Source organism: Sphingobacterium sp. xlx-130 (assembly GCF_011007405.1).
In the GTDB taxonomy this organism is placed as follows: domain Bacteria; phylum Bacteroidota; class Bacteroidia; order Sphingobacteriales; family Sphingobacteriaceae; genus Sphingobacterium; species Sphingobacterium luzhongxinii.
This window is the reverse complement of record NZ_WFKN01000005.1, coordinates 461,371-519,041: the sequence shown is the minus strand read 5'-3', so window position 1 is coordinate 519,041 and position 57,671 is coordinate 461,371. Positions and strand designations below refer to the sequence as shown.

Below are 57,671 nucleotides of genomic sequence, written 5' to 3'. Positions count from 1 at the left end.
TGTCCCTCCACTCAAGGACACGATATGAACCTCTGGAAACTTACGTTGTAAATCTTCAAAAGTAGCCACAGGTAATGGAGAACCTGTAGATCCTATTACTTTTGGACTATAATCCTTTACTTCCAATCCCTCTAAAGAACTAAAGTAGACGGCACCTGCACCTAAATGATCTACCTTGGCACGCTTCAAAAAAGTCCAAAAAGTAAGGTGCTTATTATGATTGATAATGCCATCAAATAGACACAGCGTAGCGCCGCACAATAGAGAAGATAATGCATAGTTCCACATCATCCATCCTGTCGTTGTATACCAGAGAAAATTTTCGCCAACCTGTACATTTTGATGCAAAACCAGAGCTTTAAAATGCTCTAACAAATTTCCACCTGTACTATGGGTAATAGCCTTAGGCTTTCCTGTCGTTCCAGAGGAATACAATATCCATATGGGATGTGAAAACGGAACACGTGTAAAGGTTAACTTCTTAGGGACATATCCAAATATAATTTTCTTCCAATCTTCTTCATACACTTGGACAATTGCAGAAAGATCCACCAGATCAGTCTTTAACCTTTCAAGTGTGTCTAATTTAGAAAATATCCTTTCGTTGTATTGATAGGACGTCTCTATAAAGAGTACTTTAGGCTTTATTTGTGTAAATCGTTCGGAAATGCTAACATCTCCAAAATCAGGAGAACAACAAGACCATATAGCTCCTAATGAGTTGACTGCTAAAAATATAGCAATTGTTTCAATGGTATTATTTAAAACGGCTGCAACACGATCTCCTCTTTTTACATCCTTTTCAACGAGAAATTGTTGAATGCGACTTACCATCTCTGTCAATTCCAGCCAGGATATTTCTTCATATCCTATCGACTCGCTGGCGAATTTCAATGCTGGCCGTTCTGTAGTCGTCTGTTTGAAAATATGCTCCGAATAACTTAGTTCTATTCCCTCAAACCACTGTGTATCAATAAAATCATCTGATTTAGAATCCCAAGATATGCTTTGATTATACGTTCCAGAATAAGATATCTCAAAATAGGAGAGTACACTGGTCCAAAATTCATCAAGATTATCAATAGACCATTGGTGTAAATCATGATAAGAAGAAAATTTCCTTCCCTTTTTAGATTCTAAAAATTGTTGATAATTAAAAAGTCCAGACTTTTGTATATACTCGGACGGCGGTGTCCATAAAGCTTTGCTCATAATGTTTATTTTCGGCTATTACAATTGCAAAATTAGCAATTTAAGCCACAAAATTAGCAAGAATTATATATATATCGTAATCTGGACTTTCAATTTACTTATTTCATAAGGCTTGCCTATTTATTAAAAGCATTCCATCCTTGTGCTTTAATTTCGTGCTCATGTCCCGACTTAGATATCATCGCACATCCTGCAGAAACCTCTGTTATATAGCCGATTACAGAAATATCCAATTGTCCTTTTATTTTATCATAATCAGATTGTGGTACCGTAAATAAAAGTTCATAATCTTCTCCTCCGCTTAGTGCACATACAGTAGGATCCAATCCAAATTCCCGAGCAGTCTCATAAGTCATTGGATCAATAGGTATTTTATCTTCATAAAGCCTACAACCTACATTTGAAGCTTTGCAAACATGAAGAATTTCAGAAGCTAACCCATCGGAAACATCAATCATTGCATGAGGTTTCACGTGCAACGCATCCAATAGCTGAACAACATCTTTTCGCGCCTCAGGTTTCAACTGCCGCTCGACAATATAGTCCTTTCCTTCTAAATCGGGTTGAATATTAGGGTTCTCCAAATAAATTTTCTTTTCGCGCTCCAATAACTGTAATCCGACATAGGCCCCGCCGAGATCCCCAGAGACACATAGCAAATCTCCCTCTTTTGCACCGGATCGGTACGCGATGTCTCCCTCATCGACATAACCAATACTGGTTACAGAAATAACCAATCCTTGTGCCGAAGCAGAAGTATCACCGCCGATTAAATCAACATTAAACTTTTTACAGGCAATTAAAGCTCCCTCGTAGATTTCTTCAACAGCTTCTAATGGAAATTTGGATGAAAGACCAATTGAAAAAGTAATTTGCGAGGCCATCCCGTTCATTGCATAAATATCGCTTAAATTGACCTGTACAGCTTTATAGCCCAGATGTTTTAAAGGAACATAACGCAAATCAAAGTGAACACCCTCCAACAAAAGATCTGTAGAAATCAAAGTCTTCTTATTAGCAAAGTCCAGTACTGCAGCATCGTCTCCGATCCCCTTAACCGTTGAAGTTTCGGTTAATTCGACAGCTTGAGTAAGATGTTCTATTAAACCAAACTCTCCTAATTCACTTATATTTGTCTTGTCTATATTATCAAACATATTTTTGACGCAATTTTCTTAATTTATTTATTACAAACCCAATTTTGCTGATATTTCCAACATACGTTCAATAGGCTTCTGAGCTCTAAAAATCACATCTTCAGGAAGGATAATCTCAGGTTGCTCATAATAGAGGCAATTGTACAACTTCTCCAATGTATTTAGTTTCATATGTGGGCAATCATTGCAGGCGCAGGCATTGTTTGGCGGAGCAGGGATAAACTTTTTATTAGGACTGGCCTTCTGCATCTGGTGCAAAATACCCGATTCCGTCGCTACAATAAAGGTTTGGCTAGCATCTTCTATGGTAAACTTTAACATTCCGGATGTAGATCCGATATAATCAGCTTCACGCAAGATATGCTCTTCACATTCGGGATGTGCAATAAATTTAGCATCTGGATATTCACCACGTAAACGTTCTATTTTCTCTTGGGAAAAGATTTCATGCACCATGCATGCACCATTCCACAATACCAGATCCCTTCCAGTCTTCTTCTTTACGTAGTCACCTAAGTTTTTATCCGGGCCAAAAATAATCTTTTGATCGATAGGCAAACTTTCAACAATCTGTACTGCATTACTCGAAGTACATACAATATCCGAAAGTGCTTTTAATTCCGCTGTACAGTTCACATAGGTAATCACCAGATGATCTGGATATTGCTCTTTAAATTTTGCAAACAAATGTGGTGGACAACTGTCGGACAGTGAGCATCCCGCTTTTAGGTCTGGCAACAATACTTTTTTACTCGGGGACAATATTTTAGCTGTCTCTGCCATAAAATGAACTCCTGCAAATACGATTACATCGGCATCTGTCTTTGCAGCCTGCTGCGATAAACCTAAACTATCACCAATATAATCTGCCAAATCTTGTATTTCAGACTCTTGATAATAATGCGCAAGAATAACAGCATTCTTTTCTTTTTTCAGTCTTTTTATTTCATCGACCAAATCAATACTCGGATCAATAGGTACATCGACAAAGCCTTTGGCTTCTAAGTCTCTCTCAAAAGTAATATTCATCTCTCTTCTTTAATATGTCAATCAATGGGACTAAATCAACATCACAAAAGTAAACAAAGAAATTCAAACGAAATCCACATTCCTTTTTTTCAATAATTAATAATCTATTTTATATAAATCGAACTTATTGTTTATTAGTCTGTGGAAAATGGGGATAAGTGACATATATTTTATTTTATTTTTGAGATAATCCTATTTTATCAACAAGTTATCAACAGATTTGTAGGTGATATACATTGATTTTCAATACTGTAATTTTTCTACTTTTATTTTTTCCATATTAAGTTGTGAATTGATTTATGTTTACAATTTGTTAATATCCTCTTCATATTTGTCTAATTATACCTGTTGATATGTGTGTATTTTATGTGGATTGTGGAGTAAAAAATAGTTTTCAAATTTAATTCACTAATTATTTACACGTTTTCCACATATTTTGTTAATTTGTTAACGTATATAGGTTATAAGTTTAAGTTTTTTATGTCGGAGAGAAAGGTTGACTTTTTAATAGTAGGCTCGGGAATTGCAGGGTTGAGTTTTGCATTGAAAGCAGCCAAGTTAGGTAAGGTACTGATAGTCACTAAGTCTAATGAGGATGAGTCCAATACAAAATACGCACAAGGCGGTGTGGCTGTGGTGACAGATAATAGTGATAGTTTTGAAAAGCATATCCAGGATACGTTAATTGCTGGTGATGGTCTTTGTGATTCAGATGTTGTGGAAAACGTGATAAAGGAAGGTCCGGCACGTATCGACGAATTAATAGCTTACGGAACTTCCTTTGATAGAGAGGATTCTGGTAGTTATGATTTAGCCAAAGAAGGAGGGCATTCTGAACACAGAATCCTTCATTATAAGGATATTACGGGGTATGAGATCGAACGAGCTTTGTTGGAAAAGGTTCACCAAGAACCCAATATTGAGATATTAACACATTATTTTGCAGTAGATCTTATTACGCAACATCATTTGGGTCAACATGTGGATAAGCGGTCTAACAATATTGTATGTTATGGTATTTATGCTTTTAACACTTATACCAACAATGTGGAAAAGTTTCTCGCGAAAGTAACATTGATGGCAACGGGGGGTGCTGGGCATGTATATTCCAGTACGACAAATCCAATAATAGCTACCGGAGATGGAATTGCTATGGTTTATCGAGCAAAAGGCAAGGTTCGTAATATGGAGTTTATCCAATTTCATCCCACTTCGTTATATAACCCGAGCGAGTATCCGGCATTTCTTATATCTGAGGCTGTAAGAGGTTTTGGTGGGGTTTTGAGAAGACAGAATGGTGATTCCTTTATGGAGGAGTATGATGATCGAGGTTCTTTGGCTCCACGTGATATAGTCGCTAGAGCGATCGATACCGAAATGAAATTGTCAGGTTTGGACTACGTCTACCTCGACATTACTCATAAAAATAAAGCCGATTTGTTATCACATTTCCCAAATATTTATGAGAAGTGTTTATCCATCGGATTGGATATGACAAATGATTTTATTCCTGTTACACCTGCTGCTCATTATCTTTGTGGAGGTATAATGGTCGATGAGTTTGGTGCTAGTTCTATAGGTAATTTGTATGCTTGCGGCGAGTGTTCATCAACAGGTCTTCATGGTGCTAATAGGTTGGCTTCCAATTCTTTATTGGAAGCGGCAGTATATGCGCATCGGATTTTTCTAAATGCTCAATTGAAATTTGAATCTATTTCCTTTATGGAGGGGATTCCAGATTGGGACGATTCTAATACAAAGTTGTTAAACGAAGATATTTTAGTGACACATAATTTACGTGAGACACAGAAATTTATGAGCGACTACGTAGGCATTGTACGATCAGATTTTCGATTGGAGCGGGCCATGCGACGTCTTGGACTATTACATGAGGAGACAGAGTCCTTTTATAAAGGTACCAAATTGTCTGTTAAACTTTGTGAGCTGAGAAATGTTATACAAGTGGCATACTTGGTTGTTAAATCGGCAATGACCCGAAAGGAGAGTAGGGGATTGCATTATACAACAGATTATCCTGAACATGCTAATGAATTAGCAGATACAATTTTATAGATATATGGCTATTATTCTTCCAGTCAAAGAAAGTTTTCCTTTTATAGGTGATCATACGTATTTAGCTCCTAATAGTACGATTGTAGGCGATGTAACAATCGGGCAAAACTGTTCCGTATGGTTTAATGCAGTGATACGCGGTGATGTTAATTATATTAAAATAGGAGATTTCTCAAATATCCAGGACAATGTAACCATACACGGTACTTATGAGCGTAATGGAACAGATATTGGATCCCATGTCAATATAGGGCACAATGCAATTGTGCATGGGTGCATCATAGACAGTCATGTATTAGTCGGCATGGGAGCGATTGTCATGGACGGAGCACATATTCAGCAAGATGTTATTATTGCTGCTGGCTCCGTGGTATTGGAGAATACAGTATGCGAATCCGGTTTTCTATATGCAGGCGTACCTGCTAAGAAAATAAAACCACTGACGGAAGAGCAACTTAATTTATTGCAGAAATTGCCGCAGAATTATGTAAAGTACGCTTCTTGGTTTCTGTAATTAGAATTAACGACTAATCGTCAAATTTAAGTACTATATTTTCGCTTTGCTCCCAATTTGCACGGATTGTAAAAGCTTTATCCAAGTACCATATCGGTTCGGCTTGCTGTTTCTTGTATACATCAGCGCCATCCCATCTTTTGTTTTTGTTTAGATCTTTTATGATCCGTAGGCTATATTTTCCCCCTTGAAATTTATTGTATGCTATTTCTTCCATATTGATCAAGATACGCGAATCATAAACTTTTTCCTTTTTCTCATCTATAAGCTGTACAATGTATTGTACGTCTTTTTCCACGCCAGCTATCTTGAATTTAATGTCACCATAATTCTCTGATTGATCCAGCGTAAACTTAATTTTGAATTCTTTATTGAAGTCTTCAAATGGACTTAAGATAGCCTTTTCTTCCAAAATAAGTTCATAGTTCTTGTTCGGTTTCCAATTGAAACGTATATGATATTGGTTTTTGAGTATACTATCCTGTTGCAGTTGGAAGTTGCGTCTAGAAGTACTATCCTCGTTTAGTATTATTTTATTTTTATCTACAGTTGCAATTGGATAGATACTTGTTAACGTGATATGTTTTATTTTGTCTACTTTATTACTGATGTTTAATAGGGGTTCTATAAATCTTTCGTATTTTTCGTTTTTGGATCGTCGGATTAACACCGTGTCTAATACAAGATTACTATCCGCAATTTGGAACTTAATAGAATCAAAATCCAGTTTATTTATAAATGCGAAAGCTGAATCTTTGTCATTTGAATAGCTAATGGAATGTGCGCTAGATTGAATTGCTGGATCTATTATAGTGATATTTGGATTATCAATAGGTTGATTGAACGTTAACAGCACTCTACCATTTTTTTCGATCTTTTTTTCAATTGTTCTGAATTTTTCTGGCTTTCCTTTCGAATATGCTATTTTTATACCTGATACGTTGCTATTCAGTACAATACTGTCTTTTATAAAGCCTATCGATTCTTCTGGATTGTTATATATTCGGTCGTTATTTTGTTCTTTTAAGGCATATATACGATAGGTATCTTCTTTAAGGTTCCGGAATGTAAAGTTTCCTGAAGAATCCACTAACGTAAAGATATTTGCTTTACGTTTTCCAAATATGCTGTCTTGACTGGTTGGAATAAGTAAGACTTTTACGTCTTTATCGATTTTTTCATCAAATACCTTTGTGAAAGCGTTAGTGACTGATCCTTTGATTTGTAAAGAGTCGAGTTCTGGCCCGGTGGCAAACACGTAATTATAGTTAAGAATAGGATTTCCTTCGTTGTAATCTACAAGGCCTTTTCCGAAATTTATTGTATAGGTCGTGTTTTTTTCTAATGAATCCGGCAATAAAATGTGCAGTGTTTTTTTTCTTATTTTATATTCTGGCTGTTTGTCGAGATCTGGAGAAATACTAAACTCTTTGAATTGGTTATTAAGCTTGATGTATTCATCAAGTGTAAGTACAATTTCGTTTGCTTTAAAGTTTGTAGAATAGTTTGTCGGCGACTCATTCAATATTTTGGGAGGGAGAGAGTCTTTTGGCCCTCCCGTTGGTCTTTGCATGTTTGCACAGCGAAAAAATGTAAGCGATATAAGAAAAGTGAAACCTAAAATTACTAATTTTTGAAATAAGCTTGTTTTTAAGCCTTTTATTGAATTTTTTTTATTCATGGACTCTTGTGTCATAATTATAGAAATATTCTCTTATATCGCTTTGTTTTAATTCTACTGTATTTTATGTAATGTGTTGATATGTAGTTATTTAGCTCATATGAACCATTAATACACTTATATCAGATGGTGAAACCCCAGATATACGTGAAGCTTGACCCAGCGTTCGTGGTTTTACTTTTAGTAATTTTTCTCTAGCCTCAATAGACAATGATGTTAATGAAGAATAATCAAAATTAGGATTTATTTCTTTATCCTCCATTTTTTTCATCTTATTTACAATTTCAATTTCTTTCTCAAAATAGCTATCATACTTTACTTTTATTTCTGCTTGCTCTACGGATTCTTTATCATATTGATCGAGGATCTGTTTGAATTCCATGTCGGCTTCGGCGAGATGATATATATTTATCTGCGGCCGTGTTAACATATTAAACATTCTAGCTTTTTGTGTAATAGGACTTGAATTTTCGCGTATTAGAATCTCATTTATAGATTCTGGTGCTACGGAGACCTGTTTCATATGTTCGACCAATTTATCCGAGTTGGAAATTTTATCTTTTACTTTTCTCAGACGATCATCAGATATTAATCCCAGTTTGTGTCCGATCGGACTGAGACGTATATCTGCATTATCTTGTCTCAAAAGCAATCGATGTTCAGCTCGTGAGGTAAACATTCTATAAGGCTCTTCAGTTCCTTTAGTTACCAAATCGTCTATCAGAACGCCGATGTAGGATTCAGAGCGTTTCATAATGAGCTCGTGTAAATCGTTTATTTTTTGGTGTGCATTGATGCCAGCAATGAGTCCTTGTGCAGCGGCTTCTTCATAGCCTGTAGTACCATTTATTTGTCCGGCGAAAAAGAGATTTTTAACCTTTAGTGTTTCTAAAGTAAGATCCAATTGCATAGGAGGGAAGTAGTCATATTCTATGGCATATCCCGGACGGTACATTTTTGCATTTTCAAATCCAGGGATAAGACGCAGTGCTTTTTGCTGTACATCCTCCGGAAGAGATGTTGAAAAACCGTTGACATAAATTTCTACTGTCTGGAATCCCTCAGGTTCTACAAATATTTGGTGACGTTCTCGTTCTGCAAATCTATTTATTTTGTCTTCTATAGAAGGACAGTATCTCGGGCCTAATCCTTTTATTCTACCGGTAAACATAGGTGATTTTTCGAAACCCGTTTTTAGTATTTCGTGAACTTTATCGTTTGTATAGGTAATCCAGCAACAACGTTGTTCTGTAGGTAACGGTACATCTGTATAGGAGAATCGCCCTTTTTCTTCGTCACCCCATTGTTCTTCCATGAGCGAATAGTTTAGACTACGACCATCTATACGTGGGGGAGTTCCTGTTTTCATTCGACCGGACTCGAAACCTAAAGATACTAATTGTTCTGTAAGTCCAGTTGCTGATTTTTCTCCGGTTCTGCCTCCACCAAATTTTTTCTCACCTATATGAATTATACCGTTTAGGAAGGTTCCGTTTGTCAAAATTACTGCATCAGCTTCTATACGAATTCCAAGCGATGTGATCACACCTTTTGCTGTTCCGTTTTCTACGATGACTTCTTTGACGGTATCCTGCCACATATCGAGATTGGGGATGGATTCGAGCTGAAGTCTCCATTCTTCTGCAAAGCGCATGCGATCATTTTGCGTTCGAGGACTCCACATAGCAGGTCCTTTGGATTTATTGAGCATCCTGAATTGAATGGTGGATTTGTCGGCTATAATTCCTGTGTATCCACCTATGGCATCTATTTCTCTTACTATTTGTCCTTTTGCTACGCCACCGATAGCGGGATTACAACTCATTTGAGCTATGACCCCCATGTTCATAGTTATTAGTAGGGTAGAAGACCCTAGGTTTGCGGCAGCCGCTGCAGCTTCACAACCAGCATGTCCGGCACCAACTACGATTACGTTATATTTATTAAACATATATGTTAATGATGTTCCACGTGAAACAGGGTTTGTTTTTACTGATGTTTCACGTGGAACAGGTTAAATGTATTCAGATAACTCAATCCAACGGTCTGATTTTTTATCAAGCTGTTGTTGTAGGTTTTCGATTTCTTTTGATATTTCCGATAGAACTTCGTGTTTTGTCGTATTGTTTAATAGCTCTGTTTTTTCCGATATGTTTTTCTCTAATAGCTCTATTTCTTTTTCTATACTATTATATTCGAGTTGTTCTTTATAACTCAGTTTTTTCTTTTCAGTGTTGTTAGAGGTTGAGGTAGGGGTTTCTTTTATTGTTTTTTCAATAAGCTTTTCTTCTTTTAGTTTTGATTCCTGCTCTATTTTGTAATCTGCATAGTTTCCGTTGTATATGGTTACATTACCTGCGCCATCGAAAATGAAAAGTTGTTCCGTTAATTTGTCTATTAAATACCTGTCATGTGATACAAGTATGAGTATACCTGAGTAGTTGGTAAGAAAGTCTTCGAGTACGTTTAAGGTGTCTATATCAAGATCGTTGGATGGTTCGTCCAGTATCAAGAAATTAGGATTAGCCATAAGTACACGCATGAGTTGAAGACGTTTCTTTTCTCCGCCACTTAATTTACTTACCAAGCCAAACTGCTTATCGGGAGGGAAGAGAAAGAGCGTTAGTAACTGAGAGGCCGTTAACGTATCTCCATTCGCCATTTTAATATATTCGGCTACGTTTTTTACAATATCAAGAACGCGATCTCCATCATTGAAGTTTAATCCACCTTGTTTATAGTAACCAAATTTTGTAGTCTCCCCGATATCGAGGACACCGCTGTCAGGAAGGATTGATCCTGTTAGCAAGTTTAGGAATGTACTTTTGCCCGTTCCATTCTTTCCTGCAAGTCCTATTCGATCTCCTTTTTTAAATACGTAAGAGAAGTTTTTAATTAGTGTGCTGTTGTGAAAAGATTTGGATACGTTAGTCAGTTCGAGTATTTTAGAACCCTGGCGAGATACCTTAACACTAAGTTCTACCTTATCATGAGCACGCGGCCCTTTGGATTTCTCTTCCAAAGCATAATATGCATCTATCCTTGATTTAGATTTAGTTCCTCGAGCTTGAGGCTGTCTGCGCATCCACTCTAGTTCCCTCTTTAATAGATTGCGCGCTTTTTCAGCTTGGATCACATCGTTGTATTCACGTTCTGCTTTCTTTTCTAGAAAGTAGGCGTAGTTTCCTTTGTAAAGATGTACTTTGGCCTTGTCTAGTTCGCGTATTTCTGTACAAATATTGTCTAAGAAGTATCTATCGTGTGATACTGTCAATACTGTTTTTTGACCCGTTGTTAATAATTTTTCCAACCATTCGATAGTCTCTATGTCCAAGTGGTTGGTAGGTTCATCTAGAATGTATACATCGGGTTCATCAATTAATAACTTAGCTAGAGAAAGTCTTTTTTTCTGTCCACCAGATAGACTATCAATATTTTGATCAAAATTTGATATCTGTAGCCTATTTAAAATTGTTTTAATATTGTATTCGTATTCCCAGGCATTAAGGGCAGTTAACTGGTCTGTTATTAAGGCCAGCTTCTTCTCGTCTACCGTAGGGGAGTCAATAAGGTCTTCATATTCTTTAATCAATTGTTGTTGTTCATTATCAGCGCTGTATATAAAGTCATTTATCGTATTTAAACCTGTGAAATTAGGTTCCTGAGGAAGGTAACCTATACGTATACCTTTTTCCTTAACTATCTTGCCTTCTTCCGGAGGGAATACTTCAGCCAGTAATTTCAATAACGTGGATTTTCCTGTTCCATTTATTCCAACTAATGCTACACGATCACCTTTTTGAAGTGCGAAATGCAACTCTTTAAAAAGCCATCTGTCGTTAAAAGAATGGCCAACTTGTTCTGTGCTAAGTATACTCACGTTTTTTATATTATATCGTTGTCTCTCTTGTCTTGAAGACTTATTCTTTTATTCTCAGCTCTTTTATATCTTAATTTAAGAGATGAGAGTACCGTTGTTTTTATAATCGCTATTTTTATTGAATAACAATAAAAATAGCCGTATAGATAATTGTATTTTTACTGTCTTAATACGAATCTGTAGAGACACAATTATCCAATTACAAAAATAAGCAAATTATTGTTTTTTACTCAGAAAAAGAGTATAGATGGGGACTTATTAACGTATGCTGTTAATTTAAACGGAATGGAGCAATAAGATTGAAGCGGGGAATATCGACTTTGAATTGCTGTCCATCAATCTCACGCACCATAATATAATGTCCTTCCATATAGCCAAGTTCACTTTTTAGATTACAGCCCGACACGTATTGATGAGATGTTCCAGGAAGTAAAATAGGCTGTTCACCAACGACTCCTTCTCCGTGTACTTGCTTGTGCTCTCCTATTGAATCAAATATTTCCCAATGTCTGCTTACTAGCTGTGCGGTGTAATCCGAACTGTTTTCTATAGTTATACGATAAGCAAACATAAAATGCATATTGTCAGGATTGGAATATTCCGATTGATAGATGCATTCTACAGATACGTTAATTCCTGCAGTTGACTGTGTAATCATATTTTCAAAATTAGGAACTATGTTTTAAAAATCATAATTCTATTAGGAGTTGATAATAAATAGTTTAAACTTATTAGATTGTTTTGACGATTGTACTTTAGGGTATAATTTTTGAGTATGTTATTGATCTATATACGTAATGATTGAAAATATGAACCGAACAAAAATTATTTTAACAGCTTTGTTGGGAATAGGCATTTTGTACTCATGTGGCAATAGTGATAAACAACGGGAAGCGGTTGATGACAAAGGAGCATTGGAACAGGTTTCAGAATCTGCGGGAGCTTTAAAGAACCTTAATAAACTCGAAGATTACAGTAAAGAACTCGAATCGCAGATGAATACCTTGAAAGCGGAAACACCTGTTTCTAACGATGTGTTAAAGAGTGTACTACCGGAGACATTTCATGGATTAAAGCGAACTTCGTTAAAGGTGGGGGAAATGAGTGTATTGAATTTTGCTAGTGCCAAAGCGGAATATAAAAATGAAGATGGGTCTAAACGGATTAACGTTGATATTATGGATGGAGCAGGTGAGGGGGCATCGAGTATTGTATCTTTGGTATTCATGGGATTACATGCGGATAAAGAGGAAATAACCGAAACTGGTTTTGAAAAGACAATGGATATCGATGGTATGCGTGTAGCTGTAAAGGAAGACACATATGAGGGGATAAAAGATTCTGAAATAAAGTGGGTTTATAACAAGCGGTTTGTCGTGGAATTGGAAGGTGATGGTTATTCACTGGATGAGCTTATTGCTATTTTCAAAAAAATGGATCTTTCCACACTTAAATAATAGAAAAAGGGGAACTATTTGAGGTTCCCCTTTTTCTATTACTGTTTAGCCTTCCTGTTTTTTCTAAATCGACGCCAGGTAAATATTCCGCCTGTTATTAGAAGGAGGATAGGCCATATGCCTACCAAACCGATAATTATATGCTCAATTAATTCCCACCCGAAATCCAAGGCTTCTTTTACTTTCATCCAAAAACCACTATCGCTGTGTGGCATAAGAGTGTCAGAGTTATATATGTTTACTTGGATAGTACTATAACTTATCTGATCTTTTACTGCACGTAGCGTACTTTCTGTACTTTCAATTTCTTCTTGTAGCTGTCGTATCTGCTCTTCTATTTCAAGAAGATCTTTCACACTTTTTGCGGTCGCCACCATCTTTTGATACCGTTCCAGATATGTCCTTTTGCTTTTTAAGCGAGATTCTAGATCATAGTATTGCAGTGATACGTCTTGTGCCTGGATTGATTTTTCAGTTATTTTGTCTTTCCCTTTTTCGATTTCTTCTAGGAAATTAACAAATTGAAGAGAAGGAATTCGTATTGTCAAGTTATAGTTGGTGTAGGTAGACCCAGAAGACGTGGTTTCTTTCTCATAATAGCCTCCAGCCTTCTTTACTAGGACATCAAAGTTAGTTTTGCTTTTCTTTAAGTCTTTAGATTCTACCGAGATATTTCCTGTACGGATAATTTTCTTTTCTAATGCTGTTTTTTCGGGTTCAGTTTTGTTTGATTGAAGATCGCTCTCGCTTTGCAGAGCTGCTGACGCGTCGTTGGCCATTTCCGCTGTCTTGGCGTCAAGGGGAGCTGAGATTTCTTTGTTACCTTGTCCACAACTCCAAAAAAGAGTTAGACCTAAGAGCAAGCTGCTAAATAATGTTATATTCATTTTTCAAAACATTTAGAATTTTTTTATAAAAGTAAAACCCTTTTTAATTACTGCTTACAAACAGCAAGTCCTATCTTGTTTTTTGAAGATGTAATAACAAGTATTATTCCATAAAAAAAGCGCTTATTAAAGCGCTTTTTTTATTTTGTTGCCTCTCTTACTTTTGGAGCAATCTTGGTTCCGAATATTTCGATTGCCTTCATCATATCTTTATGATCAGGACTTCCTAGATCCATATGGGCAGAAAAGCGTGTGAGACCAAAAGTTTCCCAAACGGCTAATATTTTTTCGATAGATTCATTTGCATCTCCTACAATAAGATGGCCATGATTAGACCTACCAAAGTCATATTGAGTTCTTTGGTACGATGGCCAACCTCTAGTAGCTCCGATACGGTTCATTTGAGCAGCATATATCGGAAAATATTTTTCTGCCACATCTTTACTGCTATCTCCAAAGAAAGCATGCATATGTACGCCAACCTGAAATTTAGACATATCATGCCCATTATCTTCATACGCCTGTTTATACATTTCAAATAGAGGGTTGAATTGTTCCCATGCACCGCCGATAATAGCAAACATGACTGGCAGTCCTAATTTACCGGCTCGGATTACTGACGAAGTAGTGCCTCCAACGGCTATCCATATCGGGAGTCCATCCTTGGTTGCTCTAGGGTGTATTTCTTGATTGATTAATGATTTTCTGAATTTTCCAGTCCAGTTTATCGTATCATTTTTCTTAAGCTTTAACAATAACTCTAGTTTTTCTTCAAAAAGAGCGCTGTAGTCTTTCAAATCGTAACCAAATAACGGAAAAGACTCAATGAAAGATCCTCGACCTGCCATGATTTCAGCACGGCCGCCCGAGATCAAGTCTACCGTAGCGAAGTCTTGATACAATTTTACGGGGTCTGCCGAGCTCAATACAGAGACTGCCGAACCGAGCTTTATCTTTTTTGTAACTGTTGCTGCTGCGGCTAGAATGATTTCCGGTGAAGCCACGGCATAATCTGAACGGTGATGTTCGCCCATTCCAAAGAAATCAAGCCCTACTTCGTCCATTAATTTTATCTCTTCTATGATTTCTTGAAGACGTTGTTGTGTAGACTGTATTTGTCCAGTTTGAGGATCGATCTGTAGATCACCAAACATTCCTATTCCTAATTCTAACATACTTTGTTGATGTATAACGTAAAACTAAAAGTCAAGATTATCAATCTAATCCAGATACCCCGACCATATTAATTATACAAAGATAGGGAGCGTGTGGATTGTAAAAATTAAGGTAGTTTAAGAAAACTAGCCATGTATATATTCTTTGGTACCATATGATTGTATCAGTTCCCCTTCAAAGTCTAACCATTCCTTCCAGCGCTTTTCGACATCGACATCTTTTGTATACTTGCGAGCGAAATTTAGAAATGTTGTATAATGATTGGCTTCAGAAACCATAAGGTCGTGATAAAATTTGGCTAACTCTTGGTCTGCAATGTTTTGAGAAAGTACACGAAAGCGTTCGCAGCTACGGGCTTCTATCATCGCCGCAAAAAGCAATCGATCGATAAAAGCTTGGTTTCTGGAGCCATCTTTTTTAGAAAACTTCATTAATTGGCCAACATAGTCGTCTTTTCGTTCTCTTCCTAATGTATAGCCACGGGCTTTAATAATCTCGATTACCATTTTGAAATGCTCCATTTCCTCAAGAGCGATGTCTGTTAATTCGTGAACGAGATCTTCAAATTCTGGGTTTTGGGTAATCAGCATGATAGCGTTGGAAGCGGCCTTTTGCTCGCACCAAGCATGGTCCGTCAAAATTTCCTCTAAATTGGATTCCGCCACATTGGCCCAGCGCGGATCCGTTAATAGTTTTAATCCTAACATTGTTATTCTAGATTTGTTTACTTACAAACTTAGATAATTTATACTAGATGACCTCTTACTTTCACTCTTATGCAGTATTAAATCCATGTGCTTTTAATACATCTTCCGGTACTCCCGTCCACACACCAGGTCTATTACCCTGATATCCTAAATCCGCTATTCCTTCTTTGGTCGTGTAAAAACCTGAAGCTGTAAGGTTTCGCATTCTCGAAAAAAAACTGACCCCTTGAGCGACGTCGGGTTTAGCTTTGGAAGGGTAAGCTATTTCATCAACAATAGCAATCTGTTGGTTGTCTTCGCAATGTATAAATACCTTTTTATACTTTTTCTGCGCACGGATATCCAGCCATTTGAGACCTCCTCGCATTGGAATTTTGTGTTCAGGAATATCTTTGACAATAAATTCAATAAATGCAGGAACGCCTACCTCCGAAGCGGAAGGGGATATTTCATCTTTAGGAATGATAATATCTACTAGGCATGTGATCGTAGCCATCTCATGCTCGTTGAAGAAAGTTTCTTCCTCAAGTCTTTTCGTTCTATCGTATTCAAAATCCTGTACACCGGGTAATTTATCGGTCTGATCTGTTGCTGTGTTCGCCGATTTTTCCTTAGAGTTGCAGGAGTTCTGGGTGAGAACGGCCGTTCCGGCAGCCAAAATTCCGAGGGCTTTTAATGAATCTCTTCTATTCATCTTTTCTTAGGTATTTAGTTTATTTCGTTCTTCCAATATATATTCTGCGGTACGCATAGACAGTGCTAATATTGTCCACGTCAGGTTTTTGTCGCCTTGTTGTACAAATGGTCCTGCGTCTACCACATAAAGGTTTTTACACTCGTGGGCTTGTCCCCATTTATTTAAGACGGATGTTTTGGGGTCGTTGCCCATACGTGTGGTACCACCTTCGTGAATGATTCTTCCAGGTGTTTCTAGTCCATAAAGTGTATCAGCACCAGGTATAGGAGACGTTATTACAGCTCCCATTTCATGCATGATAGACTGAAACGTTTCCATCATGTGTTTTGCTTGCTTGACTTCCTCGTTTGACCAGGTATAGTTAAATTTCAATACAGGAATACCGTATTTATCCACTTTGGTATTATCTATTTCGCAGTAATTTTCTTTTCGGGCGATCGCTGTACCTCTTCCGGCCATACCGACACTAGATCCGTAAAAGCGTCTATAATCCTGTTTTAGAGCAGTTCCATATCCACCACTTTCCTGCGGCAATCCGTCTTTTCGTGGGACGAGATGATTCATATTTGGGATGCCATGCATACTGCCATAAGAAGGCATTCCCATTCCTCCCCAGTATTCGATATGATATCCCCGGGCAAAATCTAACTTTTTATCACCAAGCCACCAAGGAGAGTAAATATGTACGGAACCTACACCATCTTCATTATATCTTTTTCTATCCAGGAGCTGAGGGAGAAAGCCACCGAGACTGGCTCCGGTAGAGTCGTGAAGATATTTCCCGAGCAGCCCAGAACTATTACTGATTCCGGCTGGATGTGCGGCAGATTTCGAGTTTAACATTAGACGGGCACTTTCACAGGCTGATGCGCCGAGTACAATCGTTTTAGCTTTTACAGTATATTCCTGTAGATCTTTGGTGTTGACATAGGATACGCCTATTGCCACGCCTTCCTCATTGGTAAGTACTTCTCTGACCATGGCGTTGTCTATTACCTTAAGATTACCGGTTTTAATAGCAGGAATTACGAGACATGATGAGGAGGAAAAATCACCATATACCTTGCAGGATCTGCCACATTGTCCACAATAAAAGCAAGTTCCCCGGTCTTTGTTTCCAGGTAGTGCTTCCGTCAATACAGAACCTCTGCCAGGAATTACGGTGACTCCAGCTTTTTTTGCACCTTTGCTGATATACAGTTCATTTAACCGGGGTTTAGGTGGTTTTAGGAATATGCCATCCGGTTCATTGGGTAGATTCTCGACAGTGCCATATATACCAATAAGACGGTCGACCCGATCGTAAAAAGGTTTGACTTCTTCATAGGTTATGGGCCATTGCTCCGTCACACCATCTTTCGGTTTGAAATCATCAGGCCCCATGCGTAATGAAATCCGTCCCCAGTGATTTGTCCTCCCCCCGAGCATACGGGCTCTAAACCAATCGAATTCAGTGCCTTTTTCTGTGCTGTAAGGCTCTCCATCCAACTGCCAGCCACCGTATGCGGCATCAAAATCTCCAAAAGGCCGGGTTGTACCTGCTCCTCGCCGCGGAGACTCCCAGGGCCACCTTAGCTGTAGGGCATCTTTGGCAGGATCAAAAAATGGCCCGGCCTCAAGCATTAGGACCTTGAGGCCTGCATGGGCTAGGATGTAGCCGGCCATTCCCCCTCCAGCACCGGATCCCACAACAATTGCATCATAGGTAGTAGTATCTTCAATGATCTGAAAAGATGTCATCTATTAATAGGTTTATTTAATTGTTCTATTTTTATATTTAAGTTTGCTTAAAGATAATTAAAAAACAAAAGCATAGATTATATAAATGCTAAAAATACTTTTTGTCGGTTTGGTTTGGCCAGAACCGACATCTTCGGCTGCCGGTTGGCGGATTTTGCATTTGATACGCTTGTTCTCAAGGCACTATGAAGTTCATTTTGCTTCCGCAGCAGGCAAGAGCGAATACTCTTTTGACTTGAAAAACATAGGAGTAAACGAACATGCCATTCAATTGAATGACTCGTCGTTTGATGATTTTATTCGACAGCTATCTCCGACTATAGTTATTTTTGATCGGTTTATGGTTGAAGAGCAGTATGGGTGGCGGGTTGCTGAGCATTGTCCTGATGCACTAAGGATATTAGATACGGAAGATCTTCATTTCGTTCGCCTAGCGAGACAGGAGGCCTTCAAAAAGGGTGCTCCCCTAAACTTTGATACAGATGTGGCTAAGCGAGAGATCGCAGCAATCTTACGATCAGATTTATCGCTGATTATTTCAAAGACAGAAATGGGTCTCTTGGTCGATAGCTTTGCCGTTTCTCCAGAAAGGTTGTTCTATTTACCCTTTCAGGAGGAAAAATTACAAGATATCCACCTGGGTATTTTACCTACTTTCGAACAGCGTAAAGATTTTGTTTTCATTGGTAATTTTGTACACGAACCCAATTGGAGAACCGTAGAGATATTAAAGCATAAAATCTGGCCAGAAATAAGAAAGAAAGAGCCTCATGCTGAGCTCCATATCTTTGGGGCCTATGCATCGGAGAAGGTTTTTCAACTTCATAAACCCAAAGAAGGCTTTTTTATTAAAGGGAGGGCAGAGGATGCCCGCCAGACCATAGCGAATTACAAAGTCTTATTGGCTCCGATTCCTTTTGGCGCGGGAACCAAGGGTAAGCTCGTCGATGCGATGTATGCGGGAACACCCTCTGTAAGCAGCAACATTGGAGTAGAATCTATGTATGACAATCAGGATTGGGCGGGTTTTGTAGAAGACGATGTATTGCCTTTTGTTCAAAAAAGCGTTGATTTATATAGGAATGCCGAGGTTTGGAAGGAAAAACAAGAGATCGGTTTTCAGCTATTTAATCATATATATGCAGATACTTCTTCTAGCGAAATATTACTTAGCTTAATCCGGGAAATATTGGAGGATATCGTCATGTTTAGGAAAAGCAACTTCATCGGTAAGATATTGATGCATCAATATCTTCAATCCACAAAGTACATGTCTTTGTGGATTGAAGCTAAAAATAAGAATCTGTCCTAAATGATTATTAATTGAAGGCCATCTTCAATTAAATGGCCTACCGCCGGCTTGGAAAGCTTTAGGCTGTTTAAGAACTGTTTTGATTTTTCAAAAAGGATGCTATCCCCCTCTTTATATGCTATTTCGCAGATTTCCATTGTAAGTAACCAATCATCGGGATAGGACGTATTTACCGTCTGCAATATAGAATTTAAGTCCGCTTTATGATCTAGAGCCCGGTGTTCACGAACACTTAAGTATAGTTTTTCTAAGTCTAATTTCTGCTTCGTTTTGGGTTGCTTTATAGTTTTTGTTTCCGAGACATGTGCGTGTAGATCAAAACTTCTGGCATCCGCAGGTCCTGAAAAACAGGATATCACTTTTTTTCCAATAGCCATATCATATGTACCCCAGTCTGGTTGGAAGAGTACTTCTTCGTGATGGCGCACGGTACAATTTTCAAGCGTTATCAGAATTATTTTTCCTTTGATGTTGCGACGTCCCGTCACGATACGTCCTTCTACTGTCACCCCGCCTTCAAATTCTAAACGAACGTCTTTTCCTTCTTCGATATCGTAGGCTTGCAGATCTTTAGGACTCATGTCTTCTATTGAGAGATTGATGCCCTTTAACTTGCCTATTGGCGAACCAAATCCATGACTATGATAGTCTATACCATGGTTTATCAGCTCTTTGTCATGATAAGCGAGCGCGGTTGGAGATCCCGTTTGAATATAGATAGGCCTTCCTTCATGTTCAATGACACGGCAGAAAATACCGGATATCTGGATTCCGGTAGACAGCTCCAAGGTACCCAGAGCCTGTGATTCTATCAATTTTTTTACACCATTGCCCCCACCGGTTCTCAAAGCCATTGTATTGGCAAAGTCTTCCAAAACAAGACTTAAAAAGGCAAAATCCGGCGTTACATACAGTTGTGGTTGTGGTTTTGTGATATCAAATCCTTGATAAGCAGCAGTTATATCATATGGAATTTTCTTTACCTCATCGCGCATACACCAAGTCGATTCACCGATGGAAGAAAGTAGACCTGCACCATATATTTTCGGGTCATCTAGGGTTCCGATTAGGCCATATTCTACAGTCCACCAGTGTAGATTACGAATCAAAGCCATCTCCGATGGTTCAATTTTTTTATTCTGTAGGTCATTGACCAGGTTTTCAACCCGTTCTATTTCGGCTATCGGAGTTCCTTCGGCTTCTTTAAGTATCGACAGCTCGCGTATGGCTTCATAAATTTGGTAGTCATGCGCCGATGATATTGCTTTACTTCCGATTTCTCCAAAACGCCTTAAATACTCTGCGTATTCTTTATTCGCGATGATAGGTGCGTGACCAGCACCCTCATGGATGATATCCGGAGCAGGAGTGTATTCTATATTCTCCAGTTGACGGATATCGGATGCGATAACCAGGACGTGATAGGCCTGAAATTCCATGAACGCATTTGGAGGGATGAAGCCATCCACAGCTACAGCGGCCCATCCTATTTCTTTCAAAATACGGTTCATTCCGTACATATCAGGAATATTGTCAATTTCCAATCCTGTTTTGTTTAAGCCCTCTAGGTAAGAATTATGTGCCACTTTAGAAAGATAGTCTACATTTTTCCGCATGACATAACGCCATACAGCTTGGTTTATAGGTGTATAATCCTCGTAATTCTGGGGTTTAATAAACTGCCTTAAGTGTTGGGGTAGGCGGTCTAAAATAGGATTTGACTCATAATTTGTGTGCATAACTTGCTTAATTAATTATCAAACTTAATAAAATCTCGCATAAATTCTAAGAAATAGATGAATCATGAAATAATATTTTACAAACCTTTTTGTTCCTAATCGGTAAATTTTGCCACTTTAAAATCTTATCTTTATTGTTTGTAAATCGTAGTTTCTTTTGCTGAAATAGATAAAAATCAAACCGATCCGTCAACTGACGAATCATGAAATAAATGCGAAGCATTCATGAGTTCCATCGAGAAAACAATTAAATGCACGAATAATTATACACATACGAATGAAAACAATTAAAGGTCCTGGTATTTTTTTGGCGCAGTTTATTGCTGAAGAAGAACCATTCAATTCTATCGATAATATCGCTCAATGGGCAAAATCCTTAGGTTTTAAGGGGCTACAAATTCCTACGGGAGATGCAAAATACTTTGATCTCCAAAAGGCAGCAGAGAGCAAGACTTATGCTGACGAGTATAAAGGTAAACTGCACGAAGCCGGCTTAGAAATCACTGAATTGTCTACCCACTTGCAGGGGCAATTGGTGGCTGTTCATCCAGCCTACGACAAGCTTTTTGATGCATTTGCTCCAGAGAAGGTCAGAAACAATCCTAAGGCACGTACCGAATGGGCTATTCAACAACTCAAATATGCGGCTAAAGCTTCCCAAAATCTGGGAATCACTGCACATGCGACATTTAGTGGTTCATTGTTGTGGCAATATTTTCACCCTTGGCCACAACGCCCTGACGGTTTGGTAGACGAAGCATTTACCGAACTTGCTAAGCGTTGGACCCCAATTCTTGATACGTTTGAAGACTGCGGTGTCGATGTCTGTTACGAAATCCATCCGGGAGAAGATCTATTTGATGGGATTACTTACGAGATGTTTTTGGAGAAGGTGAATAATCATCCTAGAGCTTGCCTGTTGTATGATCCATCACATTTTGTATTACAGCAGCTCGATTACATACAGTACATCGACTTTTATCATGAACGTATTAAGGCATTCCACGTAAAAGATTCGGAGTTTAATCCTACGGGCAAGCAAGGTACTTTTGGTGGGTACCAGAGTTGGTTAAATCGGGCGGGTAGATACCGCTCACCTGGTGACGGGCAAGTGGACTTCAAAACAATTTTTAGTAAGTTGACTCAATATGGTTTCGATGGATGGGCTGTCATGGAGTGGGAATGCTGTATCAAGAATCAAATTGATGGGGCGACGGAGGGAGCGAAGTTTATAGCCGATCATATTATCCGTGTTACGGACAAGGCTTTTGATGATTTTGCCTCTACAGGAGCCGATGCTGCATTCAATAAAGAAATTTTAGGGCTAAGCTAAAAAGATAAATGGGGACGAAATGTTTCGTCCCCATTTGCTTTATCTTCCTTTCTTTTGAAGGGGAAATTTCATTTTATACCCCACACGTATTTGACCTTTAGAAATTTGGTCTAACTTGCCTTTTAACATGGTCTTTTTCAATGGACCGAGTTTGTCTACAAACAGTTTGCCTTCGATATGATCATACTCATGCTGTACGATGCGTGCGGCTAGACCAGACAGCTCTTCTTCGTGTTCCTCAAAGTTTTCATCCAGATAGTTAATAAGGACGTTCGAAGGGCGCAAAACCTCTTCATTAATATCCGGAATAGAAAGACATCCCTCATTAAAAGCCCATTTTTCTCCGTGTTCTTTTACAATAATGGGATTAATAAAAACTTTCTTAAAATCCTTCAGATTAGGGTCACCTTCACCATCCTCATCTTCCGCGAAAGGAGAGCCATCAATTACAAACATGCGCAAAGCAAGACCAACCTGAGGTGCTGCCAGACCAACCCCATGGGCTCCATACATGGTTTCAAACATATTATCAATCAACTCTTTAAGTTGAGGATAATCTTCTTCTATTTCTTCGGCTTTTTTCCTCAATATCGGATCACCGTATGCTACTATTGGTAATTTCATTTGTTTAATTCTATTGCAAAGGTACGGATTTTAATATTTATTTGATTTCCTAACCCACTCATTTTTGCGTTATAGCGCTGTATATTGGTTTGTTTCAGTTGCTGTTGGTTCATTCTAAATCAGAAAATGGCACCATCCAAAAAAATGTGATAGGTTTCCTGCTTTCAGTGATCATTTTGTAGCAGAATGTGAATGTTTATCCGCAACAAGTACCTCACCGAGAATACCTTGTGGCTACTTTTTTTACAAAATGTGAATGCAAAAAACTACGAGTGAATGCTTTTTAGCAAAGCGTGATTACTGTTTACCCCCAAAGGATCACTTGTACATAAAAAGAGAGCGTCATCTAATAATAAGTAATCGCTTTTTTCAGCAAAGTGTTCACCGGATATAGGAAATCAATCATATTTTTTGTCCCATTGCTCTGTCGAATTGCTTTAAAACGGTTTAAGCCGTACTTTTATGGCTGTGCAGCAAGAGAAAAAAAACATAACAGAATTTATCCGACGATTGACGAAGCAGATTCCTATTACAGCTATCGAAGAGCACGAGGTTTACTATTTGCTGCAAACAGAAAAAGCAGTTATCATCCTATATTTGCCGGGTACATTTCGTATGGAGACTGACCAAGCTGTGCTGCACATACATATTGATTACGATCAGTTGATGTCTGCTGGCGTAAAGATAATAAATCGACTACGTGGATTGCAGGGTTTTGGTCAGCGGATTTATGGGCGGACCACTGTTGTAGCACGTATTGACAAGGGTGTATCCATGGCTTTTCAAGAAGAACACCATCTTCAGGGAGCGCTACCGGGCAAATATCGATATGGACTTTTTCATCAGGGCGAATTGGTGTCTGTTGCTGTATTCAGCGGAGGACGTATTATTCATGCTTTAGGAACGAATTATAGATCATTTGAGTTGATCCGCTTTTGCCATAAAGGAGACACCTTAGTTGTGGGGGGGCTTTCTAAATTGGTAAAAGCATTTGTTGGTAATTTTAATCCACAGGACATTATGACCTATGCTGATAAAGATTGGGCTCAAGAAGATTCCTCATTAGCGACTATTGGTTTCAAGGTTGTCGCAGATCTTCCTCCCCAGCGGTTTGCTATCATCCGAGGAAGACGTTTTATAACTATTCCAGAAGGAGAAACCGCAGACTATTTTGTTGAAAATAAAGGAAGTTTAAAATTAAAGCTGATTCTTTGATAAGTATTTGTTATTTTTAGACAACCTTCAATAGTAAAACTTAAACTACTTAATGGCATATTAAGGGAATAATTATTTATCACATATGACCATTAAAAGTCAAATTAAACACATATGAAACGTAGATTACGCATGGGTATGGTAGGTGGTGGTAATGACGCCTTTATTGGCGCGGTACACCGCATAGCAGCCTTTATGGATGGGAAAATTGAACTGGTTTGTGGAGCGTTCAGTGTTAATCCCGAAATTTCAAAGCAGTCAGGAGAAGATCTTTTTGTCGCGGCAGACCGGGTCTATCCAGACTATAAAACCATGATTGAAAAAGAAGCCCAGTTGCCCGCAGACGAGCGTATGGATTTCCTAACCATAGTGACACCAAATTTTCTACATTTTGAGCCTGCAAAGTTGGCGATGGAAGCTGGCTTTGATGTGGTGGTAGAAAAACCAATAACAGTTTCCCTAGAAGAGGCTCAAGAGCTACAGACTATCGTAGAACGTACTGGCCGTACCTTATGTCTTACACATACCTATTCCGGCTATCCGATGGTTAAGCAGGCAAAGGCGATGGTTAGAGAAGGGCATTTTGGCAAGATCCGCAAGATCGTGGTAGAGTATCCGCAAGGTTGGTTGAGCCGTCTATCCGAGCGTGAAGGCAATGCAGGCGCAGCATGGCGAGCCGATCCTAAACGTTCGGGCAAGTCGTTAGTAATGGGAGATATAGGTACACATGCTGCTCATTTGGCAGAGTATGTTTCTGGTCAGCGTATAACAGAACTTTGTGCCGACTTAACAACCTTCGTAGAAGGCCGGTTACTAGATGACGATGGTTCGGTATTGTTGCGCTTTGATAACGGAGCAAAGGGAGTCCTTATGGCATCACAGATTTCAGCAGGAGAGGAGAATGCCGTACGCATTCGGATCTATGGCGAAAAAGGGGGGTTAGAGTGGGCTAATGAAGATCCTAATAGTCTGATCATTAAAATGTTGGATCAGCCTCGCCAATTGTACCGTACAGGCAATGCTTATGCAGCACCTTATACCCTAAGTTCTTTCGCTACGCATAACACACGTGTGCCAGCTGGGCATCCAGAAGGACTGTTAGAATCCTTTGCGAACATATACCGCAATTTTGCAGCGACTGTATCTGCAAAGAAAGCAGGGTTAACACCCAGCGCAGAGACATTGGACTTCCCTACTGTAGCAGACGGTGTGCGTGGTATGGCATTTATTGATACCGTAGTAAAGAGTAACGAGAGTAACGAAAAATGGACTAAATTTGTACTGTGATAAACAGTATAAATGTCTTAATGTATCTTGAGCGTCAAACAAATTTTCGCGCTCAAGATATTTTAATCCTTTTAGGGCCCACTGCCTCGGGCAAAACGAAATTAGCCGTACAGCTAGCTCGATCCCTTAATGCCGAGATTATCAGTGCAGATTCCCGTCAGGTGTATCGGGGTATGGACATCGGTACAGGTAAGGATATTCAGGAATACGAAGATGTCCCTTACCATCTTATCGATATCGTCAATCCGGGAGAACAGTATAATGTATCCCGTTTTTTGGCCGATTTTGAACAAGCCTATGGTCAGATTAAAGCGAAAGGAAAGCAGGTTATCGTATGCGGAGGAACAGGGTTTTATATCCAAGCACTTTTGACTAGTCAGCCCTATAACCAGATACCGACAGATATAATCTGGCGGGAGCAGCTCGAACGTAAAACCAAAGCAGAAATCGAAGCATATTTAAGTGATTATACGGTGCCTGAGGGGTATCTAATAGATTACTCCTCCAAGAAGCGTATGGTACGCGCCCTCGAAGTCTTACGATGGCTTTCAGATCCAATACACGTATTGCCTGCATCTCAACCCATTTATACAGCGACTATCTTAGGCCTCGATCCAGCTGTTGAGATCCGACGGCAGCGAATTAGCCGACGTCTTCACCAACGTTTGGAGCAGGGAATGGTTGAAGAAGTCGAAAAGCTCTTGGATCAAGGAGTAACCTACGAACAGTTAGCGTATTATGGACTGGAGTACAAATACATTAGTTACTACCTACAGGACAAGTTAACTTACGAGGCCTTCGTTACGAAACTTGAAACGGAAATCCATAGATATGCTAAGCGGCAGATGACTTATCTTCGAAAAATGGAGAAAGATGGAGTTGATATCCAGTGGATTGTTTGATTTATATAAAATAAACCACTAAATCAATCGTCTTTATTTATGTTTGTTGCTGATTCTAAGATCTATAATTTTGTCGTGAAGTAAGTTTCATATTCGTTTGTATTATAAATTTGTTAGCTTTAGTCGCGAATAGTCATGAAGGAGAGTGAATTAACAGATTTTCGTTCGCTTTTGGAGCGTATTGTAAAAGGAGACGAAAAGGCCTTCTCGCTACTTTATGACCTCTTTTCTACTGACCTAACTAGGCATATCTTATCTAAGGTTGCTGATCCTCAGGTTGCGGAAGACATACTACACGACCTTTTTCTATCCCTTTGGCGAAATCGCCATAATATGCTTGAGATAACCTCTTTACCAGCCTATCTTTATTCCTCCTGCCGGTATCTTATTTTAGCACATTATCGGGATGCTTTGAAGCGCGCTAATCCTTTGGATCTTGAGGAGTTGGATCTCTTGGATGATACTGTACCCTTGGAAGATCGTTTGCATTACCGCTATGTTATCGATATTGTCACCAATGAAATCGAAAATCTTCCCGATAAATGTAGAGCCGTTTTTAAATTGAGTCGCAACGAATATCTTACTAATAAGGAAATAGCAGCACGGATGGATATTTCGGAGTCTACTGTTGAGAAGCATATCAATAAGGCTATCAGTAAGTTGCGTGATGTTTCGAAAAATTTTTTACTTTTTTTCTAAATAGAGTAGAAGCTCCCCCTCTTTTTATACACTTATCTAATAACTGACCTTATATTTTGGCCATTTTGTTATGATGTATATAAAGCAATTATATCAGCAGCTAACTAATTTTTTGAATGCAAGGGGGAGCGATCGACGTGAGGTGACTTCGTGGTACGACGATTTAAACACAAACGCTGCGACGGACGATACACAGATCGGGCATATTCAGCAAAGAGCCAAAGAGCGGGTTCTATTTTCTATTAAGAACGAGGCTAAGCCGTTTAATCTAAAGCGTATCTACCGTTGGTCAGCAGCGGCTTCTGTGCTTCTTGTTGGGGGCTACTTCATCTGGAACTCGATGTCCCTTCAAGAGATAGCTACTGTAGAACAACTGGCGCAGGTGGAGCCAGCAAAAGAACGGGCGATCATTGTATTGGAGGGGGGAGAGGAAATTGATTTGGATCAACTCGCGCTCAATCAAAGCTTGCGCGTGGGAGAGAACATTATTACCAAAGATGCCGAAGGTAAGGTTCGCTATCATAATGCTGCAGACGGAAAGGAAAGGATTCAATTCAACAGTTTACGTGTCCCTAAAGCAGCGACCTATCAATTGACGCTTGTCGATGGTACGCGTGTCACACTCAATTCGGATTCTAAACTAACCTATCCTTCCTCTTTTGGGACAGGAGACCGTATTGTACAGCTGGAGGGAGAGGGTTATTTTGAGGTCACCAAAACAAGTAACAAGAGCCATTTTATCGTAGAGGCGAGGGATCAGAAAATACAAGTTCTCGGAACCAAATTTAATGTCAAATCTTATCCGCAGGAGGATAAAGAACAAACGACATTAGCCGAAGGCTCCGTACAAGTTTTCTTGGACGCTAATACGACTATACTAAAGCCCAATCAGCAGGCGAGTTCTATCGCCCAACGTTTAGAGACCAAGACTGTCAATATTGATGATGTTTTGAGTTGGACTAGGGGGCAGTTCAATTTTGATGGCACGAATACAGCCGAGGTTTTACAAGAGATAGCACGCTGGTATGACATTGACATCGATTACGAACGCAAAAGTAACGTTGCACAGTATATCGGCAAGATTCCACGCAATTTACCGTTGGACAGACTGATTGAGTTGTTAAACTACGCCGAGCTGCAGACTAAGGCCGTATTGGGCAAAGACAAGCGAATTAACTTAACTATTATGTAATCTAAAAAACATGAAGACAAACAAAATGAAGTACAGTAATTCAGGATCGCCTTGGGGTAGCCAACATAATCGGATTCTGTTGGCGCATAACCCGATGAGTAGTTGAAGGCCATAGATCAATAAGTGAACTAATTGTGTTAGCAAACAGAAAAGACCTCAATTTAAGGATAACTATTCTACCACGTACGTATGATGCGTATTGGGGTACTGAAAATGCTACAGGGGTGAAGTATAGGAAAAAAATCAGTATTAAGGTTGTTAATGAAATCAACGAGGGGTGAATAATGATGAATGAAGTAAATGGCTCTGCTCGGATTGACGTAATTTCATTGGCGAATGAAGGAAGCTTTGATTTAGTGTTGGATTTGTTCGAAACTACGGGTTCTGAGTTGAAGCTTGAGGGAAAGCCTGTAATGATTTGTAGTTATGCTGCTGGACTTTTAATTGGCCCTGATAAAATAAGTTATGGCTTATACTTTGGAACAGATAAGGGTACTAAAAAGTAGATCCTTTAATTGGAAAGGGTAATACTTATTTCTATAGTCGTCAGCTTTAAGTAGAGGTCTGGACTTGGCGTATATGCGTTGGGCGCCCTATAGTGGTAGCGTAATTTTCTCTGGGTTTAAGCCTTTGAATTCGAACAAGAAATACTTGGCTAGGTTTAACTCAGCTAATAATGTACAGTCTTATTACAACGAAATATTAGGTATAAGATATTGATAAAGCGGAATACTACGCAATCAATCCTGAGTTTGGTTATATATTTTATGCGGTTGGCGGAAAAGTTTATCAATATGACATGACCTATAAAACGTCCAAATTCATGAAAGATTATAGAACACATAAAATTTCATATCATAATTTTTATGAATTTAAAAACTTTGCGAAGTATAAAGGAGGTAACAAATTGATGGTAGGAACGTATGATCCAGCCAAAGTGATGGGACTGAAGGTCAATTAGACATTTATACTGTCCCCGGCGCTTAATGCAGATATTATAATTGGACGAGAGCTATTCTGGTTTTGGTCGAATAAAGAGTCTAACATATAAAGAAAGATATTAATGAAAAAAACATTTTTAACCGTAACAGCAGCGCTTTCAAGCGCTGCGTTATTTGCACAGTCCCCAGTTCAAGTGAAAGGGACATTAGAAAAGGAATCGGTAAGTGTGGTGAAACTATTTAAAGTAGTCAATGGAGATATGGAAGAAATCGCTTCCGCTATACCACAAGCAGACAAAAAATTCGGCTTTACTTTTTATCCCGATTACGAAGGGTTTTATGCATTAGGAACAGGCGAATTGAATAGCCCGACAGATAATCTTACTTTTTATTTCAAATCGGGTGATGAATTGGAACTGACTATTAAAGAAATGAGCTACGATTTAATAGGTACAGGAAATAGTCCAGAAAATAAAATCTTATCGAATTGGCATAAGTTAGTTAACCCTATCGAGGATAAGGCCTTTAGTTGGAGACAAATACGCAGTACGTTTTTAGACTTCTATCCGCAGCTGGACTCGGTTAATCAGGAAACAAAAAGATTTGTAAAGACTAATAAATCGGGTAATCCTAGGTTTGACAATAGATTCGAGACCTATATCAAATGGGACATAGCCGCTATTGCTGTGAATTTCATGATGACACCAAGATCGGTTCACCCTACGATAGAAGAGTATTCCGATTATTACAAGACGCTCTCATTAGCTGACTTTTCAAAGGATGCGTTTGTTGTTTACAATCTTCCTTGGGGAAACCGTACACTATCTAGCGTATCCTCGATTTTTCGTCGTATTAACAATACGCCCCCAGGAAAGGGTATAAGCGGTTTGCAGAAAGATACAGAGCTATTGAGCAATGATACGTTGAAAGGCGATGTGGTGTTGAAATATTTAGCACAGCAAAAAGATTATAAATTATATAAGGAAGCTGCTGATAAGTACAAGGGATTTTTATTAACGGATGCTCAGAAAACAAAGGCGTCTTCTATTATGAATAATATTGCTCCCTTGAAAGTTGGTGAACAAGGATTAGATTTTTCTTTTCCAGATAAAAATGGCAAGGTCGTTCGTTTTAGTGATTTGAGAGGTAAAGTGGTGCTTATTGATGTTTGGGCAACATGGTGTGGACCTTGTAAAGCAGAGATTCCGCACCTTAAGAAATTAGAAGAAGAGATGAATGGAACAGATTTGGAGATAGTAAGTATATCTGTTGATGAAGATAAAGACAAAGAGAAATGGCTTAAAATGATAAAGGATGAAAAATTAGGTGGTATACAGCTATTTGCCTCTGGTTGGGGAGGTATTGCCGAATATTACAAAATAAACGGAATTCCTCGCTTTATGGTGTTCGATAGAAGTGGAAATATTGTGACTATTGATTCTCCACGTCCCTCCAAACCCGCGCTGAAGGAATTATTAGAAAGAGTTTTATCAGAAAAAAAGTAAACTTATGAAGACAATTTGGATATTTATTTTAGCAAGTCTTTTATTATCTCCTGTGCTTGTTTTAGCACAGAGAGATAGTCTATTGATTAGTGGAAGATTGAAGTCTACAGATGGTCAGGATTTTGAAAAGTTCAGAATTACCTATATAGATCACTTTGGTAAAAGGCAATCCTATGTCGGGAATGCTCATTCTGGAAATTTCGAAATTCGTTTGCCTAAGCAAGAACTTGTAATTGATGCCGTATTACAGACCGTTGGCGCAGAACGAAAAGCCGGTACCATGCAAAGTCCATTAAATCTTTTTATTCATGAAGAAGATATTAAGATAGATGGACTCGTTAATGAACTAGAATTAGCTCGTGTGTCTGGAGGTAAAGAAAATGATGAATACAATACTTTGCGACAGTCAATAGCAGGTATTAATCGGCAGGTGTCTACACTATATGCTCCGTTATTAAAAGGAGAAGTAAATAGCGAATCTGAGAGTGGAGCTGTTGTAATGCAGGAGATAAGACGATTGAACCGATTGGGGTACGATGCACAGAAGAACTTTATAATAGCACATCCAAAATCTTATGTTAGTCTGTTTTTACTGTATAGACTTAAGAATATCTACACTTCAGATGACTATGCAAATACCTTTGCTTCTATAGATAATCAATATCATAATACAAGAATCGGCAAAGAGATACGAAATAATATTCAGCACGAAATCGTAACTGCCAAAGGTACTTTGGCCCCATCTTTTGCACGTACTACCGACAAAGGAGAAGCTTTCCAGCTAGAAGATCTTAGAGGTAAAGTGTTTCTAATTGACTTTTGGGGCAGTTGGTGCGCGCCATGTCGAGCTAGCATGCCACATCTATTGGAGTTATACCATAAGTACAAGGATAAGGGTTTTGAGGTCGTGGGGGTGGCACAAGAACACGGCAAGACCATGGAACAAGCAACGTTAAGCTGGAAAAAAGCAATTGATGAATTGGGAATACACTGGATCAACGTCCTCAATAATGAGAACAAAGAGGAATTTGATATCGTAAAGTCTTACAATATTACGGGGTTTCCGACTAAAATACTAGTCGATGCTCAAGGGAAGATTCTTTTGAGAATTACTGCTTCAGCAACTGATGATATTGACGTTGCTCTGCAGAATATTTACGGCTACTAAGACACAATTCCATGCAGATAGTAAAAACAAAGTTTGGTACAATAACTATGGTAACAATCCTAATGCGGGAAATATAGTTCTGGCATAGTTAAAGGAAAAATCTTTATTCGAAATTCCGATGAATAAATCCTTACAGAGCAAATATAGCCAGGTTCCTTCTGATATCTAGCTAAAGAGTTTGCAGTTTCTTGAGGGAAGTAGTCAGTCCTGCTTGTGATTAATTAATTTTTTTAGAATAGAAACCTTAAAAATGGAAAATAAGGGTTAATTAGTTTTCTAATTGCCCCTATTTAATAAACTTACCGATTATTTGTGTTCTTTTTTAAGATAAGGCCATGATAAAGGGTTTTATATCATGAACAACGAGAATCCGTACTTGGCTAATGGCAAACAGGAACTACGCAAATACTTGACACTGCAGCATACCTTTTTTTTTACAGTCAGGTCAAGTGGTTGGATAAAGCAAGACCATTTGTGCTAAATGCAACTATAGAAAAGAGAGGCTTCAAGCAGAAAAATGGAATTGTTAGTTTAATGGTGATGGATGTACGATACCAGCAAAGGGCGAAGCGACGATGGCTCTTTTGTTAAGTAGAGTACGAGTTATACCACCTTCTTCCAAAAATTCAACAACCCATTGCATGCTGAGCCGTTCAGCTCAAAGCTGCGGGGTATTTCGTTCCAGCCGCCCCAATAGGTTGCTATTCGGGTGCCGATGGGCAGTTTGTCCAATTCATTTTTGAGGTATCTGTTATACATACGGAATAGTTTTCTATCCGGTTGTATCTCCTTATCGATGGGGCACGAAGTGTCTATGTTTTCATAGAAAGAGTTGTAGAAGTAAAAAGCATCGTAGTCCGAAAATGTAATCTGATTGATGTTGGCGTGAATAAATTCTACATTATGAATATGGTGTTTTACGGCAATTTCTTTCGAAAGCTGCGTGAGTGATTCGCGCTGTTCGACCCCATAAAACCGAGCCTCAGTACAGGCTGCAGCCACCAAACAGAACTTGCCAGCGCCTGCACCTATGTCCAGCACTTTCGTGTTAGGGCCGTCGGCTAGATATTGCGCCGCGATCTTAGCTACAGCGACCGGAGTCCAGTGACGTTCAGATAGTTCTTGGATATGCGGTGGATATACCTTATTGAATATACTATCCGCGACATCGGTGTTGGAACGAAGTGCCTTAAAGATCATTTGTTTGTTATACGTTATTTAGGTCTATAATAAATATAAGCCCCAATATAACTAGAATTTGCCAGTTTCGTACCCTTAAAAACAATATCGCAGATACTTTAGCGTAGTAAAGGACATTTGTGCATGTGTTTAAATCCCCTATTGGGATACTATGAAATAGCTTCCGTACATAATGTATCAGTATGATTACAGTGATTTTGGTAGAAAGAGGTCAAAAAAGTGCTACCTTTATTCCTTGATATAATGGCTAAGAAGATTTACATATTACTATTCGTTGTTATAGCCCTTCTCATGGGGCCACAATCGGCTATGGCATTACGTGTCGAAGCCACGAAGGTATGTTGTAAGAAGATGTCATCCGAAAGGTCCTGCTGCAAGGAAACGAAAAAAGAAGCCAGCAAAATACACAAATGCAAGGCAGGCTGTGAAAGCTGTTCCTGTGTATCTTACGCTGTAGATGTAAAACCCCCTTTGATTGCCAGTGTGATAGATAGTGGTGCCCCTTTCGAATTTTTAGAAAAAAAGCAAAAATATTTTTACGTAGAAATATTTCACTCCAATGATGCGCGTGCCATCTGGCTTCCTCCTAAAATAAGCTAAAATTCCTTCCTGACAGCCCATGGACTGTCTTTTCTAAACACCTTTTCAGGTCAATATTCACTTTATAAGATCCTTTTGTAAAGAATACCGTCAATAGACAGGCTGAATTCTTATACAATAGGGTATAATAATATCAAACTATTATTTGCCCACGCTCTTATGATCAATTGATAATTACATGAAGCGAATAAACATAGTAGGGATAATCATGATCCTTTTATTGGCTGTTACGAATTCGTATGCACAGCTAAAAATTGGGGATACACTTCCTGATATCACATTACAAAACGATAAAAATACCGAAATAGCACTTCATTCTTTTCAAGGAAAGACTGTTTTGGTAGATTTTTGGGCTTCTTGGTGCTTGCCCTGCAGAAAAGCGAATAAGCATCTTGTAAAACTGTATGACAAGTACAAAAAACAGAATTTTGAAATTGTGGGGATCTCTATAGATACAGAAAGCAGCAAATGGCTTAAAGCCATTCAGCAGGATCGACTAAAGCATCAGCAACTTATCGACCCAAAAGGATTTGATGCACAGTCTGCTATTCTTTTTGGTGTCGAGGCTTTACCGGCAGCTTATCTGTTTGACAGCTCCGGCAAACTCATTGCAATCAACCCTACAGAAGAACAAATTATTTCACAAATTAAAAAATAAGATAAAGATGAACACTTTCACAATAAAATCATTTATAGCAGCTTTGGGCCTATTATTAACCAGCGTTGCAGGCTATTCGCAAATATCAAAAGTAGATATCATGGCTACAGGACTTACCTGTTCGATGTGCTCCAATGCGATCAATAAGCAATTAAAATCTCTGTCACAGATATCTAATGTTGCTACAGATTTGAATACCAATACGTTTACGATTTCTTTCAATGATAATCAAACTGTAAGCCCTAAAGTGTTAAAGGATGCTGTTGAAAAAGCCGGCTTCTTTGTTGGCTCTATGGTTTTGACACTGTCGCCAGAAGCAACTGCTGCGCAGCAAGTTACTGTAGGAGACGATTCTTTGGTGTTTATTGATGACAAGAAAGCTGGCTCAAACCAGTACAAAGTCGTAGATAAAGGTTTCGTAACACAGAAGGAGTATAAGAAGCTGTCAAAAACCTATGCAAAGCACGGGAGCTATTCTGTAGAGAACGATCAGGTATTTCATATAGTAGCATTATAATATGAAGTATATAGTAACGTTTTTGTGCTTATTCAGCTCATTTGGTCTATATGCTCAGGAACTATTTGTCGTGACAGAACCCGCCAGCAATGTGCCGGCAGGTTCTCTCAGTGTGCGTGTAGGGCAGTCTTTGATGAAAAATGATCTAGATGATGATTATATGTATTCCCTTGCCCCGGAAGTAACCTGGGGTATCAATAAGAATTTGATGGTTCGGGGTTCTACCTATTTTGATAATTCCGCAAATCGACTCAATCTAGCCGGAGCCAGTGCATATGCCAAATACCGTTTTTATTCCGTTGATGATCTACAGAGTCATTTCCGGATGGCCGCTTTTGGAAGGTATAGTTGGAATAAGACACCCGTTAGGCAGGAAGCAATAGATCTTATGGGCAAAAACTCCGGTTTTGAAGTCGGTTTGGTCGCCACACAGCTCATCAAGAAAGTCGCTCTCAGTTCCAATGTGAGTTATGGACGAGCTTGGAACAACGATGGTAACGATTTTCCAGAATTACAGGGAAAAGATGCTATTAATTATACGTTTTCCGTGGGAAGGTTGATGTACCCGAATCGGTATACGAGTTATAAACAGACCAATATAAATGCCATGCTTGAGTTGGTAGGGCAGACGATCACCAAAAACGGACGTTCGTATATGGACATTGTTCCAGCAGTACAGTTTATCATAAATAGCCAGGCACGTATTGATGTTGCGTATCAAAAAGAGCTATACGGGTCGGTTCATCGTCCGGTAAAAGACGGTGTGTTTCTAAAGCTGGAGTACACATTTTTTAACGTAACGAATTAAGTTGTTTTCCTGATATGTTTATACTTTGGGTGGTTGATAAAACCACTCAAAGTTTTTTTAGTATTGGGGTATTATTTTCGTTTTATATCCGCCGTTTTAATAGCGTTATTTACAAGTTATCTTATATACGGTAAAGTCTTATCACTATGCGTATTCATAAAGTGACTCGGTGTCATACCGTAGTGTTTATGAAAATCTCTTGAAAAGTTTGATTGTACAGAATATCCTACCATTGTCGCGATTTGAGCGATAGAGTGTTTTTTAAGGGGCAGGAGCTCCGCCGCTTCGCGGAGTCTTGATATATTTATTAATTCGTTTGGACTAAGATCCGAAAGTCCTTTTATTTTGAGGCACAACGTTGGGCGGCTCATATTCATGAATTTGGCGAGGACTTCCACATTGAGATCTACCGAGTCGATATGTTCACGGATGATCTTGTATAGATGGTGTATAAAGTCCTTGTCTCGTACCGATACATGCATGTCCAATCGGTTTGAAGTAGATGGTGCCGTAAAGTAGTCTTTCACGATTGGTAAGCAAATTACTGATATTTACCAGCAGGTACTCCAGCGAAAAAGGTTTCTCAATATAGGCATCTGCTCCTATATTTAAGCCTTCTATCTTAGCATCAAGGCTATTCTTTGCCGTCAGGAAGATTAATGGAATATGACTGTATAGAATATCAGATTTAATTCTTCTACATAGGGTGATGCCGTCCATTATGGGCATCAAGATGTCTGTTAGGACCAGTTGTACGTCATTGGCGTCTAGGATATCCAGGGCTTCAGCGCCATTACCAGCCCGTAGAATTGTATAGTGTCCTTTTAGTTCCTTGTTGAGGTATGCCAATATCTCCTTATTATCTTCTACTATTAGTATGACGGGGTTTACCTTTTCTGGGTTATCCACATAAGAAGAAATGCGCTGCTGCTGTTTATCCCTATCGTCGGCAAATGACTGAATATCGAAAGCCTGGTCCTGAAGTATAGGATAAGCAAATAAAAATAGGTTTCGTTCCCCCTTTGTATGGATTAAGGATAATGCACCATAGTGTAATTCGGCTAACGAACGTGAAAGAGGGGGGGCTATACCTGTTCCCGTATTTTTATCGACATCATGTAGCCTGTAGAAAGGTTCAAATATTTTATCCTTTTTATCGAAAGGTATGATCGGACCATCGTTGCCAAACTCAATGTTAAACATGATATCATCACTGTTGAATGGCAACAGTTTTATATGTACTATTCTATAGGCATATTTGATGGCGTTGTGGATCAGATTGGTGAATATTTTCCAGATTGCCTCACTGTCTACATCTGCTGTCAGAGTGATACGTGGCAGAGATAGTTCATACTTTAGGTTTCTTTCCTTAGCGAGGGTTTGCAGATCTTTAAAGACCTCGTTGAGCAGGGCGTTAGTGTCTGTTTGTGTAAAAATAAGGCTCATATTATTGTTTTCTGCTTTTCTAAAATCTAATAGGTGATTTGTTAGGAGGATCAACTTCTGGTCGTATCTGGGTCAATCTGGATGGAGAGGTTGTAAACAAAGGGGTAGATATCGCCCTTACAGGTACTGTTATCAAAAATAGTGATTGGTCCTGGGATATGACTGGTAATGTGACTTTCCTTAAGAATAGTATAAGTGGTCTCTTGGGCTATTAGGAGACCGGAGCATTACGGGGCCCGGGTTTTTCTGGTGTATTGGGGCAGCGTAATAATGACTGGGTGGTATATCGCTATTCCGATGTATTGTTGAAGAAAGCCGAAGCCATACTTAGAGGTGGCAACGGCCCCGTTGGAGATGCGTTGGTACTGATCAATGCTATACGTACGGAGCGTGGGGCAAGCTTATTTACGTCGTTGACTTTGGACGGTTTGTTGGACGAACGTGCACGTTAGCTTTATTGGGAGGGGTGGCGTCGGAAGGATTTGATCCGTTTTGGTAAGTTCTTATTGGGATGGCTGGAAAAACCAGCCAATCTCGATGCTAAGACGTTGGTGTATCCGGATCCCAAACCCTCAAAAATCTGTCAATCCTAACCTAGAGCAAAATCCCGGTTATTGATTGTAAAATGAAAAGTCATTTGGAATATGACCAGATGGCTTTTCATTATAGGTTGTTTTGTTCAGGTAATGTATTCAGGACTATATGTCGATCACAATAATGATTTGTTACAGCCTCGGTTCTGAAAATCAAGAAGTCATAGTATGTTGATGAGTTCTACGGTCAAAAAAGAGAAGGCGACCTCTCTGGTTGCCTTCTCTTTTTTGAAGTAAATGATTTGCTTACTGTTCAGCTAGTGCTTTATTTATAACTTCTACAGTATGCGGTTGACTAGGTCTGGGCGCATAGTTGTTATACATGACCCCGTTTTTATCAATAATCATGTATCGTGGTATTCCCGATATGTTATAGCGTTTTGCAAATTCTCCGCCATGTCCATCAGGAGATATCACATGTACCCCATCTATACGATCTTCTTCTATAGCCTTGATCCAATTACTTTTGTTGTTGTCCATACTTACGAATAAGAAGACTACGTCACTATTTTCAAACTGATGGTGCAATGACGCGGCATGATTTTTCATTTCATACCGGCATGGTCCGCACCATGAGGCCCAAAAATCCAAGTAGATGACTTTACCCTTGAAATCACTTAGTTTATACGTTTTACCGTCTACTCCTTCCAGTTCAAAGTCAGGAGCAGCCTTTCCGACTTTCAACGTTTGATAGGTTTCATAGTGTTTATTCAGCGGGTTGCGGTAGTCAGGGTTTTGAGCTAGTGTTAGATAGCGAGTCATTAGTTTTCCCATCTTGTCTGCGTCTTTTTCCCAGACCAGTGCTAGTCGTATGACGTCCGCTACCGCAAACTCCCTGATCGGTCCGTCAAATATACGGTCAGCCGTATTCATATTACTGATTGAGGTTATTGGTTTATCCTTGTTTTGAGCATGCTTCACTATCAAATTGATAAGTCGCCAAGTGCCCATACTGCTCAAATGTGTTTCTTGGATAACAGGCAGTCTATCCATGAAGGCCAAATAGCGGTGATCAATAGCCTTGTTAGACTGTTGATTATTGTTGCGCGTGCTCGCATAAGTATATTTTTGAGCTGCCTGTAGGGCAATAATATTGATTCTCCTATTTTCGTAATAGGATTTAGTAATTCTATCCTCCTTGCCCTTCCAGTACGCAATTTCTGCTTCAGCAACACTATCCACAATGTTGAAGAAGCGTTCTATACCGACGGTAGTATCCTTTTTTAGGTCCTTCCAAAAATCTGGTTTGGCAAACACACTGTTGAACAGTCTTCCGGTTTCATTGTTACTCGCAGCCTCTTTGTCACCACCGAACACGACAGTCTTAAGATTATTAGCATCTATTTCGATAGATAAAGCTTGTCCGGGTTCTATAAACAGATCTTTTATGGTTGTCTTTGGCCCTCCGAATAATGAAAACTGCATAGCAACATTTTTCATGGGTACTTCGAGCTCGAAGTACCCATTTTCGTCCAATATGATATTTGTACGAGTGTTTCCAAAAAAATAGGCAGGGCTTTCAATACTTAGGACCAATGTGTCAGATAGTCTGTTCTTGACTTGACCGCTTAGTCTAGTCGATTGTTGGCCTATAGCCAACACATACGTCACTAAGAGGAATATGGTCGACAATAATGTTATCTTGTACATATTTAATAATTTGAAAATTTGAAAACTTTTTTAGTCCCATTCGGGGTTTTGCTCAAAACTAGGGATAACCGATCTATACTTGTCTATCTCTCCCTGAGGTATAGGGAATATATCCATTTTAGTCTCGTATACCCTATTTTCGATTAATACGGGAGTATATATTTTTCCGCCGTCTTTCACCTTGATGGAAATCCCCCATAGCTCTTTAGATTTTTCTTTCGCTATCCCCCAACGCCTTACATCCCAAAAACGGTGTTGTTCAAATGCTAACTCTACGCGACGTTCATTTACATAACGTTCCCAGGTTAATTGCCCTAGAGGTATTGGCGGCATTTTTACGCTTTTGCGATCCCTTATCATATTGATATATTTTAGCGCCTCGTTATGCTCTCCTAATTTGATTAGTGCTTCGGCATAATTTAGTAGTACTTCGGCGTAGCGTATTTCAATGACTGGAGAAAATGACCTTGCATCCCCGGTTCGTTGAAATTTAGGGAAGAAGTCAAAATCCATGAATTTGCGCAGATAATATCCCGTTTTAGTCGCATTTTCAGGCCTCATTGTGCGGTCTATTCCGTTGTCTTTGAGATCCAGACTTCGTTTTCCTCCTTTTCCATCAGACCATTCTGCTTCATCATATAGTACAGAAGCATAGAATCTGGGATCTCTATTTTGGTAAGGAGCAGATGCGTGTTCAGGGTTTGACCAATTAAAGGAAGTCGCCGTCTTTATTCCAGACTCCATTGTGACTACTTCATAGGCATCTACAGCTTGCTGTGATGGGGCCGAACTACCTCTCCCTCCTGTGGTTGGCGGTTGTATGTTGAAATCTAGCAGACTATAGTTTCCGGGTCCGTTTGTGTATAGTTTGTAAAAAATTAGCTCGTTGTTTTTTTCCAGAAAGAGCTTCTCGTAGTTATCGTTTAGTGTATAGTAATCTTTCTCAATAAGCACTTTTGCGGCATCCGCTACTCGCTGCCATTTCTGTCTATCATTAGTAGGGTTGTTCATAGGGCTAGCTGCATACATTAATACCCTTACTTTGAGTGCCATTGCTGCCCCTTTGGAGGCTCTAGCGGCAGCTGTTTTATTTGGTATGGGTAGCAGATCTGTAGCCTCGTCTAGGTCTTTTACGATCATTTCTACAGTCTGCTCGTAGGAAGCCCGGTCTACATATATATCCTCATTGATATTCTGTGGGTGTAGTATTAGTGGTATTCCGAGACCTTTACCACCATATTGCTTTAACAAGGTTTGGTAGTAAAATGCCCGCATGAACAACACTTCGCCCTTTAGTCTATCACGTTCGTCTCCGGCGGGGAGCTGTTCATAATTTTTTAAGAACAAGTTGGCATTACGTATTGCCTGATAACTACCGTTCCAGGTACTCAGGGTATTCGTCGTAGCGTCATAGTTGCCTTGCGTGATATAATTAGCTCTTGCTATTGGATTTGTCGTCTTGGCTTCGTCAGATGCAGCGTTTAGATTTAGGGGGTAGTTTGCCACATCTAGCGGTATGCTAAGGTATAGCGAATTAACAAAAGCTTCGGACAGGGCAATGTCCGAGAATAGATTATCTTCGGAATAAGACGCTGGTTTCAGGTCTAGAAAGTCACTTTTACATCCCGTAAAGGCCAGGGTGCTTGCCAGTGCTATATATATTATTTTTTTCATTTTTATTTCATTATTTGCAAATCACGGTCTTTTTAGTTTTAGCAATGATTGCCTCACAATAGTTCACTATAATTTTTTAAGCGAATCGTTTCAAGACTAGAAATTAATGTTAACACCTATATTAAACGTTTTTTGTAAGGGGTAGAATCCACCACTACTAAATACCCCCCTAAGTTCAGGGTCAAATGTTTTTAGTTTGTCCCAAGTGACTAGGTTTGTGCCGCTCACAAATACCCTGAAATAACTCATTTTTATTCTTTCCGTAATCTCTTTTGGCAGTGTGTATCCAACAGTCAGATTTTTGAGTCTTAGATAGCTGGCATCTCTGTACCAGTAGCTCGATCCCCTTTTATTATTATTACTACTGTAGAATAAGCGCGGATAGCTTCCATCGGTATTTTCTGGAGTCCAACGGTCTAGATGATGTTCATAGGCACTTCCTAGGGTCAATAGGCCGCTGGCAAAGGCCCACCCTGGATCTCCAGAAAGGTTTAATGAAGTTTTCTCTGCCCCTTGAAATAGAAAGCTCATGTCGAATGCTTTATAAGCTATATCTCCTGATATTCCGTACGTGATTTTGGGTTCGCTTGGATTACCTATGCGTGATAGGTCAAATGCATCTATTTTGTTGTCGGGTACACCATCCGGACCACTGATGTCTGCATATTTGATATCTCCAGGTTGCACCCGTCCAAAGGTCTGTTTAGGACTATTGGCTATTTCCTCATACGATTGAAATAAGCCTATGCTCTGGTAGCCAAATGCGAGGTAGTCTTGTGTTCGTCCTGATTTTACAAGGTTTGGATTAGCCTGATTTTCGGGCATATATTCAATCTTGCTTTTTGAGAAGCCAATATTTGGTCTAATACTATAGGAGAAATCTCCGCGCTTTAGTCTATGGCTCAACACAATTTCAAAACCTTCATTTCGTACAGTCGAATTATTCATCATCGGCAGTGATGCGCCAAATGTCGCAGGAAATGCCAAAGTGGGTTGTGCTAAGATATCTGTTGTCCGCTTTTTAAAATAATCAAATTCCAAACCCAACAATCCGTTCCATAATAAGGCTTCTACCCCTGCATTCGAGGTCGTCGCTTTTTCCCAGGTAATATCCGGATTTGACATCGCACTAGGTGTCAAGATAGACATAGCTTTATCTCCAAGATATATCTTGCTATAGCTCGTGTTGAATTGATCGAGGTAGGCAAATGAAGCATATATTCTGTCGTTTCCGAGCTGTCCCCATGAGGCTCTGACTTTCAATAGATCGACAAATGACCAAGCCGTATTGTTTTTGATGAAATTTTCTTCCGATATATTCCAGCCTGCGGCGAAAGAAGGGAAAAGCCCCCAGCGGCTATCCTTAGGAAAGTTGGATGAAGCATCATATCTAAAGTTTGCTTCCACAAGGTACTTTTTGTTGTAGCTATAGTTAAATCGTCCTACAAAACCTTGGCGTGCGGACTCTTCAAATCCGTTATTAATCTCCTGTCCTTCAGCTTCACCAGCAGACAGTTCTTCTACTGCGGTCGACAAGAAATTTCTTCTCGAAGCGTTCAGGCTTCTTGTATAGTCTTTCGATTGCGTAAATAGAAGGAGACCTTTTATATCGTGAGCACCGAAGAATCTTGCATAGTTTAGATGTAACTCACTCGTCACACTTTGGAATCTACTATTACCTTCATTTAGGTATGCGCTTCCGAATGTATTTTCTTTATAATACATTCCATCATCTGTGAAGAGTCTATAATTCTTTGACCAAGTCTTTTGATCGCCGTATGTTTTGTTAAAAGAGAACAAACCTTTGAGTGATAATCCGGGGACAAAGCTCAGTTGTTGTACTGCACTCAACGTACTGAACAGCGACATCTTATTACTCTGGTCATATCCTCTTTGGGTCGATAGATAAGGGTTATAACGGTCATTGGCCCCAGACACTACACCATACTTGCTAGGGTCACTTTGGTATCGGTTGGGGTACACTGGAGAAGCTTTGAGCATATCTCCGAATATAGTGTATGAGTATCCTGGAGGGCTATCCGTTTGTGTATATGTACCAGCCATATCTACAGATACCTTTAGTGTATTATTGACGTTAGCATCGATATTAGATCTTAAGTTATATCGCTTGAAGTTATAATTGTCGATATATCCTCCCTGATCGGTATGGCCTAGCGAAACAAAATAGTTGATATTCTTGCTGCCCCCGCGCAGCGACAGGTTGTGTTGTTGCTGTTGCGCCGTTGGTTTTAATATTTCTTTCAGCCAGTTCGTGTTCGCATAAATATCTGGATCGGATCCATCTCTGAATTTTTGGATATCCTCGTCCGAGTATATGGGTTTAAAACTGGCAGGTATATTCCCATTTTCATCTCGTGCATCATTTCTAAGAGCTTCGTTATACAGTGTTGCCCAGTCCCAGGAATTAAGAGGTTTAGGCATTCGGGTTGGCTTGTCAACGCCGTACAAAAAGTTATAGCTTAATGTTGGCTTTTCTTCCTTTCCCCTTTTTGTGGTTATCAAAATAACACCATTCGCCGCTCGGGCACCATATACTGCGGCCGCGGCTGCGTCCTTAAGTACCGATATGCTCTCAATGTCATTTGGATCTATTGAGGCAAATACATCTGTTTCTGTACGTCCCGAAGAGAAGTTCCGTTGCATTCCATCGATGATTATTAGCGGCGTATTTGTATGATATCCATCATTTATGGTATTCATCCCCCGCACATTAAAAGAAGCGCTGCTACCCGGTGTATTTCCATTTGGCCGTACGACATTTAGTCCAGAGAGACGACCTATTAGTGCGTCCGTGATGTTTGGAGTTCCGTTTTTTACGATATCCTTAGACTCTACCGTAGATACACTTCCGGTATAAGTCAACTTGTTGGCTGTACCGTAGCCGATCACTACCGTTTCGTCCAGCTCGGTAGTGACGTCCATCAGCGTGATTACGGGGATATCGTCAAGATCTTTAAGAGTCCATTCTTTTCCTTTATATCCCATGTGGGTTATTAGTAGGATATCACCAATATTAACCTCTTGCAGCTCGAACTCTCCATTCTCATTTGTCGAAGTTCCATTTTTAGTTGTCTTTACAATAACAGATGCCCCGGATACAGCCTTTCCGGATTGGTCTACCACCTTTCCTTTTATTGTTTTTGACACAGCGCTTTCGGTGTTTTTTCTGGGTACCACGATTACGGTTCTATTTTGGAGCACATAGTCAAACGGTTGGTCAGCTAAACACATATCCAGTACATCTTTAAGTGCGATGTTCCTAACGTCGATATGGATAGGTTTCGCACTTTTTATCAGGTTATTGGTGTAGACAAAGTCGTATCCACTTTGTTTTTTCACTTCTCTAAAAAGAGAGGTAATAGATATGCTTTCAGCTTGGATCGAAATTTTTTGTCCGTGCGCTGAATATCCTGCTTGCAAGAATGCAAACAATATCAATAGGCCGGTGATTTTGATTCGCATCATCCATTTATTTAAATTGGAATAGTCTCCAGGAGAGAGCTTTCCCTTGGTTAGTATTTTTTTGTACATTTGGTTAGGGTTTTATATCACTACAGCCATCGTTCTACCATATGCGATGGAGGCTTTTAGTGATATCATTTCGTTAAATACATTTTTCGAACATAATTTTTATTATGGAGCCCATTTTTTGGGCGGGAGTGTTCGCGCACTTCCTCCCAGCTTTAGTTCTCCAGTCTAGTTTCATGGCATTACATGTATCCTCCTTCCTTCGATTTTAAATTTAATTCCTTGTGTTTTTTCTAGTGCTTTTAATACCTCATCAATGCTTTTGGAGCGTTTTATGGTGCCTCCAAAACCTGGATCCGAAACATGGGGCGCATAGCTTATCTCTACATCGTACCAGCGGCTTATTTGCATCATAATCTCGTGAAGTGTTAAATTGTCAAAACTAAACTCCCCATTTTTCCACGCTACCATCTGTTGGGGTGACGGTAACGTCTTTATCTGCAGTTTCCCATTGTCGGATAACGCTTGTTGTCCAGGTTTTAGCAGTACCGATTTGTTAGCAGAGTGCACTCTTACTTTTCCCTCCAATAGCGTTGTCGCAATTTGCGCTTTATCTTCATAAGCAGTGATATTAAAGTGTGTACCCAATACCTCTACGTTCTGATTATTAGTTTCTACCACGAATGGGTGTTTTTTGTCCTTTGTTACTTCAAAATATGCTTCTCCCTTTAGTCTGACCGTTCGTTGACCATCGCGAAGGAGATTTGATGAAAAAGATAGGTTAGAAGCAGCATTCAGCCATACCTGAGATCCATCAGGTAGCTGTATACGATAAGTTTCCCCATTGTCTGTAGACAACGTGTTTATTCCTTCTGACCTATTGTTAAGGTCTACATCTCCTTCGACAATATAGGTTAGTTGCCCGTTATTACCTTTCTTTATCGATACACCTTTTTGTGTCGACAATTCGCCATTTTCCGATTCTGTAAGGTTTATTCGTGTCCCATCCGCTAACGTCAGTGTTGCGCCTGTCTTTCCTGGTGTGATCAGGCTATTTATAACCTTATCGTCAGATAATTTAGGCTCTTGTTCTTGGTGGTGCATCCATACCATTGTGGTCGATATGATTACAGCTAGGCAGGCTACTGCTGCAATACGGACTATTTTAAACACCTTCATCCTTACACTTATTGGTTGGTCATGAGCGATAATATACTCGAATAGTGCCTGTTGGTCTTTTTGATCAAGAATGGGAGCCAAAAGACTTTCTCGACTCCAGTCACCATCGATCATTCGAGACAGGACGTATTCATATTTTTCATCTATAACCACATTGTACCAATCATCTTGCTCTTCTATGCTCAATATACCTAGTAGATACTTTTGATATAAGTAGGCTATATATTTTTCTTCCATGTGTAGGTTTTGTATTTACTGTTTATTCAGAAAATTATTAACAGTTTTTAGGGAGTAGTCGTTTATAAGGGCGGGAGAGGGGCAATGTAAAAATGAAATATATTATAAGATGTTGTTTGTGAGTGTTTTATTTTTTTTTACAAACCCATTAAGATTAATAATACCGGGATGTCCATGCGTTTTTTCAAAAAAGCCCTGAGAAATTGTAGCGCCAGTTTCATGTGCCGATGTACTGTCCCGGGCGATATATTGAGTTGCAGTGCTACTTCTTCATACTTTAGTTCTTGCTGTTTGCAGAGTTGGTATACCAGTTTTTGTTGAGGAGGGAGTAGATCTATACCCTCTTCGATTATTCGTTTAGTTTCCTTCAGAATGACAGACTCTTCGGTTTCGTTATGTATTTCATTCGAATCATGTACAGCTATATTAGCTGCTTTTCGTCCTGTTTCTATTCGCCTCAGTTGGTCTATAGCTCTTCTTTTAGCTAACGTTTTTAGGTACGCATCAAGGTTTTGTATGGTTGTACTTTTTTCGCCCATTAGCCATATTGATAGCATTATTTCCTGAGCTACTTCTTGTGCTATAGCCTTAGATTTCAGGATGTGGTAGGCAAATGTGTATAATTTAGGAAAATAAGAGACGTATATTTTTTCAAATGCCTGTTGATCACCTTTAGCTATTCTTGCTAACAGCAAGCATTCATTATTTATAATAGTTGGTGCCATTTTGTGCTTAAATATCTCAAAGGAAGAATTCCGAAAATTAGCTAGCCTTCCATAAAACAGATTATACTTTTATAATATAGGGGATAAAAATATACAAAATTTTAGAGAATAGCGTGTTTTAGTGCCGTTTGAATATTGAAGTTTAGCTATCTACCTCTTTCTCCAATCCCACATTTAATAGTTTCTCGCGCTAGACTTATTGAGGCAAATGGTGCGCTAAAAATAAATTTAAGCGTGCATAATTCTTTATTCGAGTTCAGTTCGTTATAAGTATATACAGTACAGCTCGAGCCTTATTGGATGTGACATAATCAACGAAACCCACTTGATTTACTCCCTCTGTGTATCCGTCTAATGTAGCGATAAGATTTTTGTCGCTTGGAAATCATACTTTGAGAGTTCTTTCAACGACGGTATCATCTGCGGTGGGGCGAGTGGTCTACACCAACTATCACATCTATGGAGATGGTACCAACAAATTGATCATTCAGGCCATCTGATGTATCGTTTGTATCAGTTGGTGTATCGGCCGGGATGTCTGCCTAGTGTCTATTGTTTGTTTACCCTACTTGACCCTATTCGTGCTAAGTAGTTTTTCAAGTCTGCTTTATATTGTTCGTTCTCCTGTTGTAGGCTACGTAATTATGTTTTGAAAGGAGTGGTAACGTAATTGATACGTGTATTAATAGCAGACGAATTTGAAAATATCTAATTTAGCTTCTGGTTACCATGTAATCAATTACTAAATTTTAAGATGAACAGAATATTTTTAACAATGATGCTAGCCTTACCACTGTCGGTGTTAGCACAGCAAGGGAGCTTTAAAATCGAAGCTCAGGTAAAGAAATCAAATGACAATGCGAAAGCGTATTTATCTTACCGTACAGGTAATGGTATGACACAGGATAGCGTTGTTGTAAAAGGGGGCAAATTTTCTTTTGCAGGAACAGTAGAAGGCCCTACGCCGATGACGATTACTTACGTGCCAACCGGCAAGTTGGATCGTCGCGCACAAAATGCGGATTCGTACAGCTTGTACATCGATAAAGGCACTGCAAAATTATTGGCTACTGATTCGATAAAGAATGCAACCGTTTCAGGATCACCACTTAGTGTTGAATACGCACAATATGCAAAATCATTAGAGCGCTCTACCCAAGGTTTGGCCGCTCTGGATAGAGAGTGGTATGGCGCTACAGATGAACAACGTAAAGACGGTAAATTGGCCGAAAAATTGAGAGGTATGGCTGCTCCATTGATGGAAGAGAAGAAGCGTGCGCAGAAAGATTATTTAACTAAAAACCCGACCTCTTATTTTGCATTGTTGGCATTACAGGATCTATCTGGTTCGCAGCTTGATGTCAATTTTGCTGAACCCGCTTTTAATAAATTGAGTGCTGAGGTGAAGAGTACCCCTGCAGGAGAGGCATTTAGTAAACGTATTATTGCCGCAAAAACCACTGCAGTAGGTGCCATTGCTCCTGATTTTACACAAAATGATGTAAACGACAAGCCAGTGAAATTATCAGACTTCAAGGGGAAATATGTGTTGCTTGATTTTTGGGCATCATGGTGTGGCCCTTGCCGTCACGAAAATCCAAATGTAGTAGAGGCATACCATAAGTTTAAAGACAAAAACTTTACGGTATTGGGAGTTTCTTTGGATAATCCGGGTAAAAAAGATAATTGGTTGAAAGCTATCGCTGATGATAAATTGGAGTGGACAAATGTAAGTGATTTACAAGGATGGAAAAATGCGGCTTCAACTTTGTACGGTGTTCGTGGAATTCCGCAGAACTATTTGATCGGTCCTGATGGTAAAATTGTAGCAAGCAACTTGAGAGGCGAAGAGCTTCACAAGAAATTAGCGGAGTTGTTAAAATAAGGAACTTGATTCCGATAATAGAAAGAATAGGCTGGTCATATGATCAGCCTATTTTTTTTGGCACCTAAGTATGTCTAGAAATGTTCTTTAAGAAAGGGTGACTGCCTTATAGCGGTCAGATTTTCTAAAAGTATAGGTTTGACAAGAAAATCGATAACCATCGGGTAGCTTTCTGCTCTTTTTCTGTCTTTAGGATCTATGGAGGAGGTGATAATGACAACGAAGGTGTTTTTCGCACCTTGTTCGTGTAATTTTTCTAGCACCTTCCAGCCATCTACTAACGGCATATTGAGGTCTAGAAAGACGAGCGAAGCCTCGGATGCGCTTTGTCTGTCTTGCCACCATTCTAAAAATTGAGGTCCTCCATGAAGACCTATTGGAGCGTTGGAAATTGCTGCTTCTTTGAGCAGTATCTCCATTAGGAAATGAAATATTTTATCATCATCAACTATAGCGGTGGTTAGTTTCATGGCTTTTAATTACTTATTATCTTAACATTTCTTCGGGGGCGGTCTTCTTGATAATATCATGAATCACCAAATCCAGTTCTTTAGCGGAGTGGTTAAGTGCATCAAGTAGAGTGGTCTCGGAAGGTCCTTCATTATATTCTTGTTTCAAATATTGTACAAGAGCAAGTATCCGTGCTAAGGGAGCACGGACGAGATGGGATTGCGCAAAAGCAATATCTCTCAAGTTGTTGTGCTGGTTTTCAATCTGGTCAATGTAGGCAAGTTTTTCAGTGATGTCTTTTGCGACGCCCCGCATGCCTACGCAGATATCTTCAACAATAATTGGTTTCCCAATCAATAAAAGCCATCGCTCATTACCGTTTGCTGTGATAATGGACAGGACAGTCTTAAACATCGTTTTGTTTTCGATCGCCTCGTCGACAGATTTGTAAAAACTTGCTTCTTCCTCTTCACAATGATAAAATTGTCTAGCGGACTCGATGCTGGGCTGAAAATCATGAGATATCTCCAGGATATCCTTAAATCCCGTAGACCATTCCATTGTATTTTGTTCACTATTCAACCACCAATTGCCGTATTGTGCTGAGGCCTGAGACTCGTTGTAAAGTTCTTCTTGGATGACTTGTTGTGTTACATCAGTAAGTGAGCGTACAATATACTCGATATTGCCCTCTGTGTCGAATATGGGCAGGTGATGTATTTCATAATGCCTAATATCTAAGAAGGTGGTATGGGTATTGAGCGGGGCTACGAGTTTTCGAACACCTAGATTTATGGCTTTTTGTTCCTTCAATACCGATTCGAAGCTGTCTGACCATATTTCGGGATAGATATAAGGACTGATCGGGAAAAGTTCAAAGAACTCTTTTCCGATAATATCTTTTATATTTAATGTGCAAAGTCTTGAGTACGCATCATTCGCATCAACGATTTCGAAGCCATTGTTATTGACCTTTAGGATAACAGACGGACACGGAATTGATTTAAAGAATTGAACGTAATTAAAATTGCTCTCCATTCTAATTTCCAGTTAAAAAAAATACATCCCTTCTGCGTATGGATCAATTGATAATCACTACAGGGGATACATAAATAAAGCAGATAAAGTAATCTTTGATCAGCCTAATGTTTTTCATAGTTGGTCCATCATTATGAACCTGTGGGGTACCCACAAAGAGAAGTGAAAATTGACCTCTCTATAAAATGCAGTTAAATATAGGTGATTAATGTGAAAATTAGCGACTCTTTTTGTGTTCTAAGTGAAAAAAAGTGACAATCAAAGCGATAGATCGGTATGGAAATATACATCATATTGCCATTAAAAACAATAGCCCCTGCCAGTTGAAAAGAGGCTATTGTCGTATGGAACTGGTCCTAAGCAGCTACGCTGCTGTCTTTTTTCTGAAATAGAAACTTATAGATGATACCTGCTACAACGGCGCCCAATATCGGTGCCACCCAGAACAGCCACAACTGGGATAAAGCTTCACCGCCAACAAAAAGAGCCTGTGACGTACTACGGGCTGGGTTGACCGATGTATTGGTGATCGGAATGGAGATCAAATGAATCAAGGTTAAAGCAAGACCGATGGCTATACCTGCAAATTTACCGTTTGCCCATTTGTCCGTTGCGCCAAGAATGATGATCAAAAAGAATGCGGTAAGCAAAAACTCGGCTAAGAATGCGGCTACCATGCTGTAGCTCCTACCGTAATAGCCGGGCATGTCGTAAAAATTGGTGGCGAAAGCGCCAGGGCCATCTGTAGAAAATGCGCCTGCACCATTTAGAATGGTATAAAGACATGCTGCGGCTGCTACAGCGCCCAATAGCTGAGCGATGATATAAGGAACTAGTTCACTGGCTGAAAATCGACCGCCTATCCATAATCCAACGGAGACAGCAGGATTAAAGTGTCCACCCGAAATGTGTCCGACTGCATAGGCCATGGTAAGGACGGTGAGGCCGAAGGCGAGAGAAACACCGAGCAAGCCTATCCCAATATCCGGTACTCCAGCTGCGAAAACGGCGCTGCCACAGCCGCCGAAGACTAACCAAAATGTGCCGAAAAATTCGGCGAATAGTTTTTTTGTCATGATTTTAAGTTTTATAATTTTTGATTCATTAGTAGCTGTTTTTTTGCCAAATTTCTCTTAGTGTTATTTGAGAGGGTATTTTGGAAAAAAAACGTAAACTAAAGTTATTAAAAAAATAACTAGATATACTGTAGGATTGCCGCTACAAAAATTGAAGTGGTTTTGTGAAAGTGATTTCTACGTGGTTCCAATGTTCTTTTTATACGATCAGGAAAGGAATTTGCCTTTGATTAGGAATTTATTTTTTTACGATAGATTTATCGTTTGTCACAAAAACGGCTGTTTTTTTTGTTGATACACAGGTGTTTCTATAGGTGTCGACCATCAGGTCGACACCTGCTTTAGTCTTCGTCCTTTTTCAATTCGTCTAGAACAGTTTTTATCTGTTTAGTATAAGGCGTATAGAAGTATTTGGTCCAGGCTAATACACTTAACGTAACTAGAATTGTGGTAATGAATGCTATAAGTAGAAAGGCTTTTTTTACAGACTCTGGCATATTAGAGAGGTCTTGTCCTTCTGCTAAAAGACGACTGTACGTATACACAGAGGCCCATACAAGCACGAAAGGAATCAATAGAAATCCGAAGGAATGATAGCGCTCAATATTTAGCTTGAATTCGTAATAGATCTCGTTGAGATTATCTTTGGTATCTGCCGTATAATGGCTGATTCGTTTGTAAAATAAACGAAAAATGTTCAAATAATATATGGAAACGATCAATACGACAGTGTAGGCCGTATAGTATATAAGGTAAGTGCTTGGGTGTATCTCAAATAACTGCGGGGCAAAGGCCATAAATATAATGGCTGCGATCTGCATATACCATTCATTTCTCATGTTGCGCTTTAGTTTATCCAAAGGATGTTGGGCTTGGCGTAGCTGTTTGATGTGTGTGGGTATATTTACATCTTGGGGGCTCTCTGCGTTCCAAGCCGATTTTAGTTCATCAAGATTCATAATCAAATTTCTTTATTATATGTTGTAGTTTTTCTTTCGTTCGGTTGAGTTTCACGCGTACATTACCCTCACTAATTCCTAGCTGGGTACCGGTTTCTCGGTGGGAGAGCCCTTCCATGAAATAGAAGATTAAAGCTTTTTCTACCGGATTTAATTGCTGTACTGCTGTATAGAAGATCTCAAGCTGTTTATCTTTTTTACTGTCGTACGATTCATTTTCGGGTTCTTCGGCTTGCGCGTAGTTATACCTATCCCTACGGCGTTTGTCTTTCTTGAAGTAAGTGATGGCGGTATTAATAGCTACACGATACATCCAGGTAGAGAAGGCTGCATCTCCTTTGAAATTGGAATAGGATTTCCACAGTTGTGCAATGATTTCCTGATGGAGATCTTCACGATCCTCTTTGTTGTCCATATACATACGGGCTACTTTGTGAAGGATACTCTTATGCTCTTCCAGGCGGTTTAAGAATAGTTTTTCGTTTAATTGGTTCACAGTCTGACGATAGTTATAGTGTGCGGTATGTTACCTGGTTTATGTTATGACAGCGCATGCCTTGCCGTGGGCAAGATACCTTGCATGTGCAGAAGTTTATTTGCACAGAAGAAATTATTATTTGTTTTATCATTATGCTGTTAAGATTAATCTGTGATCTGTACAGTAAGTCTGTTGTACTCACAATTTGTTACAAAAAAATAATTTTTTAGTAAAGGTGAATTAATAATTTGTTGATTACGAAAAAATCGTATATTTACTTTTAAACCGTAATTATATGAGAAGAATTCTGTTTTTTAGCTTCATGGTGCTGTGGGCTACACTATCTAAAGCACAAGAGAAGCCTTTGGCAAAAGTGCATTATATCTTTAAACATGTGAACGACACGACCCAGCGAGATAAACATGTCAGGGACGAAGTAGTGACTTACCTGGGCGAAAAGGATTCCTATTATACCAGCTACTCGGCCACACGTATGCAAGAGGATGTCAAGACGCAGATAGAAGATCCCGTTTTTGATGGACAGCTTGTCATTATAAATAGAACAACAGCTATTAAAGAATCTTATATTATCAAACCAACAGAACAACAGTTGATCGAGATAGCGAGGGTGGCTTCGGATGAATTTATCCTGTCAGGAGTGTATCCAGAGCAAGAATGGGAGATATTTGAAGAATCTCAAGAAGTAGGAGGGTACAACTGCCAGAAGGCAACCACGAAATTTAAGGGCCGTAATTATACGGCTTGGTTTACCACGGACATTCCTTTTTCCGCAGGCCCCTGGAAGCTGCATGGTTTACCTGGCTTAATACTATCTGCTAAAGATGATAAAGGAGAAGTCGAGTTTACCTATGCCGGTTTTGATAAACTGGAAGCGGAAACTACTATTCGGATAGCGCCTTCTGCAAAGGCAATTCCATCTACAGCCGTGGAGGTAGAAAAGTTGGAAAAGGCGTTCCGAGCGAATCCAAGTGCTTACATGGATTCTAGAAGTGGTCGTAGCAATATGATCTCGGTAGGTTCAAATGGTGTTGCAGTAGGACGTGCCGCTAAAGGGGGATCAAACCCGGCGATGGATGTCTCAAAGATTAAGTCGATGTCAGTTAAGAATGATGATAGTTATAAACCTTCGAAAACAACAAATAACCCGATTGAACTGACTCCTTAAGTATGTTGATAAGACTAGCCGTTTTCTTCCTTTTTATATGCACAGCTTTTGAAACTTTGGCGCAGCAATCTACTATCCAAGGGGTATTGGTCGATAAGAACTCGCAGGAACCACTGAAAGCCATTACCGTATTACTTAAATCCTCGGAGCATAAGATAATTGCTTTTAAAGCATCGGATAAAGAGGGTAATTTCGTGCTGACCACGAGCAGAGATATAGCAGAAGCTTATCTGGAAATCAATCATCTTGGCTACAAAAAGAAGTCTGTCCCCTTGGGCCCTGTGCAGAAGTTGCGGATAGAGCTGGAACAGGCTTCTATACGTTTGGAAGACGTGGATGTAAAGAGCAGACCTCGTGTACATCGTATCGGTGATACGTTGGCTTATAATGTGTCGTCTTTTGCGAAGGAGGAAGATCGATCCATAGGGGATGTATTAAAACGAATGCCCGGCGTAGAGGTCTCGGAATCGGGACAAATAAAATACCAAGGCAAGTCGATCTCTAATTTTTATATCGATGGAGACGATCTTCTGGATGACCGCTATGCGATAGGTTCAAAAACAATACCGCATAAAATGGTGCAGGATGTACAGGTGCTCAATAACCATGAGCATAAAAAGGTGCTTAAAAACAAACGATATACGGATGAGGTAGCGCTTAACCTCGTGATTAAAGATGATGCAAAGCTTAAGCTGACCGGTCAGGTCAAATTGGGTGGAGGATTACCAAAGCAATACGACGGGGAGGTTAATGCAATCTTATTCAATAAGAAGCATAAACTTCTGAATGTATTGCAGGGTAATAATATCGGAAACGACCTAAGTGGGGGATTCTCTGGTTTTAACAAACAGACTGTTCTATCTAGTATGGGGACTTCTGCCGTGAATAACCTTCTATCTTTAGGAACAGTGGGGGCGCCTCCCTTGGCGAAATCGAATTATTTTATGAACAATTCGGTCGCGCTGGATGCAAATAATTTAGTGAACTTGAAAAAGGACTGGCAGTTAAAATCGAACATTCAGCTGTTGCGGGACAGGAATACACTGGAATATGCTGGAAATACATCCTACAATACCGGAGAGAACGTTTATTCCTTTGATGAAAGACAGGCTACTTCCATTAAGGAATGGCTGGGGGCGTTAAGACTGAATATGAATAAGAATGCTTCTAATGCTTATATCAGTAATGCATTGTCGCTAGAGTACGAACAAGAGGATGGATCGGCCGATATCTATAGTAACAATGGGTTGATAAATGTAAGACGGGAACACGAGATTAAAGGATTTTCGAATCAGTTGGAATATGTTCCTGTACTTAAGAATGGGGATATCATTCAGGTCAATTGGTATTTTAGCTATGCGAATAAACCACAGATACTGTCATTGAATCCAGGTGTTTTTCCAGACATTTTTAATGCGGGAGTACCGTATAATGAAACACTGCAACGGTTAAAGGTACCTACTCTTTTTACACAGGCTACTGTGGGATATAGACTCCCAAAAGGAAGGATAGGACAGTATTATAGCGCTGGGTTGTCTATTGAAGATCAAAAGCTGAGCTCTGTGATAGCCGTATCTACGGCCGGGAAGGTGGTTGATGTGGATATAGACTCTTCGCAAAATGATATGCATTGGCTCCGATCGTCGCTTTTCGTTCGTGCAGAATACGAATGGCGTATGAATCGATTTTCCTCCCGATTGTCGCTTCCATTGTCTTTGCAGCGGACGGGTTATAGTGACCCATATTTTGGCCTGGACCAGACCCAAAACAAGCTTCTTTTTAATCCTGCATTTGACGCAAAGTATATCGTCAGGCGGGAGGATGAGCTGAGTTTTTCGTACCAAAGAGGGAATAGTTTTGGCAATATAGAAAATGTGTACCGTGGATTGATTCTAAGAAATTATAGAACGTTGGCAAGTAATAGTGGTGGGATTAATGAAAATAGAAGTAATAATCTGGGATTGAACTATAAGCTTTCTAAGACAGTGAAGTTGTTGTTTGTAAATTTCGGGATAAACTACAGCAACTCTTTATCCACTACGATGCTATCCAATGAGATTAATGATGATATTACACAGACAGAATTGATTGCTCAGGAAAACAAAGTTAACTCCTATAATGCGAGTCTTGGTGTAGATAAATATATATTTCCATTGGCGAGTACGGTTAAACTTGGTTTCAGTTGGAGCTTGACAGATTATAATCAACTTTTTAACAAGGAGCTGCTTCCTTTTCAAAATATAGCCTACAACCTGACTCCATCTATGGAAGCCCGGTTATGGAAGTCGGTTAATTTATCCTACAGAAGTCAGCTATCATGGAATACGACCCGACAGCTGGAAGGAGCTGATGGACTGGACCGGAATACGTTTAGTCTATCGCAGAATATGGGGTTCCCTATTACAATGTATCGCGTATTTCATTTCAATGTGAGTGCCCGTCATCTATATACCCGTCAACCTGGATTGAAGAATATCAGCTATGTGTTTTTTGATACTTTTGTCCGATATAGGCATAAAAAGTGGAACACAGATTTTGAATTGAACCTTTCTAATATCGGGAATATTAAAAAGTTTGAAACCTATACCATCTCGGCAAATATGCAAGCACAGAACAGTTACGACTTGCGGGGAAGAATGGCTGTGCTGAGGGCCGTGTTTAATTTTAAATAGCTTTATCCGTTATATTGTTGCCTATTCGTTAATATTTGTTGCATATGCCGATTGGCCCAGTTGCTGATCGTATCGATTAATGGAAGTAATTCTTGTCCCAAGGGAGTCAGGTTATACTCTACTCTAGGAGGAATGACTGGATAAACTTCACGCGAAATAAGACCATCGGCTTCCAGTTTACGCAGTGATACCGTCAACATTTTTTCGGAGATGTCGCCAATCTGCTTGTGAATCTCATTGAATCTCATGGTGCCTGTCTCACCGAGAACCAAAATAACCAATATGGTCCATTTGTCGGAAAGTCGATCGAGGACATTGCGTACAGGACAGGAGGTCGCATCTGAAAAATTATTCATACTTATCAAAAATTATTGTGCTGATAATCAGTAATGCTGACCTCTAGGTAAGTGAATTACGAAGAGCTAAGTTCTTGTATATCTATAGCTTACTTTTTACCTTTGACTTACCAAAAGTAAGTATAAAAAATTAAAATATAACAACTATGTATTTAATAACAGGGGTAACAGGGCATTTGGGAAATGCTGCGGCAGAAGCTTTTTTGCAACAGGAAGGAGCAAGCAAACTAACGGTATTAAGTAGGAATCATGAAAAAGCAAAATCATGGGCCGAAAGAGGAGTGGAGGTAAAAATTGGAGATTATAATGACTATAAATCCTTGGTTAATGCTTTTAAAGGCGTTGAAAAGCTTCTTTTTGTTTCTTCTAGTGATTTGGAGAATAGAGCGTCACATCATCAAAATGTGATCGCGGCAGCCAAGGCGGCCAAAGTAAATCATGTGATTTTTACAAGTTTTCAATACCGATCTACAGCTGGAGATTCGCCCAATGGGTTGATGCCTGTTTATAAGACTACGGAGGATCTGTTGATCGCGAGTGGCTTGACCTACACTATTCTACGCAATGGTATATATATGGATATGTTGCCTGATATTATCGGTCCTGCTATCCGGGAAGGAAAAGTCCTCTTTGCCCCAGCGGGTGATACCCCCGTGGCCTTTACATCC

53 protein-coding genes (2 of these 53 only partly in view) are annotated in these 57,671 nt (G+C 39.4%); 25 read left to right on the top strand and 28 right to left on the bottom strand.

Annotation, left to right across the window (positions count from 1 at the left end):
• The 3 genes from G7B18_RS11125 to nadA all read right to left on the bottom strand — a co-directional run.
• Positions 1-1,212: the 5' portion of an acetoacetate--CoA ligase gene (locus G7B18_RS11125; protein WP_164109999.1), read on the bottom strand. 699 nt of this gene lie to the left of the window's left edge; 1,212 of the gene's 1,911 nt are visible here — the first part of the coding sequence; the start codon lies at positions 1,210-1,212; the stop codon falls past the left edge of the window.
• A gap of 116 nt (positions 1,213-1,328) precedes the next feature.
• Entirely contained in the window at positions 1,329-2,369 is a 1,041-nt protein-coding gene (thiL, locus tag G7B18_RS11120; RefSeq protein WP_164109997.1) for a thiamine-phosphate kinase, read from the bottom strand.
• A 30-nt stretch (positions 2,370-2,399) separates the two neighbouring features.
• Positions 2,400-3,398: a quinolinate synthase NadA gene (gene nadA, locus G7B18_RS11115; RefSeq protein ID WP_164109996.1), complete on the bottom strand. Its 999-nt coding sequence runs from the start codon at positions 3,396-3,398 to the stop codon at positions 2,400-2,402.
• A gap of 480 nt (positions 3,399-3,878) precedes the next feature.
• On the opposite strand from nadA, the gene nadB reads away from it, so the two are divergent.
• On the top strand, positions 3,879-5,471 hold the full coding sequence (gene nadB / locus G7B18_RS11110; RefSeq protein ID WP_164122595.1) for an L-aspartate oxidase: 1,593 nt from the start codon (positions 3,879-3,881) through the stop codon (positions 5,469-5,471).
• A 4-nt stretch (positions 5,472-5,475) separates the two neighbouring features.
• Positions 5,476-5,985 (top strand): gamma carbonic anhydrase family protein, encoded by a 510-nt coding sequence (locus tag G7B18_RS11105; protein WP_164109992.1) that lies wholly within the window; start codon positions 5,476-5,478, stop codon positions 5,983-5,985.
• A 13-nt stretch (positions 5,986-5,998) separates the two neighbouring features.
• Here the strand turns inward: G7B18_RS11105 and G7B18_RS11100 are convergent, their stop codons facing one another.
• The 4 genes from G7B18_RS11100 to apaG all read right to left on the bottom strand — a co-directional run bounded on the left by G7B18_RS11100 (position 5,999) and on the right by apaG (position 12,204).
• Entirely contained in the window at positions 5,999-7,558 is a 1,560-nt protein-coding gene (locus G7B18_RS11100; RefSeq protein WP_240452838.1) for an Ig-like domain-containing protein, read from the bottom strand.
• Positions 7,559-7,757: 199 nt separating this feature from the next.
• Entirely contained in the window at positions 7,758-9,617 is a 1,860-nt protein-coding gene (mnmG, locus tag G7B18_RS11095; RefSeq protein ID WP_164109987.1) for a tRNA uridine-5-carboxymethylaminomethyl(34) synthesis enzyme MnmG, read from the bottom strand.
• A gap of 63 nt (positions 9,618-9,680) precedes the next feature.
• A complete protein-coding gene (locus tag G7B18_RS11090) occupies positions 9,681-11,546 on the bottom strand; it encodes an ABC-F family ATP-binding cassette domain-containing protein (protein WP_164122591.1) in 1,866 nt (621 codons plus the stop codon).
• 271 nt (positions 11,547-11,817) lie between these two features.
• Complete coding sequence (apaG, locus tag G7B18_RS11085) at positions 11,818-12,204, bottom strand: Co2+/Mg2+ efflux protein ApaG (RefSeq protein WP_164109983.1); 387 nt, start codon at positions 12,202-12,204, stop codon at positions 11,818-11,820.
• 151 nt (positions 12,205-12,355) lie between these two features.
• On the opposite strand from apaG, the gene G7B18_RS11080 reads away from it, so the two are divergent.
• The gene (locus G7B18_RS11080; protein WP_164109981.1) at positions 12,356-13,003 is read left to right on the top strand and encodes a hypothetical protein; all 648 of its coding nucleotides are present in this window, start codon (positions 12,356-12,358) and stop codon (positions 13,001-13,003) included.
• 38 nt (positions 13,004-13,041) lie between these two features.
• Here the strand turns inward: G7B18_RS11080 and G7B18_RS11075 are convergent, their stop codons facing one another.
• The 5 genes from G7B18_RS11075 to G7B18_RS11055 form a co-directional block, all read right to left on the bottom strand.
• Positions 13,042-13,890 carry a DUF4349 domain-containing protein gene (locus tag G7B18_RS11075; protein ID WP_164122589.1) on the bottom strand — a complete coding sequence of 283 codons (849 nt, stop codon included), beginning with the start codon at positions 13,888-13,890 and terminating at the stop codon, positions 13,042-13,044.
• A 140-nt stretch (positions 13,891-14,030) separates the two neighbouring features.
• The gene (locus G7B18_RS11070; RefSeq protein WP_164109977.1) at positions 14,031-15,065 is read right to left on the bottom strand and encodes an Atu2307/SP_0267 family LLM class monooxygenase; all 1,035 of its coding nucleotides are present in this window, start codon (positions 15,063-15,065) and stop codon (positions 14,031-14,033) included.
• Between the two features lie 126 nt (positions 15,066-15,191).
• A complete protein-coding gene (locus G7B18_RS11065) occupies positions 15,192-15,773 on the bottom strand; it encodes a tRNA-(ms[2]io[6]A)-hydroxylase (RefSeq protein WP_164109975.1) in 582 nt (193 codons plus the stop codon).
• A 67-nt stretch (positions 15,774-15,840) separates the two neighbouring features.
• Positions 15,841-16,467, bottom strand: a complete 627-nt coding sequence (locus G7B18_RS11060; protein WP_164122587.1) for a gluconate 2-dehydrogenase subunit 3 family protein — start codon at positions 16,465-16,467, stop codon at positions 15,841-15,843.
• Between the two features lie 6 nt (positions 16,468-16,473).
• Positions 16,474-18,210, bottom strand: coding sequence for a GMC oxidoreductase (locus tag G7B18_RS11055; protein ID WP_164109970.1), 1,737 nt, complete (start codon positions 18,208-18,210; stop codon positions 16,474-16,476).
• A gap of 85 nt (positions 18,211-18,295) precedes the next feature.
• On the opposite strand from G7B18_RS11055, the gene G7B18_RS11050 reads away from it, so the two are divergent.
• Positions 18,296-19,522: a glycosyltransferase gene (locus G7B18_RS11050; RefSeq protein ID WP_164122585.1), complete on the top strand. Its 1,227-nt coding sequence runs from the start codon at positions 18,296-18,298 to the stop codon at positions 19,520-19,522.
• Here the strand turns inward: G7B18_RS11050 and G7B18_RS11045 are convergent.
• Positions 19,519-21,261, bottom strand: coding sequence for an aromatic amino acid hydroxylase (locus tag G7B18_RS11045; RefSeq protein ID WP_164122583.1), 1,743 nt, complete (start codon positions 21,259-21,261; stop codon positions 19,519-19,521). The two genes, G7B18_RS11050 and G7B18_RS11045, sit on opposite strands and share 4 nt — an antisense overlap.
• A 277-nt stretch (positions 21,262-21,538) precedes the next feature.
• Between G7B18_RS11045 and G7B18_RS11040 the strand changes: the two genes are divergently transcribed.
• Positions 21,539-22,594, top strand: coding sequence for a sugar phosphate isomerase/epimerase family protein (locus G7B18_RS11040; protein WP_164109964.1), 1,056 nt, complete (start codon positions 21,539-21,541; stop codon positions 22,592-22,594).
• Between the two features lie 39 nt (positions 22,595-22,633).
• Here G7B18_RS11040 and def read toward each other — a convergent pair whose 3' ends face one another.
• On the bottom strand, positions 22,634-23,218 hold the full coding sequence (gene def, locus G7B18_RS11035; protein ID WP_164109962.1) for a peptide deformylase: 585 nt from the start codon (positions 23,216-23,218) through the stop codon (positions 22,634-22,636).
• Between the two features lie 462 nt (positions 23,219-23,680).
• Here def and G7B18_RS11030 point away from each other — a divergent pair, with 462 nt between their 5' ends.
• The 10 genes from G7B18_RS11030 to G7B18_RS10985 all read left to right on the top strand — a co-directional run bounded on the left by G7B18_RS11030 (position 23,681) and on the right by G7B18_RS10985 (position 32,127).
• The gene (locus G7B18_RS11030) at positions 23,681-24,433 is read left to right on the top strand and encodes a hypothetical protein (protein ID WP_164109960.1); all 753 of its coding nucleotides are present in this window, start codon (positions 23,681-23,683) and stop codon (positions 24,431-24,433) included.
• Between the two features lie 114 nt (positions 24,434-24,547).
• Positions 24,548-25,720 carry a Gfo/Idh/MocA family protein gene (locus G7B18_RS11025; protein ID WP_164122581.1) on the top strand — a complete coding sequence of 391 codons (1,173 nt, stop codon included), beginning with the start codon at positions 24,548-24,550 and terminating at the stop codon, positions 25,718-25,720.
• Positions 25,717-26,622, top strand: coding sequence for a tRNA (adenosine(37)-N6)-dimethylallyltransferase MiaA (gene miaA / locus G7B18_RS11020; RefSeq protein ID WP_240452837.1), 906 nt, complete (start codon positions 25,717-25,719; stop codon positions 26,620-26,622). Before G7B18_RS11025 ends, miaA begins: the two co-directional genes overlap by 4 nt.
• 135 nt (positions 26,623-26,757) lie before the next feature.
• The gene (locus G7B18_RS11015) at positions 26,758-27,321 is read left to right on the top strand and encodes an RNA polymerase sigma factor (RefSeq protein WP_164109956.1); all 564 of its coding nucleotides are present in this window, start codon (positions 26,758-26,760) and stop codon (positions 27,319-27,321) included.
• A 70-nt stretch (positions 27,322-27,391) separates the two neighbouring features.
• Complete coding sequence (locus tag G7B18_RS11010) at positions 27,392-28,513, top strand: FecR family protein (protein ID WP_164109954.1); 1,122 nt, start codon at positions 27,392-27,394, stop codon at positions 28,511-28,513.
• 134 nt (positions 28,514-28,647) lie between these two features.
• Positions 28,648-28,794, top strand: coding sequence for a hypothetical protein (locus G7B18_RS11005; protein WP_164109952.1), 147 nt, complete (start codon positions 28,648-28,650; stop codon positions 28,792-28,794).
• A gap of 3 nt (positions 28,795-28,797) precedes the next feature.
• The gene (locus G7B18_RS11000; protein ID WP_164122579.1) at positions 28,798-29,019 is read left to right on the top strand and encodes a hypothetical protein; all 222 of its coding nucleotides are present in this window, start codon (positions 28,798-28,800) and stop codon (positions 29,017-29,019) included.
• Between the two features lie 317 nt (positions 29,020-29,336).
• Positions 29,337-29,474: a hypothetical protein gene (locus tag G7B18_RS10995; protein ID WP_164109948.1), complete on the top strand. Its 138-nt coding sequence runs from the start codon at positions 29,337-29,339 to the stop codon at positions 29,472-29,474.
• Between the two features lie 102 nt (positions 29,475-29,576).
• The gene (locus G7B18_RS10990) at positions 29,577-30,959 is read left to right on the top strand and encodes a TlpA family protein disulfide reductase (RefSeq protein WP_164109946.1); all 1,383 of its coding nucleotides are present in this window, start codon (positions 29,577-29,579) and stop codon (positions 30,957-30,959) included.
• 4 nt (positions 30,960-30,963) lie between these two features.
• On the top strand, positions 30,964-32,127 hold the full coding sequence (locus G7B18_RS10985) for a TlpA family protein disulfide reductase (protein WP_164122577.1): 1,164 nt from the start codon (positions 30,964-30,966) through the stop codon (positions 32,125-32,127).
• Between the two features lie 603 nt (positions 32,128-32,730).
• Here G7B18_RS10985 and G7B18_RS10980 read toward each other — a convergent pair.
• The gene (locus G7B18_RS10980) at positions 32,731-33,327 is read right to left on the bottom strand and encodes a methyltransferase domain-containing protein (protein WP_164109938.1); all 597 of its coding nucleotides are present in this window, start codon (positions 33,325-33,327) and stop codon (positions 32,731-32,733) included.
• Between the two features lie 243 nt (positions 33,328-33,570).
• Between G7B18_RS10980 and G7B18_RS10975 the strand changes: the two genes are divergently transcribed.
• The 4 genes from G7B18_RS10975 to G7B18_RS10960 all read left to right on the top strand — a co-directional run bounded on the left by G7B18_RS10975 (position 33,571) and on the right by G7B18_RS10960 (position 35,910).
• Positions 33,571-33,927 carry a hypothetical protein gene (locus tag G7B18_RS10975; protein ID WP_164122575.1) on the top strand — a complete coding sequence of 119 codons (357 nt, stop codon included), beginning with the start codon at positions 33,571-33,573 and terminating at the stop codon, positions 33,925-33,927.
• Between the two features lie 178 nt (positions 33,928-34,105).
• Positions 34,106-34,585 carry a TlpA family protein disulfide reductase gene (locus G7B18_RS10970; RefSeq protein WP_164122573.1) on the top strand — a complete coding sequence of 160 codons (480 nt, stop codon included), beginning with the start codon at positions 34,106-34,108 and terminating at the stop codon, positions 34,583-34,585.
• 7 nt (positions 34,586-34,592) lie between these two features.
• Positions 34,593-35,102 (top strand): heavy-metal-associated domain-containing protein, encoded by a 510-nt coding sequence (locus tag G7B18_RS10965; RefSeq protein WP_164122571.1) that lies wholly within the window; start codon positions 34,593-34,595, stop codon positions 35,100-35,102.
• Position 35,103: 1 nt separating this feature from the next.
• A complete protein-coding gene (locus G7B18_RS10960; RefSeq protein ID WP_164109931.1) occupies positions 35,104-35,910 on the top strand; it encodes a hypothetical protein in 807 nt (268 codons plus the stop codon).
• Positions 35,911-36,026: 116 nt separating this feature from the next.
• Here the strand turns inward: G7B18_RS10960 and G7B18_RS19110 are convergent, their stop codons facing one another.
• The gene (locus G7B18_RS19110; RefSeq protein ID WP_240452836.1) at positions 36,027-36,392 is read right to left on the bottom strand and encodes a helix-turn-helix transcriptional regulator; all 366 of its coding nucleotides are present in this window, start codon (positions 36,390-36,392) and stop codon (positions 36,027-36,029) included.
• Positions 36,334-37,356, bottom strand: a complete 1,023-nt coding sequence (locus G7B18_RS10955; RefSeq protein WP_240452835.1) for a response regulator — start codon at positions 37,354-37,356, stop codon at positions 36,334-36,336. Before G7B18_RS10955 ends, G7B18_RS19110 begins: the two co-directional genes overlap by 59 nt.
• Positions 37,357-37,394: 38 nt before the next feature.
• Here G7B18_RS10955 and G7B18_RS10950 point away from each other — a divergent pair, with 38 nt between their 5' ends.
• Both G7B18_RS10950 and G7B18_RS19105 read left to right on the top strand, forming a co-directional pair.
• Positions 37,395-37,571: a hypothetical protein gene (locus tag G7B18_RS10950; protein WP_164122384.1), complete on the top strand. Its 177-nt coding sequence runs from the start codon at positions 37,395-37,397 to the stop codon at positions 37,569-37,571.
• 63 nt (positions 37,572-37,634) lie between these two features.
• On the top strand, positions 37,635-37,808 hold the full coding sequence (locus tag G7B18_RS19105; protein ID WP_240452834.1) for a RagB/SusD family nutrient uptake outer membrane protein: 174 nt from the start codon (positions 37,635-37,637) through the stop codon (positions 37,806-37,808).
• A gap of 387 nt (positions 37,809-38,195) precedes the next feature.
• Here the strand turns inward: G7B18_RS19105 and G7B18_RS19300 are convergent, their stop codons facing one another.
• The 5 genes from G7B18_RS19300 to G7B18_RS10920 all read right to left on the bottom strand — a co-directional run bounded on the left by G7B18_RS19300 (position 38,196) and on the right by G7B18_RS10920 (position 46,903).
• Positions 38,196-39,599: a TlpA family protein disulfide reductase gene (locus G7B18_RS19300; protein WP_317164282.1), complete on the bottom strand. Its 1,404-nt coding sequence runs from the start codon at positions 39,597-39,599 to the stop codon at positions 38,196-38,198.
• Positions 39,600-39,629: 30 nt separating this feature from the next.
• Entirely contained in the window at positions 39,630-41,273 is a 1,644-nt protein-coding gene (locus G7B18_RS10935) for a RagB/SusD family nutrient uptake outer membrane protein (RefSeq protein ID WP_164109929.1), read from the bottom strand.
• Positions 41,274-41,369: 96 nt separating this feature from the next.
• Positions 41,370-44,825, bottom strand: coding sequence for a TonB-dependent receptor (locus tag G7B18_RS10930; protein WP_164122569.1), 3,456 nt, complete (start codon positions 44,823-44,825; stop codon positions 41,370-41,372).
• A 171-nt stretch (positions 44,826-44,996) separates the two neighbouring features.
• Positions 44,997-46,178 carry a FecR family protein gene (locus G7B18_RS10925; protein ID WP_164109925.1) on the bottom strand — a complete coding sequence of 394 codons (1,182 nt, stop codon included), beginning with the start codon at positions 46,176-46,178 and terminating at the stop codon, positions 44,997-44,999.
• A 137-nt stretch (positions 46,179-46,315) separates the two neighbouring features.
• A complete protein-coding gene (locus G7B18_RS10920; protein WP_164109923.1) occupies positions 46,316-46,903 on the bottom strand; it encodes an RNA polymerase sigma factor in 588 nt (195 codons plus the stop codon).
• Between the two features lie 754 nt (positions 46,904-47,657).
• On the opposite strand from G7B18_RS10920, the gene G7B18_RS10915 reads away from it, so the two are divergent.
• The gene (locus G7B18_RS10915) at positions 47,658-48,788 is read left to right on the top strand and encodes a TlpA disulfide reductase family protein (RefSeq protein WP_164122567.1); all 1,131 of its coding nucleotides are present in this window, start codon (positions 47,658-47,660) and stop codon (positions 48,786-48,788) included.
• Between the two features lie 74 nt (positions 48,789-48,862).
• On the opposite strand, the gene G7B18_RS10910 is transcribed toward G7B18_RS10915, so the two are convergent.
• The 5 genes from G7B18_RS10910 to G7B18_RS10890 form a co-directional block, all read right to left on the bottom strand.
• Positions 48,863-49,258: a response regulator gene (locus tag G7B18_RS10910; protein WP_164109919.1), complete on the bottom strand. Its 396-nt coding sequence runs from the start codon at positions 49,256-49,258 to the stop codon at positions 48,863-48,865.
• Positions 49,259-49,274: 16 nt separating this feature from the next.
• Entirely contained in the window at positions 49,275-50,276 is a 1,002-nt protein-coding gene (locus G7B18_RS10905; RefSeq protein ID WP_164122565.1) for a PAS domain-containing protein, read from the bottom strand.
• Positions 50,277-50,632: 356 nt separating this feature from the next.
• A complete protein-coding gene (gene aqpZ, locus G7B18_RS10900) occupies positions 50,633-51,352 on the bottom strand; it encodes an aquaporin Z (RefSeq protein WP_164122562.1) in 720 nt (239 codons plus the stop codon).
• Between the two features lie 341 nt (positions 51,353-51,693).
• Complete coding sequence (locus G7B18_RS10895; RefSeq protein WP_164122559.1) at positions 51,694-52,311, bottom strand: hypothetical protein; 618 nt, start codon at positions 52,309-52,311, stop codon at positions 51,694-51,696.
• Positions 52,301-52,807: an RNA polymerase sigma factor gene (locus G7B18_RS10890; RefSeq protein ID WP_164122558.1), complete on the bottom strand. Its 507-nt coding sequence runs from the start codon at positions 52,805-52,807 to the stop codon at positions 52,301-52,303. The genes G7B18_RS10895 and G7B18_RS10890 overlap by 11 nt, the downstream gene beginning before the upstream one ends.
• Positions 52,808-53,084: 277 nt before the next feature.
• Here G7B18_RS10890 and G7B18_RS10885 point away from each other — a divergent pair, with 277 nt between their 5' ends.
• Both G7B18_RS10885 and G7B18_RS10880 read left to right on the top strand, forming a co-directional pair.
• Positions 53,085-53,975 carry a GLPGLI family protein gene (locus G7B18_RS10885; RefSeq protein WP_164109909.1) on the top strand — a complete coding sequence of 297 codons (891 nt, stop codon included), beginning with the start codon at positions 53,085-53,087 and terminating at the stop codon, positions 53,973-53,975.
• A gap of 2 nt (positions 53,976-53,977) precedes the next feature.
• Entirely contained in the window at positions 53,978-56,647 is a 2,670-nt protein-coding gene (locus tag G7B18_RS10880; protein ID WP_164109907.1) for a carboxypeptidase-like regulatory domain-containing protein, read from the top strand.
• Between the two features lie 2 nt (positions 56,648-56,649).
• Here the strand turns inward: G7B18_RS10880 and G7B18_RS10875 are convergent, their stop codons facing one another.
• Positions 56,650-57,003 (bottom strand): winged helix-turn-helix transcriptional regulator, encoded by a 354-nt coding sequence (locus G7B18_RS10875; RefSeq protein ID WP_164122555.1) that lies wholly within the window; start codon positions 57,001-57,003, stop codon positions 56,650-56,652.
• Between the two features lie 146 nt (positions 57,004-57,149).
• On the opposite strand from G7B18_RS10875, the gene G7B18_RS10870 reads away from it, so the two are divergent.
• Positions 57,150-57,671: the 5' portion of an SDR family oxidoreductase gene (locus G7B18_RS10870; RefSeq protein ID WP_164122553.1), read on the top strand. The gene runs 342 nt beyond the window's last position; the window shows 522 of its 864 coding nt (coding positions 1-522); its start codon is at positions 57,150-57,152; the stop codon falls past the right edge of the window.

Excerpts from the sequence above, each read along its gene's own strand:
- G7B18_RS10960 (WP_164109931.1), top strand. The coding sequence starts at position 35,104 with ATGAAGTATATAGTAACGTTTTTGTGCTTATTCAGCTCATTTGGTCTA.
- G7B18_RS11030 (WP_164109960.1), top strand. The coding sequence starts at position 23,681 with ATGGCTGTGCAGCAAGAGAAAAAAAACATAACAGAATTTATCCGACGA.
- G7B18_RS11065 (WP_164109975.1), bottom strand. The coding sequence starts at position 15,773 with ATGTTAGGATTAAAACTATTAACGGATCCGCGCTGGGCCAATGTGGCG.
- G7B18_RS10985 (WP_164122577.1), top strand. The coding sequence starts at position 30,964 with ATGAAGACAATTTGGATATTTATTTTAGCAAGTCTTTTATTATCTCCT.
- G7B18_RS11045 (WP_164122583.1), bottom strand. The coding sequence starts at position 21,261 with ATGCACACAAATTATGAGTCAAATCCTATTTTAGACCGCCTACCCCAA.
- G7B18_RS11025 (WP_164122581.1), top strand. The coding sequence starts at position 24,548 with ATGAAACGTAGATTACGCATGGGTATGGTAGGTGGTGGTAATGACGCC.
- G7B18_RS10965 (WP_164122571.1), top strand. The coding sequence starts at position 34,593 with ATGAACACTTTCACAATAAAATCATTTATAGCAGCTTTGGGCCTATTA.
- nadB (WP_164122595.1), top strand. The coding sequence starts at position 3,879 with ATGTCGGAGAGAAAGGTTGACTTTTTAATAGTAGGCTCGGGAATTGCA.
- aqpZ (WP_164122562.1), bottom strand. The coding sequence starts at position 51,352 with ATGACAAAAAAACTATTCGCCGAATTTTTCGGCACATTTTGGTTAGTC.
- G7B18_RS10875 (WP_164122555.1), bottom strand. The coding sequence starts at position 57,003 with ATGAATAATTTTTCAGATGCGACCTCCTGTCCTGTACGCAATGTCCTC.
- mnmG (WP_164109987.1), bottom strand. The coding sequence starts at position 9,617 with ATGTTTAATAAATATAACGTAATCGTAGTTGGTGCCGGACATGCTGGT.
- G7B18_RS10925 (WP_164109925.1), bottom strand. The coding sequence starts at position 46,178 with ATGGAAGAAAAATATATAGCCTACTTATATCAAAAGTATCTACTAGGT.
- G7B18_RS10990 (WP_164109946.1), top strand. The coding sequence starts at position 29,577 with ATGAAAAAAACATTTTTAACCGTAACAGCAGCGCTTTCAAGCGCTGCG.
- G7B18_RS10910 (WP_164109919.1), bottom strand. The coding sequence starts at position 49,258 with ATGAAACTAACCACCGCTATAGTTGATGATGATAAAATATTTCATTTC.
- G7B18_RS10905 (WP_164122565.1), bottom strand. The coding sequence starts at position 50,276 with ATGGAGAGCAATTTTAATTACGTTCAATTCTTTAAATCAATTCCGTGT.
- G7B18_RS19110 (WP_240452836.1), bottom strand. The coding sequence starts at position 36,392 with ATGCATGTATCGGTACGAGACAAGGACTTTATACACCATCTATACAAG.
- G7B18_RS11040 (WP_164109964.1), top strand. The coding sequence starts at position 21,539 with ATGAAAACAATTAAAGGTCCTGGTATTTTTTTGGCGCAGTTTATTGCT.
- G7B18_RS10920 (WP_164109923.1), bottom strand. The coding sequence starts at position 46,903 with ATGGCACCAACTATTATAAATAATGAATGCTTGCTGTTAGCAAGAATA.
- G7B18_RS19300 (WP_317164282.1), bottom strand. The coding sequence starts at position 39,599 with ATGTACAAGATAACATTATTGTCGACCATATTCCTCTTAGTGACGTAT.
- def (WP_164109962.1), bottom strand. The coding sequence starts at position 23,218 with ATGAAATTACCAATAGTAGCATACGGTGATCCGATATTGAGGAAAAAA.
- G7B18_RS11080 (WP_164109981.1), top strand. The coding sequence starts at position 12,356 with ATGAACCGAACAAAAATTATTTTAACAGCTTTGTTGGGAATAGGCATT.
- G7B18_RS10885 (WP_164109909.1), top strand. The coding sequence starts at position 53,085 with ATGAGAAGAATTCTGTTTTTTAGCTTCATGGTGCTGTGGGCTACACTA.
- G7B18_RS11105 (WP_164109992.1), top strand. The coding sequence starts at position 5,476 with ATGGCTATTATTCTTCCAGTCAAAGAAAGTTTTCCTTTTATAGGTGAT.
- G7B18_RS10980 (WP_164109938.1), bottom strand. The coding sequence starts at position 33,327 with ATGATCTTTAAGGCACTTCGTTCCAACACCGATGTCGCGGATAGTATA.
- G7B18_RS10930 (WP_164122569.1), bottom strand. The coding sequence starts at position 44,825 with ATGTACAAAAAAATACTAACCAAGGGAAAGCTCTCTCCTGGAGACTAT.
- G7B18_RS11010 (WP_164109954.1), top strand. The coding sequence starts at position 27,392 with ATGATGTATATAAAGCAATTATATCAGCAGCTAACTAATTTTTTGAAT.
- G7B18_RS10895 (WP_164122559.1), bottom strand. The coding sequence starts at position 52,311 with ATGAATCTTGATGAACTAAAATCGGCTTGGAACGCAGAGAGCCCCCAA.
- G7B18_RS10995 (WP_164109948.1), top strand. The coding sequence starts at position 29,337 with ATGAAAGATTATAGAACACATAAAATTTCATATCATAATTTTTATGAA.
- G7B18_RS10970 (WP_164122573.1), top strand. The coding sequence starts at position 34,106 with ATGAAGCGAATAAACATAGTAGGGATAATCATGATCCTTTTATTGGCT.
- G7B18_RS11060 (WP_164122587.1), bottom strand. The coding sequence starts at position 16,467 with ATGAATAGAAGAGATTCATTAAAAGCCCTCGGAATTTTGGCTGCCGGA.
- G7B18_RS11100 (WP_240452838.1), bottom strand. The coding sequence starts at position 7,558 with ATGCAAAGACCAACGGGAGGGCCAAAAGACTCTCTCCCTCCCAAAATA.
- G7B18_RS11050 (WP_164122585.1), top strand. The coding sequence starts at position 18,296 with ATGCTAAAAATACTTTTTGTCGGTTTGGTTTGGCCAGAACCGACATCT.
- G7B18_RS10975 (WP_164122575.1), top strand. The coding sequence starts at position 33,571 with ATGGCTAAGAAGATTTACATATTACTATTCGTTGTTATAGCCCTTCTC.
- G7B18_RS11075 (WP_164122589.1), bottom strand. The coding sequence starts at position 13,890 with ATGAATATAACATTATTTAGCAGCTTGCTCTTAGGTCTAACTCTTTTT.
- G7B18_RS10935 (WP_164109929.1), bottom strand. The coding sequence starts at position 41,273 with ATGAAAAAAATAATATATATAGCACTGGCAAGCACCCTGGCCTTTACG.
- apaG (WP_164109983.1), bottom strand. The coding sequence starts at position 12,204 with ATGATTACACAGTCAACTGCAGGAATTAACGTATCTGTAGAATGCATC.
- thiL (WP_164109997.1), bottom strand. The coding sequence starts at position 2,369 with ATGTTTGATAATATAGACAAGACAAATATAAGTGAATTAGGAGAGTTT.
- nadA (WP_164109996.1), bottom strand. The coding sequence starts at position 3,398 with ATGAATATTACTTTTGAGAGAGACTTAGAAGCCAAAGGCTTTGTCGAT.
- G7B18_RS11015 (WP_164109956.1), top strand. The coding sequence starts at position 26,758 with ATGAAGGAGAGTGAATTAACAGATTTTCGTTCGCTTTTGGAGCGTATT.
- G7B18_RS11000 (WP_164122579.1), top strand. The coding sequence starts at position 28,798 with ATGATGAATGAAGTAAATGGCTCTGCTCGGATTGACGTAATTTCATTG.
- G7B18_RS10915 (WP_164122567.1), top strand. The coding sequence starts at position 47,658 with ATGAACAGAATATTTTTAACAATGATGCTAGCCTTACCACTGTCGGTG.
- G7B18_RS11055 (WP_164109970.1), bottom strand. The coding sequence starts at position 18,210 with ATGACATCTTTTCAGATCATTGAAGATACTACTACCTATGATGCAATT.
- G7B18_RS11070 (WP_164109977.1), bottom strand. The coding sequence starts at position 15,065 with ATGTTAGAATTAGGAATAGGAATGTTTGGTGATCTACAGATCGATCCT.
- G7B18_RS10880 (WP_164109907.1), top strand. The coding sequence starts at position 53,978 with ATGTTGATAAGACTAGCCGTTTTCTTCCTTTTTATATGCACAGCTTTT.
- G7B18_RS10955 (WP_240452835.1), bottom strand. The coding sequence starts at position 37,356 with ATGAGCCTTATTTTTACACAAACAGACACTAACGCCCTGCTCAACGAG.